Origin of the sequence: Burkholderia sp. 9779_493 (genome assembly GCF_015712215.1) — a bacterium.
Classification (GTDB): Bacteria; Pseudomonadota; Gammaproteobacteria; order Burkholderiales; family Burkholderiaceae; genus Burkholderia; species Burkholderia cenocepacia.
The window spans coordinates 1-55,011 of sequence record NZ_JACCQA010000024.1 but is presented as its reverse complement, the minus strand read 5'-3'; the positions used below and the strand labels follow the sequence as shown (position 1 = coordinate 55,011).

The window sequence follows — 55,011 nt, the reverse complement described above, 5'->3', positions numbered from 1 at the left end:
GCTCGTGCCGTCCGAGGCCGTGATCGCGACCGGCCAGCGCACGATCGTCATCGTGAAGCTCGGCGACGGCCGGCTCCAGCCGGTGTCGGTGACGGTCGGCAACGACGTCGGCGGCGACACGGAAGTGCTCGGCGGGCTGAACGAAGGCGATACGGTTGTCGCATCGGGGCAGTTCCTGATCGATTCGGAAGCCAGCCTGAAAAGCGTGCTGCCGCGGCTGGAGCGGGCGGCAGGCGCAAGCTCGGCCGCATCGTCCGCGACGGCAAGCGCGCCGGTGTACGAAACCACCGGCAAGGTGGAGAAGGTCACCGCCGACGACATCACGTTCTCGCATCAGCCGGTGCCGGCGCTCGGCTGGGGCGCGATGACGATGGCGTTCGGCAAGCCGTCGGTGCGCGCGTTTCCGGACGTGAAGCCGGGGCAGACCGTGCGTTTCGCGTTCACGCAGACCGACGACGGCTACCGGCTGACGAAGGTCGAGCCGCAGGGAGGTGAGCGATGATCGCGCGCATCATTCACTGGTCCGTCCATCACCGGTTTCTGGTGCTGCTGGCCACCGTGCTGCTCGCGGCATGGGGCGTGCATTTGCTGCGGCAGACACCGCTCGACGCATTGCCCGACCTGTCGGACACGCAGGTGATCGTGAAGGCGTCGTATCCGGGCAAGGCGCCGCAGGTTGTCGAGGATCAGGTGACCTATCCGCTGACGACGACGCTGCTCGGCGTGCCCGGCGCGAAAACCGTGCGTGCGTACTCGTCGTTCGGCGACGCGTTCGTCTACGTGCTGTTCGACGACCGCACCGATCCGTACTGGGCGCGCTCGCGCGTGCTCGAATACCTGAGCCAGGTGCAGAGCCGCCTGCCGGCGGGCGCGACCGTGTCGCTTGGGCCCGATGCGACCGGTGTCGGCTGGGTATACGAGTACGCGCTCGTCGATCGCACCGGCCGTCACGATCTCGGCCAGTTGCGCGCGCTCAACGACTGGTTCCTGAAGTTCGAACTGAAGGCCGTGCCGGACGTCTCCGAAGTCGCGAGTATCGGCGGCATGGTGCGCCAGTACCAGGTCGTGCTGGACCCGGACAAGCTGCGTGCATACGGCATCACGCAGGCGGCGGTCGCGGAGGCGCTCGGCAAGGCCAACCAGGCCTCCGGCGGCTCGGTCGTCGAGCTGGCCGAGTCGGAGTACATGGTGCGGTCGTCCGGCTACCTGCGCACGCTCGACGATTTCCGTCACGTCGTGCTGCGCACCGACGACACCGGCACGCCGGTCTTGCTCGGCGACGTCGCACGCATCCAGGTCGGCCCGGCGATGCGGCGCGGTATCGCGGAACTGAACGGGCAGGGCGAAGTGACGGGCGGCGTCGTCGTGATGCGCTCGGGCAAGAACGCGTTGACGACGATCGACGCGGTGAAGGCGAAGCTCGCCGACCTCAAGCGTTCGCTGCCTGCCGGCGTCGAGATCGCCACGACCTACGACCGATCGCAACTGATCGCGCGCGCGGTCGACAACCTGACGGACAAGCTGATCGAGGAATTCGTCATCGTCGGTGTCGTCTGCGCGGTATTCCTGTTCCATCTGCGCAGCGCGCTGGTCGCGATCCTGTCGCTGCCGCTCGGCGTATTGGTCGCGTTCATCGTGATGCGCTACCAGGGCGTGAATGCGAACCTGATGTCGCTCGGGGGGATCGCGATCGCGATCGGCGCGATGATCGACGCGGCGATCGTAATGATCGAGAACGCGCACAAGCATCTGGAAGCGTACGACCACGCGCATCCGGGCGAGCCGATCACCGCCGCGCGTCGCTGGGAGCTCGTCGCGGCATCGGCGGCGGAAGTCGGGCCCGCGCTGTTCTTCTCGCTGCTGATCATCACGCTGTCGTTCGTTCCGGTGTTTTCGCTGGAAGGGCAGGAGGGCAAGCTGTTCGCGCCGCTGGCGTTCACGAAGACCTATACGATCGCGGCCGCCGCCGGGTTGTCGGTGACGCTGGTGCCGGTGCTGATGGGCTATCTGGTGCGCGGCCGCATTCCGCACGAGCACGCGAACCCGATCAATCGCGTGCTGATCCGCCTGTACCGGCCGCTGCTCGAAGCGACGTTGCGGCGCCCGTGGGCCGCGATCGGCGTGGCAGTCGTCGCGCTCGTGCTGACGGCCGTGCCGTTGTCGCGGCTCGGTGGCGAATTCATGCCGCCGCTCGACGAAGGCGACTTGCTGTACATGCCGACCGCGCTGCCGGGCATCTCGGCGGACAAGGCGAGCGAACTGCTGCAGCAGACCGACCGGCTGATCAAGACCGTGCCCGAGGTCGACACGGTGTTCGGCAAGTCGGGTCGCGCCGATACCGCGACCGACCCCGCGCCGCTCGAGATGTTCGAGACGACGATCCGCTTCAAGCCGCGCAGTACATGGCGGCCGGGCATGACGCCGGAGAAGCTCGTCGACGAACTCGACCGGACGGTGAGGGTGCCGGGCCTGTCGAACGTATGGGTGCCGCCGATCCGCAACCGGCTCGACATGCTGTCCACCGGGATCAAGACGCCGGTCGGCGTGAAGATTTCCGGGCCGGACCTGACGGGAATCGACGCGATCGCGACGCAGGTCGAGGCCGCCGTGAAGCGCGTGCCGGGCGTGACGTCCGCGCTCGCGGAGCGGCTGAACGGCGGCCGCTACGTCGACGTCGACATCGATCGGCTCGCCGCCGCGCGTTACGGGCTGTCGGTGGCGGATATCCAGTCGGTCGTGTCGTCGGCGATCGGCGGCGAGGACGTCGGCGAAGTGATCGCCGGGCGCGAGCGTTTCCCGATCAACATCCGCTATCCACGCGAGATCCGCGATTCGCTCGACAACTTGCGGCAACTGCCGGTCGTCACCGCGCGCGGCGCGCAGATTCGCCTCGGCGACGTCGCGCGTGTCGCGATCGCCGACGGGCCGCCGATGATCCGCAGCGAGAACGCACGGCTGTCCGGCTACGTGTACGTCGATCTCCGCGGTGTCGACCTCAGCACGGCGATTCGTGCGATGCAGCAGGCCGTCGCGCGGCAGGTCGCGTTGCCGCCCGGCTATTCGATCGCGTGGTCGGGACAGTTCGAGTATCTCGAACGCGCGGCGGCGACGTTGCGTACCGTCGTGCCCGTCACGCTCGTCGTGATCTTCGTGCTGCTGTTCGTCACGTTCGATTCGGCGGCCGACGCGTTGCTGCTGATGTCGACGGTGCCGTTCGCGCTGGTCGGCGGATTCTGGCTCGTATGGGCGCTCGGCCATGCGGTGTCCGTCGCGACGTCGGTCGGGTTCATCGCACTGGCGGGCGTGGCGGCCGAATTCGGCGTGGTGATGCTGCTGTACCTGAAGGGCGCGCTGCAGCGCCGGCTCGATGCCGGCGAACCGCTGACCGATGCGTTGCTGCTCGACGCGATTCGCGAAGGCGCGGTGCTGCGCGTGCGGCCGAAGGCGATGACGGTCGCCGTCGTGCTCGCCGGCCTCGTGCCGATCATGATCGGCCACGGCGCCGGTTCCGAAGTCATGCAGCGCATCGCCGCGCCGATGGTCGGCGGCATGGTCACGGCGCCGCTGCTGTCGATGTTCGTCATTCCCGCCGCGTGGCTTCTGCTGCAGCGCCGTCGTGCGCGAAGCGCGGGCCGAGCGCGGCATTCCGAGGCAGTTCCTTCCGGCACGAACGTGCCATCCCTTCCCACCGGAGAATCACGATGAAGATGAATCAATTGATCGCTGCTGCAACCGCTGTCGTCGCGCTGAGTGCTTTCGCGGTACCGGCGCTTGCCGCCGGCGAGATGTCGAACATGGACATGTCCGGCATGAAGATGTCGTCGGACGGCGCGGCGGAATCGAACGCCGCGCTGACCGACGCCGAAGTGAAGAAGGTCGATGCCGCGAGCGGCAAGATCACGTTGAAGCACGGCGCGCTGCAGAACGTCGGGATGCCGCCGATGACGATGGCGTTCAAGGCGAAGGATGCGGCGATGCTCGCGCAAGCGCATGCGGGCGACCAGGTCAAGGTGCGGATCGAGAAGGTCGACGGCACGTTGACGATCGTCAAACTCGTCAAGGGTTCCTGATCGGCGGGATGCGGGCGTCGCAGCCGCCGCCCGCATCCGGCGCCGTGAAGCGCGCCGCGCCGACGTGTTGGTCGGCCGGCGCGCCCGACCGGCGTTTAGCGCGCCAGCGTCACCGCCAGATACCCCACATAACCCGCGCCGTTCGCGAGCAACGCCCAGATCGCGAGCCCGCGCGTGCGCGCATTGATGCGCAGCCAGGCCGCTGCCGCGAGCGTGATGATCACGCCGGTCAGCACTTCGGGGCGCGGCTCCCACGGCGTCAGCATGATGCCGATCGCCGGCAGCAGCGTGCCCTGGAACACCATCGCGCCGGTGATGTTGCCGAACGCGAGCGTGTCCTTCCGGCGGCGGATCCACAGCACGCTGTTGACCTTCTCCGGCAGTTCCGTCGCGATCGGCACGATGATCAGCGACAGCAGCAGCGCCGACACGCCGAGCACGTGCGACACGCCTTCCACGCCGTGAATGAAGCCCTTCGCCCCGCCCACCAGCAGCGCGACGCCGATCAGCAGTTGCAGCACGATCGTCGCCAGGTTGGTCGGCAGGCCGATGCGCGACAGGAACATCGCGTGCGGCGCCTCGGTGCCGTGCCCGGCATCGACGAGCCCGGTCGATGCACGGAACGTCATCACGACGTACATCACGTAGAGCCCGACCAGCATCGCGGCGAGCAGCGCGCGCACGGCCCAGTTGTGATGCGGAACGAACATCGCGACGGTCGCCAGCGAGAACGCGGCGAGGAACGTGTTCATGTCGCGCACGAAGCCGGTGCGTTCCGGCGTGATCGTGCCGCGCAGCCCGCGCGTGCGGATCACGGCGAGCGTCATCAGGAACGTGGTGAGCGTCGCGAGCATCAGCGGCGCGCCGAGAATCGCGCCGACGCCGATCTCCTCGTTCACGGCCTGGTTCGACGTGCCGCCGGCCAGCGCGAGCAGCGGCACCATCGTTTCGGGCAGCGCGGTGCCGACGGCCGCGAACAGCGAGCCGGTCACGCCTTCGGAAATCTTCAGGCGTTCGCCGAGATGTTCGAGCGCATTGGTGAAGACTTCGGCCGCGACGAGGATCACGACCAGCATGAACGCCAGTTCGACAAACATGAAGGTCATGCGGCACCTCCGCAGGTAGCGGTGGCGTGGGCAAGGCGAGCAGGGAGGAACATGGGGACTCCGTGGTCGGACGCTGACGAACCATGACACATCCGCCGACGTCCGACCAGGAACGACGCGATGTGCCGATGGTCTCGCCAAGCCGATCAGGCCGAACGCGCCACGGCCGCAGGCCGAGTGTGTTGACGCGTTCGCTTTCCGGGGGCGGAAAGCAGGCTACTCCCCAAAGACGGAGAGCAGTCTAGCCGAGCGGTTTTCTTTCGACAAGCCTTCGTCTCGAAAAAAATATACCCCTCCACCCTATAGGGGCAGCCTTCCGAAGATATACTCCCCTACCCTATACAGGAGCCATCGATGAGTCATACCGTCCGCGAGAAACAGAAGCTGCTGAACCGCGTGCGCCGTATCAAGGGACAGGTGGAAGCGATCGAGCGGGCGCTGGAAGAAGAGCGCGGCTGCAACGACGTGCTGCAACTGATCACGAGCTGCCGCGGCGCGATGAACGGCCTGCTGGCCGTCGTGCTGGAAGACCACATCCGGTCGCATCTCGTCGATGCGGACACGCCCGATGCGCACGAGGGCAGCGCGACCGAGCAGCTGATCGAGGTCGTGCACAGCTATTTCAAGTAACCGGATGCAAACATGAACGAATTCGACGGCGCGGCGGCGGGCGGCGCGCACAGCCACGCATTTCTGGGCGCCGCACATGCGCGCAACGAGCGGAAGACGTGGATGGTCATCGGCCTGTGTACGGCGATGATGATCGCCGAGATCGTCGGCGGCACGCTGTTCGGCTCGCTCGCGCTGGTCGCCGACGGGCTGCACATGTCGACGCATGCGGGCGCGATGCTGATCGCCGCGCTGGCCTATACCTATGCGCGCCGGCATGCCGACGATCCGCGTTTCGTGTTCGGCACCGGCAAGCTCGGTGACCTCGCCGGTTTCACGAGCGCGATCGTGCTGGCGATGATCGCAGTGCTGATCGGCTATGAGGCGATCGCGCGCCTGCTGGCGCCGGTGCCGATTCACTTCGGCGAAGCGATTCCGATTGCGGTGCTGGGACTTGCCGTGAACCTCGCGAGCGTGTGGCTGCTCAGCGGCGACCACCATCACGGGCATGGTCACGGCCATCACCATGCGCACGGGCACGACCGTCACGATGACCATGATCATGACCACGACGACGCGCACCACGCGCATCATGCTCACGGTTCGCACTCGGCCGCGCATCACGACCACAACATCCGGTCGGCCTACGTTCACGTGATCGCCGACGCGGCCGTATCGGTGCTGGCGATCGTCGGCCTGCTGCTCGCGCGCGCGTTCGGATGGGTCTGGATGGACCCGCTCGCGGGCATCGTCGGCGCGCTGGTGATCGCCAACTGGGCGTACGGGCTGATGCGCGATACGGGCAGGATCCTGCTCGACGTCAACGTCGATCGCAAGCTGACGGACAACGTTCGCCGTGCGATCGAGGCGCTCGGCGACACGGTCAACGATCTCCATGTGTGGCGCGTGGGCCCCGGGCACATGAGCGCGATCGTGTCGGTCGAATCGGCCGACACCGCGCGCGATGCACGTTTCTACCATGCGCTGGTCGCGGGCTTCGACGGCGTGTCGCACGTGACCGTCGAAGTGCTGACGCCCGCGAAGGCGGCCTGATCGTGGCCGTGAAATCGCCGTGTATCGAGCTGTGCGAGTTCGACGGCCGCACGGGCTTTTGCGTCGGCTGCCTGCGCACCCGCGACGAGGCGCGCGACTGGAAGAAGCTGACCGACCATCGCCGGCACCAGATCCTCAACGACCGCACGCGCCGGCAGGCGAAACTTCGGCGCGATACGGCGGAATAGCGAGCGCGCACGCACGGCGTGCGGTCGTGTCACGGGACTGCAGTAGCATCACAGGCATTCGGCATCTGGATTCCTGAACCGGAGCGACCCATGCAGACCGACTCATCGACCGGCATTCTTCGGCAGATTCCACGCAGCGTGTGGGTGCTCGGCTGTGTCAGCCTGCTGATGGACGTGTCGTCCGAAATCATCCACAGCCTGTTGCCGATGTTCCTGATGGCGGGGCTCGGCGCGAGCGCGACGACGATCGGCCTGATCGAGGGGATCGCCGAGGCGACGTCGCCGGTCGTCAAGGTATTCTCCGGCACGCTGAGCGACTATCTGCGCAATCGCAAATGGCTCGCGGTGACCGGCTACGCGCTCGGCGCGCTCAGCAAGCCGCTGTTCGCGATCGCGCCGACGATCGGCGTCGTGGTGACCGCACGCATCGTCGACCGCGTCGGCAAGGGGATTCGCGGCGCGCCGCGCGATGCGCTCGTCGCCGACGTCACGCCCGTTCACCTGCGCGGCGCCGCGTACGGGTTGCGCCAGTCGCTCGATACGGTCGGCGCGTTCCTCGGGCCGCTGCTGGCCGTCGTCATCATGCTGGTGTGGCGCGACGATTTCCGCCTCGCGTTCTGGCTGGCCGTGATCCCGGGCGTGCTCGCCGTGGCGCTGCTCGCGTTCGGCATCGACGAACCGGCGCGTGCGCCGGGCGAGCCGCGCGTCAATCCGATCCGCCGCGAGGTCGTCGCGCAACTCGGCGCCCGCTACTGGTGGGTCGTGGCCGTCGGCGGCGTGTTCGCGCTCGCGCGTTTCAGCGAGGCGTTCCTGGTGCTGCGCGCGATGGGCAGCGGCGTGCCCGTCGCGCTCGTGCCGCTCGTGATGGTCGCGATGAACGTCGTGTACGCGTTGTCCGCTTACCCGTTCGGCAAGCTCGCCGATACGATGAGCCACACGACACTGATGGTGGTCGGGCTCGTCATGCTGATCGCCGCCGATATCGTGTTGGCGCACGGCGCGCACTGGCCGGCCGTGCTCGTCGGCGTCGCGCTGTGGGGGCTCCATATGGGCATGACGCAAGGGCTGCTCGCGACGATGGTCGCGCATGCCGCGCCGGCCGAATTGAGAGGGACGGCGTTCGGCGTGTTCAACCTGATCAGCGGCATCGTGACGCTCGTATCGAGCGTCGTCGCGGGCTTCCTGTGGGACCGGGCCGGTGCTGCTGCCACGTTCTACGCGGGAGCGGTGTTCAGCGCGGCGACCATCGCGCTGCTCGTGTGCGTTCGCACGTCGTTCGGCACGGTGCAGGATCGCTAGCCGCACGACGCGGCGGCGCACGCGCTAACGATCGGTGCCGCGCGGAAAATAAAGCGCGAACGTCGTGCGCCCGTCGCGGCTCGCGACCTCCACCTTGCCGCGATGCAGCTCCATGATCGACTTCACGATCGCGAGCCCGAGCCCCGCGTTGCGCGCCGCGCCGTGCCGCGACGAATCGATCCGGTAGAAGCGCTCGAAGATCCGCTCGACCTGTTCGGGCGGAATCGCGGCGCCGCGGTTCGTGACTTCGACGACCGCGTAGCCGCGTTGTACGGACACGGCCAGCTCGATCGTCGACGCGGCGTCCGCGTGTTCGAGCGCATTCGACGCGAGGTTGCTGACCGCACGCCGGAACAGCGTCGCGTCGGCGAGGACCGGTGCTTCGCCATGCACGTCGATGCGCACGCCGGCCTCGTCGGCCAACGCCTGGAAATACGACGCGAGCCGGCGCAGTTCGCTGCCCGCGTCCAGTTCGGCGGTCTTCAGGTGCTGCCGCGCATTGTCGGTGCGCGCGAGAAACAGCATGTTCTCGATCATCCGCTGCAGCCGTTCGCATTCCTCGATGTTCGATTCGATCAGCGCTTCGTATTCGTCGACGGTGCGGGCGCGCGACAGCGTGATCTGCGACGAGCTGATCACGTTCGCGAGCGGCGTGCGCATGTCGTGCGCGAGATCGGACGAGAACTGCGACAGCCGCACGAACGCGCGTTCGAGGCGGTCGAGCATCCGGTTCACCGACGTGGCGAACTCGCGCAATTCGACCGGGCCGCCGCGCGCGTCGAGGCGTGCGTTCAGGTTGTGCGCCTCGATGCGCGACGTTTGCCGGCCGAGGCTTTCGACCGGGCGCAGGCCGCGCGACGCGACCGCGTAGCCGAGCGCGCCGACCAGCAGCGCGCCGACGGCCGCCGCGAGCCAGATGTCGACGCGATAGCTTTCGAGCAGCGACTGCCGATCGGCCGCGGTGCGCGCGAGCGAGACCTCGATCGCTTCGCCGGACGGCAGCGTTTCGCGCGCGTACACGCAGCGCGACGTGCCGATGCCGGGCGGCGCGCACGTGAACGGCCCATCGGCGCTGCCAGCCGGATGCGGCGCCGAGATCACCGATGCGAGCGTGTTGCCCGCTTCGTCGGAGTGCTCGACGAGCGGCTGGTGTCGCGCATCGTAGATGCCGAGATAGACGCCCGGATGCGACAGCAGCACGTCATGGAACACGGCCGGGTCGGCGCGCAGCGCGGCCGTCGAGCCGCTGGCGCGTGCCAGTTGCAGGAACTGGTTGAGCTTGGCGGAGATCTCGATGTCGTCGCGCCGCGTCAGTTCGGCGGACAGCGAACGGTAGAGATACGCGCCGGTCAGCGCGAACACGAGCGCCGCGACGGCGGCGAACGCGAGCGTCAGGCGCCGCAGCAGCGAGTACGACGCGGGGCGCGCGGTCACGAACGATCCTCGAGCACGTAGCCCATGCCGCGGATCGTGTGGATCAGCTTCTTCTCGTAAGCGTTGTCGATCTTCGCGCGCAGGCGCTTGATCGCCGCATCGACGACGTTCGTGTCGCTGTCGAAATTCATGTCCCAGATCTGCGACGTGATGAAGGTGCGCGTCAGCACCTCGCCTTCGCGTTCCGCGAGCAGCTGCAGCAGCGCGAATTCCTGTGCGGTCAGGTCGATGCGGGCGTCGGCGCGCCGCACGCGGCGCTTGAGCAGGTCGATTTCCAGATCGGCGACGTACAGGACGTCGCGCACGTTGCGCGGCGCGCGCCGCAGCAGCGAGCGGATACGGGCGAGGAATTCGGCATACGCGAACGGCTTGAGCAGGTAATCGTCGGCGCCGAGTTCGAGCCCGGCGACCTTGTCCTCGATCGCGTCGCGGGCCGTGAGCAGCAGCACGGGCGTCTGCTTCTGCGCGCGCAGCCGCCTGAGCACCTCGAAGCCGTCGAGCTCCGGCAGCATCACGTCGAGCACGACCAGGTCGAAATCCTCGTGCAATGCGAGGAACAGCCCGTCCTTGCCGTTTTCCGCGACGTCGACCGTGTAGCTCGCCTCCGTCAGGCCCTTCCGCAGGTAGGACGCCATCTTGGCTTCGTCTTCGACTATCAGTATCCGCATGGTGAGGCAGGCTGTCCGTGATTCCAGCCGGTCAGTGTAACGCCGGAGCGTACGGCGTCGCGCGTGCGCGCAGGATGACCGGCGGATGACGGAATTGTCATGAAAAGCCGGTCATGTTCCGGCCATGCCGTCGTCACCGCGGCGGCGATAAGCTGCGACCGTCTTGTCCCCGGAGCGCGCCGTCGCGGCGCCGCGATGGCCCGAACGATCGCTGTCTGCCCGATTTCGCATCCATGTCGTACTGGCGCACATTCCTCGTCGTCGTGTTGCTCGCGCTGAGCCTGCCGATCCAGTCGTTCGCGGCTGTTTCGATGCAGTGCGCGAGCGTCGCCGCGCCGCATGAGGAGAAGGCGTCGCACGCGATGCCGGCCGCGCAGGATGGTCATGCCGATCACGGCGACCACGCGCGGCATGCGTCGTCGTGTGTCGCGTGCGTGTCGTGCTGCTTCGGCACGGGCATGTCGGGGGCGCCTGCGGTGCCGGCCGCAGCGAGCGGCGGCGTCACGATCGTCGCGCCGCCGCCTTCGGCTGAGGACGTGTCGTTCCTGACCGGCGGCATCGACCGGCCGCCGCGCCGGATGCCCGCCTAGTCCCTGCCCGTGGCCGACCGGCCGCGATCCGCCCTCTACTTCGGCGGCCGCCTCAGGCGCGCCGGACGACTTACGACGAGACATGTTCATGCGATTGATCATTGCGGCGCTAATGGGCGCGGCGGCCCTCGTGCCGTCGCTCGCGCCCGCGCAAACCCCGTTGCCCGATCCGGCGGACGCCGCCGCGTCGGTGCCGGACGTCACCGTGACGTCCGCGTTCGACGGCTACCGGCCGTATCGGGACGATGCAGGCCCGGGCTGGAAGCAACTGAACCGGGACGTGACGGCGCGGCCCGCGAAAGGGCGTACGACCGGCGGCGCGGCCGGCAACGGCGCGGCCCATTCGATGCACGGAGGGGCCGCGCGATGACGACGTTCGCGATATCGCCGAGGGTCGGCGCGGCCGTGCTCGCGCTGGCGTTCCTCGCGGGCTGCACGACGTTTTCGAAGGACGGCGGGTTCGACGCCGTGTCGTCCGCCGCATCGGCGCGCATCGGCAAGGACGCGGTGGTGGTCAGGACCGACGCCGACCGCGAAGCCGTCGACCGGCGGACGAAGGAACTGCTCGGCAAGCCGCTGTCGATGGACGACGCGGTGCAGGTCGCGCTGCTGAACAACCGCGGGCTGCAGGCGTCGTACGCGGAGCTGGGGCTGTCGGAGGCCGACCTCGTGCAGGCCGGCCGGTTGCCGAACCCGCGCTTCGCATTCAGCCGCACGCGTGCCGGCGACGGCGAGCTGACGCTCGGCCGCACGTTCTCGGCGAACGTGTTCGCGCTGCTGACGATGCCGCTTGCGACGAAGATCGAGCGCCGCCGTTTCGAGCAGACCAGGCTGGAAACGGCCGATGCGATGCTGAAGGTCGCGGCCGATGCGCGCCGGGCCTATGTGGAAGCGGTCGCCGCCGAGCAGGCCGCGAACTATGCGCAGCAGGTGCGCGGCGCCGCCAGCGCGGCCGCCGAACTGGCGCTGCGCATGCGGCAGGCCGGCAACTTCAGCCGGCTCGACTACGCGCGCGAACAGGCGTTTCATGCCGACGCGGTCGCGCAGCACGCGAAGGCGCGCCAGCAGGCCGTCGCCGCACGCGAGAAGCTCACGCGTGCGATGGGGCTGTGGGGCGAACGCACGCGATACGCGCTACCCGAACGCCTGCCGGATTTGCCGAAGGCGCGCCCGGATCTGCCCGATCTCGAACGCTTCGCGATGCGCAACCGCCTCGACATCCAGGCGGCGAAGCTGCGGACGCAGGGCGTCGCGTCGGCGCTCGGCCTGAGCAAGGCCACGCGTTTCGTCAACGCGGTCGAGCTCGGTTACGTGAACGACTACGAGACCGGCAAGGGCCACGAGCACGGCTACGAGATCAGCGTCGAGATTCCGCTGTTCGACTGGGGCGGCGCGAAGGTCGCGCGCGCCGAGGCCGTCTACATGCAATCGGCGAACCGGCTCGCGAAAACGGCCATCGATGCCCGCTCCGAAGTACGCGAATCGTACGCGGCGTACGTGACGAGCTACGACGTCGCGACGCACTATCGCGACGAAGTCGTGCCGCTGCGCAAGACGATTTCCGACGAACTGCTGCTGCGCTACAACGGGATGCTCGCGAGCGTGTTCGAGCTGCTGACCGATGCGCGCGAACAGGTCGGGGCGGTCAACGGCTACATCGACGCGCTGAAGGACTACTGGCTCGCCGAAACCGATCTGCAGATGGCCGTCGGCGGCCGGTTGCCGTCGTCGGGCGCTGCGCCGCGCGCGCCGCATGACGCCGAATCGGCACCCGCATCCACACCCGACGCCGACGCTGCGCCGCAGCCGGCTTCCACCCCCGCGGCGCCATCGGCGCCCGCCACGCAACCGCATCCGGAAGGTCATTGACATGGTGTCCCGTCGACAATTTCTCAGCGGCTCGGGCGCCGCGCTGCTTGGCGCGGCGATGGTCAGCCGGGCCGGCGCCGCGTCGCTGCCCGACGCGCCGACGATGGCGAAAACCGGCACGCAGCCGCCGCTCGTGCCGCCCAACGGCCGCCCGTACACGCCCGTCGCGACGCTGAACGGCTGGTCGCTGCCGTGGCGGATGAAGAACGGCTGGAAGGAATTCCACCTGACGGCCGAGCCCGTCGTGCGCGAGATGGCGCCCGGCATGAACGCGAACCTGTGGGGCTACAACGGCCAGTCGCCGGGCCCGACGATCGAGGCCGTCGAAGGCGACAAGGTCCGCATCTTCGTGACCAACCGGCTGCCCGAGCACACGACGATCCACTGGCACGGGCTGCGGCTGCCGAACGGGATGGACGGCGTCGGCGGCCTCACGCAGCCGCATATCCCGCCCGGCAAGACCTTCGTCTACGAGTTCCAGCTCGAAGCGCACGGCACGTTCATGTATCACCCGCACGCCGACGAGATGGTGCAGATGGCGATGGGGATGATGGGCATGTTCATCGTGCATCCGAAGGATCGCGGCACGATGCCGGTCGATCGCGATTTCGTGTTCCTGCTCGCCGCGTACGACATCGATCCGGGCAGCTACACGCCGCGCGTGAACGAGATGACCGACTTCAACATGTGGACCTTCAACTCGCGCGTGTTCCCGGGCATCGATCCGCTGCCGGTGCGCGCCGGCGACCGCGTGCGGATTCGTTTCGGCAACCTGACGATGACGAATCACCCGATCCATCTGCACGGCTACCGCTTCGAGATCGCGGGCACCGACGGCGGCTGGATTCCGCCGGCCGCGCGCTGGCCGGAAGTGACGGCCGATGTCGCGGTGGGCCAGATGCGTGCGATCGAGCTCACCGCCGATCGCCCGGGCGACTGGGCGTTTCATTGCCACAAGTCGCATCACACGATGAATGCGATGGGCCACCAGGTGCCGAACCTGATCGGCGTGCCGCAGAAGGATCTCGCGAAGCGGATCGGCAAGCTCGTGCCCGACTACATGGCGATGGGCAGCACGGGCGGCGCGATGGGCGGCATGGAGATGCCGCTGCCCGACAACACGCTGCCGATGATGACCGGCACGGGCCCGTTCGGGCCGCTGGAGATGGGCGGCATGTTCACGGTGCTCAAGGTGCGGCGGGGGCTCGAGCGCAACGACTATCGCGATCCGGGCTGGTTCCGGCATCCGAAGGGCACCGTCGCATACGAATACACCGGCGAATTGCCGGATAGCTGAAGCAGCATGCGGCGGCCGCACCGAGACGGCCGCCGGTTTCCATTCACTGACACGGGAGTCGACACGATGAAGAAGGGACTGGTTTTGATGGCGACGTGGTGGGCGCTGGCGTTGTCGGCCGCGTCGCACGCGGCCGGCGACATGACCGGCGACATGACCGGCGGCACGGCCGGCATGGACATGAGCGCGGATGCGAAGCAGGGCGCCGCGGCGTCGAGCATGTCGCACGGCGAGATCCGCAAGGTCGACACGGCGGCCGGCAAGCTGACGATCAAGCACGGCCCGCTGGAGAACCTCGGGATGGACGCGATGACGATGGTATTCAAGGTGAAGGACCCGGCGATGCTGTCGCAGGTGAAGGCGGGCGATACGATCGACTTCGTCGCCGAGGACGTGGACGGCACGCTGACCGTCGTCGAACTGAAGAAGCCGTGACGCGGAGCGCGAACATGACGATTTCCACACGCAAGCGGCTGGCCGGCTTCACCGCCGCTGCCGCGCTCTTCGCGATTGCACCGGTCGCGGCGTCGGCGCACGGCAAGCTGGAAAGCGCGGTCCCGGCGGCCGGCAGCACGATCGACGCGGCGCCCGACATGGTGCGGCTCACGTTCAACGAAGCTCTCGAACCGGCGTTCAGCACGGTGAAGGTGTCGGATGCGAGCGGCAACGCCATCACGCAGGACAAGGCGAAGGTCGACGCGTCGAACCCGCGTGTGATGACCGTCGCGATCCCGACGCTCGCGGCGGGCGCGTACACCGTGCAATGGGCGGCGATGACGGCCGATGCGCATCGCACGAAGGGCACTTATACGTTCCGGGTGAAGGGATGAACGACGGCGTCGTCGGCCTGCTGCGGCTCGGGGCGGTGGCGATCCAGAACGCCGGGTTCGCGGTCGTCGTCGGTGCGCTGCTGGGGCGCCACTGGCTCGCGCGCGGCGCGTCCGCATGGCAGCACGGTGTCGGACGGCGGCTCGTCGCGACGCTGCGCATCGCGTCCGTCGTATCGCTGCTCGCGAGCGTCACCGCGTTCTGGGCGCACTGCGCGCTGATGAGCGAAGTGTCGCTGCTCGACGCGGGCCCGGCGGTGTGTTCGATGCTCGCGGGCACCGGCTTCGGTCATGCGTGGCTGGCCGGCACGGTGTTCATGCTCGTCGTCGTGCTGCTGTCGTTCGCCGGACGTGCGAACGACACGCGGTTTCCGTTCGCGATGGCGGCCGCGCTTGCCGGTGTCGCGCTGGCGCGCAGCAATGGCGGCCATCCGGTCGACGCCGGGCTGTTCAGCGTGCCGGTGTGGATCGACTGGCTGCATCTGCTGGCGATCAGCGTGTGGATCGGACTCGTGCTCGTGACGGCGTTCGGCGTGATGCCGCGGCTCGCCCGCATGCCGGCGAGCGAACGCATGACGGGCGCGGCGTTCGTGCAGTCGCTGTCCGATGCGTCGACCTGCGCGTTGATCGTGCTGTTCGCGACCGGCGCGTACAACGGCTGGCGCGGCGTCGAGACGCCGGCCAACCTGTTCGCGTCGACGTACGGGCAGATCCTGCTGCTGAAGCTCGCGCTCGTGCTGCTTGCCGCGATGCTCGGCGCACACAACCGCTTCTTCGGGATGCCGACGCTGCTGCGCGCGTTGAAGGACCCGGCCGCCGCGATGCCGGCACACGCGTTGAAGCGGTTCTGCACCGTGCTGCGAGTCGAGGCGGTCGTGCTCGGCGGCGTGCTGATGGCGGCGGCCGTGCTCGTGTCGAGCGCGTTGCCGGGGACGGTCTAGCGGCGGGGCTTCGGCGCCGGAAGATGGGGTGCATGGTCGGGGCTTGACCGGACGACACAGGGCGATCGCGGCGTGATGACGACCATTACATCGGCCTGTCTCGCGATTACCAAAAACTGTCACCGAGCGCCGCTAAGCTTTCGCCACCCTCACAACCGGGATTCCCGCCATGCGCTCGACAATCCGCCTGTTTGCCCCGCTATTGCTGCTCCCGGCGCTCGCCGCGCCGGTGTGCGCCGCCACCGCCGCACCCGTCAGCCCCAATTGCGGCGGCAGCACGACGCCGATCGCCGATATCCAGGGGCCGGGCGCGCCGTCGCCGCTCGCCGGGCAGAACGCATCGATCGAAGCGGTCGTCACCGCCGATTTCGGCGGCACGGACGGCTTCGGCGGCTTCTTCGTCCAGCAGGCCGACGCGCAGCGCCGCAACCAGCCGGGCGTGTCCGAAGGGCTGTTCGTCTATGCGCCGAAAGCGCGCGCGAAGGCCGGCGATCTCGTGCACGTGACGGGCAAGGTCGAGGAGAAATACGGGCAGACGCAGCTCACGCTGTCGGGCGCGATCGCGGTGTGCGCGAACGGCCAGACGGTCACGCCCGCGACGCTCACGCTGCCGGTCGACAGCCCGAGCGCGTTCGCCGCATACGAAGGGATGCTCGTGCGCCTGCCGCAGACGCTGAGCGTCACCGACAACTACGAACTCGGCCGCTACGGCAGCGTGATGCTCAGCAACGGCCGCTTGCGGACGCCGACGAGCGTCGTGCCGCCCGCGCAGGCGCAGACGCAGATCGACGCGAACGCGCGCAACCGCCTGATCCTCGACGACGGCTCGAACAAGCAGAACCCGGCAACCGTGCCGTATCCGGCGCCGGGCCTGTCGGCCGCGAACACGCTGCGCGCGGGCTACACGGTGCGCGACGTCGAGGGCGTGCTCGAAGTGCGTTACGGCGCCTGGCGCGTGCAGCCGCTGCCCGGCGCGGCCGCGCCGGCGTTCGACGCGCGTTCGAACCCGCGCACCCAAGCACCGGCGCGCGATCCGAAATCGAACCTGCGCGTCGCGTCGTTCAACGTGCTGAACTATTTCAACGGCAACGGTCTCGGCGGCGGCTTCGACGATCCGAACAACCGCGGCGCGAAGACCTTCCAGGAATTCCAGCGTCAGGAAGCGAAGATCGTCAGCGCGCTGAAGGCGATCGACGCCGACGTGATCGGCCTGATGGAAATCCAGAACAACGGCTACGGCGAACTGAGCGCGGTGCGCCAGCTCGCGGCGAAGCTCGGCAACCACTGGCGCGTGGTCGATCCCGGCACGTCGCGGCTCGGCGGCGACGCGATCGCGGTCGCGCTGATCTACGACAGCCGCAAGGTCGAACCGGTCGGCCGCGCGGCGACGCTCGCGATCGACGACAAGAACCGTCAGCCGCTCGCGCAGTCGTTCCGGCTGGTCAACGGCAACAAGCAGGCGCTGACGGTGGCCGTGAATCACCTGAAGTCGAAGAACTGCCCGGATGCGGCGAACGACGATCTCGACCAGGGCGATGGCCAGGGCTGCTGGAACCCGACGCGCACGCGCGCGGCGGCGAAGGTGGCCGACTGGCTGGCCGGCAACCCGACGGGCGTCAAGAGCCAGGGCGTGCTGCTGATCGGCGATTTCAACAGCTACACGTACGAAGACCCGATCCGCGCGCTCGAATCGCGCGGCTACCGCAACCTCGTCGCGCGCTGGATCGGCGCGAATGCGTACAGCTACGTGTACAACGGCGAAGCCGGCTATCTCGACCACGCGCTGGCGACGCTGCCGCTCGCATCGCACGTGAAGGCCGTGCACGAATGGCACATCAACGCGGACGAGCCGCTCGCGCTGCAGTACACGCTCGCGTACAAGTCGGCGGAGCAGCAGAAGACGTTCTATGCGGCCGATGCATATCGTTCGTCGGATCACGATCCGGTGCTGATCGATATCGCGCTGCCGGGCGGCGGGAAGTAATCGCGGTTCGAGTCTTGACGACGGGCGACGTGCGGCAGGCAATACCGTACGTCGTCGCTTGTCCGGGAACACCGTTTGAATGCCGGGTAAATAATGCCGTGAAGAATTAATCGAATCGGTATTTTATGGATGACGCAGCGCACGGCGATGCTGCGATTGAAGCGTGATTGAAGCGAATCGAATCATCGAATGACGCGCGGCGCACGCCGCGGCATTGCATTAATCGATCGGTGATAATAAAAATGAAAGAATGATCCTGTCGATTTGAAGGCTTTGAATGCGCTTGTCCAAGACGGGATAGGCTTCCGCGTTATGCTGGAAAAGCAAAATATTCGGTTCGTCATTACCGATGAAGCACACGCTGCCCGAATAATCCCGCTTTCTTTCAGATTCCAGACACTGTCCGCCCTTTGCATCATTGCGGGATTTTTAATATCCGAATGATCTTTGACAACGCGGCGCAGCACCGCCTATTTTTGTGATGTCGTAAATTTAGTCATATAAAAGTTGGCCAAACTGCAGGGGGCGCGTCCGAGCACCATTCTCGCCAGCAGTTTGCTGTGTCTGTATCAAGTTCAGTCTCTGAGAAGTCCAATCCCCAACCGCCGACTGCCGACCGTGCAACGCGAGTGGCGGGTCGGCCTGCGCGTGTCGCAGGCGTTGGCGGCCTTTGTGACGCGGTATCCGAAGCCAAAGGAAAGAGATGAAACCAGACAGGAGCAGTACCGGCAGCCGCCGTGTTCGTCGCGGTCGGCTGGCCGGGCTCGGTGCATTGTCGGCCATGACGCTGGCGCTCGCGGCGTGCGGCGGCGACGATTCGTCGTCGGTCGGCGCGTCGAGTCTCGCGCAGGCCACCGCGAGCCAGCAGGCGAGCGCGCAGGCGGCCGGCACCCAGGCGCCGGCGGCCAACCAGCCGTACGTCGACCCAGTCGCGTACTCGATGAACGCGACCGACGGCCTCGCGCCGTCGCAGGTGTCCGAGAAGGCGGCCGTCATGCATTACCAGTGGACCGGCGGCGGCAAGACGATCAACTACACGACGACCACCGGCCACCTGACCGCGCAGGACGCGAACGGCAATGCGGAAGCGTCGATGTCGTATGTCGCGTACACCGCGCCCAGCACGAACGGCAAGCCGCGCCCGGTCACGTTCGTCTACAACGGCGGGCCCGGCTCGTCGTCGATCTGGCTGCGGCTCGGCTCGTTCGCGCCGACCCGCGTGGCCACGCCCGATCCGCTGTTCGGCAACAACTGGCCGAACTACCCGCTCGTCGACAATGCGGAGAGCCTGATCGACACCACCGACCTCGTGTTCATCGACCCGCCCGGCACCGGGCTGTCGGAAGCCGTGTTGCCGAACACCAACCAGAAGTACTGGGGCTCCGACGTGGACGTGAACATCATGCGCGACTTCATCCAGCGCTACCTGAACGTCAACAGTCGCGGCACGTCGCCGATCTACCTGTACGGCGAATCGTACGGCACGCCGCGGACCGACATGCTCGCGCTCGCGCTCGAATCGGCCGGCGTGCACCTGACGGGCATCGTGCTGCAGTCGTCGATCCTGAACTACTTCGCGGATGCGGTGGAAGCGGTGGCGATCACGCAGTCGACCGAAGGGCTGCTGCTCGATACCGATACGGTGGCCGGCTACCTGCCCGGCTACGCGGCGGTCGCCGCGTACTTCAACCAGGTGTCGCCGGCGCCGGTAAACCAGGATCTGTACGCATTCCAGACGGAACTGTTCACGACGCTGATCTATAGCCAGCTGCAGAAGTACTCGCAATCGTGGGTGTTGAGCCAGCTCGGCATTCCGGATGCGCTCGGCACGCCGGTGTTCCCGAGCGATGCGACGCTCAGGCTGTGGTCGATCCCGTCGAGCCTCACGCAGCAGGCGCTGCGCGGCTACTTCAACGCGAATCCGTTCGGCACGAGCCTGCTGCCCGGCACGACGATCGGCCGCTACGACGGGCGCGTGTCGTTGCCGAACTCGGACCCGCGGCTGCAGACCGACGGCGATCCGTCCGACATCCTGATCTCGCAGCCGTTCACGAACGCGCTCGCGACGCAGATGCCGGACTACCTCGGCTATACGGCCCCGAACGCGACGTACCTGCCGCTGAACGACAACATCATCGGCGTCTGGGACTTCTCGCACGACGGCCAGCCGATGCCGGACACGATCCCCGATCTGCTCGGCGCGCTGCAGCTCAACCCGAAGCTTCGCGTGCTCGCGGAGAACGGCTACCACGATCTCGCGACGCCGTTCTTCAACACCGAGAAGCAACTCGCGCGGCTGCAGACGGTGAAGGGCCTGAATCCGAAACTGCAGGTGAACTTCTTCCAGGGCGGCCACATGACTTACCTGGACGACGTCGCCCGTCCGCTGATGAAGCGGGACCTGCAGACGTTCTACAAGGGCGCGCGGATTCCGACGGCGCTGACGCTGCACACGCTGCCGCCGCCGTGGCCGGATGAAAACCCGCCGAGCGTTCCGACCGGCAGCGTCCCGGGCGCGACGGCCGCGACGACGCTGGCGGCAGCCCCTTGAGCGACGGCGTCCTTGTCGAAGGAACCCACTCTTCATCCATTGAATGCGAGCGATCATGTCCCTAATCCAATTGATGCGGCGTATGTCTCCGTTGATCGTGCTCGGTGCCGCGATGAGCAGTGCCTACGCGTTGCCGCCGCAGGCGGTGGCGCCGGTGAAGCTGCCGCACGGCGGGCGCGGTGTCGACGGTCCGTTCTTTCCGGCCACGCGCGCGGCGCCGGTGTTGCCGTCGACCGGCGCGGCGTTGCAGCAGCAGGCGCAGCAGCGCGTCGATGCGCGGCTCGGCGCCAATACCGTGCTGAGCAACGGCGCGGCCGTGACGAAGGCGCAGGCGCAGAGCAGCGGGCTTGGCTTCGTGTCGAAGCACTTCGACGAGATCGATGCGAAGCACACCGGCCGCGTGACGATGAGCGATGTACGGCAGTTCATCCGGCAGCGGCAGGTGCAGGCGCAGCAGGAACAGCAGGACGAGTGACGTAGTCGGGCAGGGCGGCGGCCGGCGCGATGGCGATCGCACCGGCCGCCGCCTATTCGGCTGCGCGGGGGCGGGGTCGCCCGGCTTCCGTTGCATGTTTTCATCCCGCATGCCCGAGGAGTCGGGGACGTCCTATCCTGTGCGCGACTTCTCGCGTCGCGGTCCGAAGCGCGCGCGATAGTCGCGCGGCGAGATGCCGACGCGTGTCGAGAACGCACGCTGCAGCGCGTCCACGCTGCCGAATCCCGAGCGTTCCGCGATCCGTTCGAGCGGCCAGTCGGCCCGCTCCAGCAGCGCCTTCGCGCGCTCGACGCGCGCTGCCAGCACGTACTGCGCGGGCGATAGTCCGGTCTCCTTGACGAAATGGCGCGCGAACGTCCGTTCGCTCATGTGCATGCGGGCGGCCAGCGCGGCGACGCCGAGGTCGGCGGCCGGATCGTCGGCGATGTCGGCGAGCAGCGACCGCATGCGCGGCGTCGCCCCGGCCTGGATGTCGAGCCCGACGCTGAACTGCGCCTGTCCGCCGGGACGATGCATGAACAGCACGAGTTCGCGTGCGATCGCGAGCGCGGTCGGCGCACCGCAGTCCGCCTCGACGAGCGCCAGGCACAGATCGATACCGGCCGTCACGCCGGCCGACGTATGGAACGGCGGATCGCTCACGTAGATCGCGTCCGGCTCGATCCGCACGTCGGGACAGAGCGCCTGTAGCGCCGAGCACTGGTTCCAGTGCGTGGTCGCGCGCTTGCCGTCCAGCCAGCCGCCGGCGGCGAGCACGAACGCGCCGGTGCAGATGCTCGCGATGCGCCGCGTGCTCGCGATCCGGGTACGGAGCCACGGCAGCACGCCGGCTTCCGACGCGGCGTGCCGCAGCGCCGCTTCATCGCCGCCCGCGACGATGATCGTGTCGATTCGTTCCGGCAGTGCCGCGAGGGCGGCCGCGCCGGCGAGCCGCAGGCCCGCGTGCGTGACGATATCGTCCCCGTGTTGCGACGCGAGCGTGAGCCGGTACGGAACGGCGTGATCCGGAAGATGACGGTTCGCGACCGCGAACACTTCCATCGGCCCCGTGATGTCGAGCGACTGGACACCTGCGAAGCCGACGACGACGACGTTGCGTGCGGAACGGGTTGACTGAGGCATGGCGGAAAGTGCGGTGGAGTTGTCCTTGTGACCGCGAGCATGATCCTTGTAATTTTCCGGACATGCAATCGATCGACACGGGTGGGCGATGCGGGAACGGAAGACAGGCGGCGCGGTGCTGCTCGTATGCGGGCTGCTGGGTGCGTGGGCATGGGGGTGGCCGGCGCGGGCGATGGCGGAGGACCCGCCGGCGGCGGCCCGGACGCTGACGATCGGCATGCCGAAGGCGGGCCGCCCGCGGCCGCTCGTTGCGATCGTCGCGGACAACGCCGGAACGGAGACGACCGATTTCATCGTGCCGTACGCGATTCTGAAGCGCTCCGGTGCGGTCGATGTCGTCGCCGTGTCGGCCGACGAAGGCGCGGTCGAACTGATGCCCGCTCTGCGCGTGCTCGCCGATACCACGTTCGACCGGTTCGACGCGACGGTGCCCGCGGGGGCGGATGTCGTGATCGTTCCCGCGATGCATCGCGCGGACCGGCCGGCCGTGCTGGCCTGGCTCCGCAAGCAGGCCGCTGCCGGCGCGACGATGGTGGCGATCTGCGATGGCGCCGAGGTGCTCGCGAACACCGGCCTGCTGCGGCATCGCACCGCGACGTCGCACTGGTATTCGCGCGAGCGCCTGCGTCGCCGCTTCACCGAGACGAAATGGGTCGACGATCGTCGCTACGTGATGGACGGCAACGTGATGACGACGACCGGCGTGTCCGCATCGATTCCCGCTTCGCTGGCGTTGTTGAGCGCGCTGGCCGGGCCGACCGCCGCGCGCGACACGGCGCGCGGCCTCGGCGTGCAGGCATGGGGCGATGCGCACGACGGCAGCCGCTTCGGGGTGACCGCGCGCGCGGTGGCGATCGCATTGATGAACCGCGTCGCGTTCTGGCGGCACGAGACGTTCGATCTTCCGGTCGAAAGCGGGTTTGACGAGCTGCCGGTCGCGTTGAGCGCCGACGCGTGGGCACGGACCTGGCGCAGTGACGTCGTCGCGACGGCCGATGCGGGCGTGGTCGAGTCGAGGTACGGGCTGCGGTTGCTGGCGCAGCCGGCCCATGGCCGGCACGCGCGCGTGACGACGTCGGCCGGCTGGCGGGGCGAATCGACGCTTGCCGGTGTGCTCGCGGATATCGCGGCGCGCTACGGCGACGCCACATCCGGTTGGGTCGCGTTGCAACTGGAGTATCCGGAGTAGCGCCCGCCGCGCTCACTTCACCCATTCCGCGAGCCGCGGATCGGGATAGGGCAGGAGATCCTGCGACGCGGTGGGCTCGGCCACCCATTTCTCGCCGTTCCAGTGGAAATCGGCCTGCGTTTCCGATCCGTGGCCGTTCGAGCGGATGGCCATGGTGCAGGCAGCCTGTCCGGGGTACGTCGGGTTCTTGGCACCGATGCAGGACCCGAGAAACACCATGACGTCGCCGAGGCCGAACCGCTCCTGCATCGCGTAGGTCGCGTCGAGGTCGGAGAGCCGGTCCGGCACCGGCGTCGCGTCGCATGCGGCGACGCTCGCGGCCAGCAGCAGCGCGGCGGCGCGGCCGGCGCGCCGCCAGTGGCACGGGCCGTGGGCGGAAGGTGCGTCAGCGTCGGCGCGCTGCCGCGCGCGGGCATGTGACGGGCGGGGCATTCGGCGTCCAGCGGATGAACATGGCGGCCATTGTGGCGGATTTCGCCGGCCGCCGCGACGTTCGCCAGGAGATCGACATGAAGCTGCCGTGCCTCGACGTGCCGCTACCCGGCGCCAGCCCCGGCGCGGCGTGATGGCGGCTCGCGTGCCGCGCGCGCGAACGCCAAGGCGCGATCACCGTCATCCTGAACGGCCCGCCGTGTTCCGCCGCATGCGCGACTGCGCCGTTCGCGACGTCGAGCGCGAAGACCCTCACGTCGAAATGCCCGAGGTCGAGCGACCCGCCGCGAACGCGCCCGGTCATCAGCGTCACGGCTGCCGTCGGGGACGTTCAGGCCGTCCGTCGTGCAGACAGCCGGTTCCACAGCATGCCGGAGCGGCTCCCGCTGCGGCAATACGCGAGCACCGGCTTGGGCAGCGTGTCGACCAGTGCGCCGAACGCGTCGACTTCCGCGTCGCCGATGCGATCGCGTTCGACCGGCAGGTAGCGCGCGTCCATTCCCAGTTCGCGCGCGGCCGCGGCGATTTCCTCGAACGCCGGCTGGTCGTCGCCTTCGCCATCCGGCCGGTTGCAGATCACCGCACGGAAGCCGGCATTGCGGATCGCCTTCAGGTCGGCCGGCGTGATCTGCCGCGACGCGGTGAAACCGGTTGCCGCGGCCGCGCGACATTGCTCGATCGCTCGCGCGAAACAGCCGATCGCGAAGTCGACGTCCTGCTCCGTCGTGAACCGCCCGAAACTGATGCGCACGGTGCGACCGGCCGTTTCCGCATCGAGGCCGATCGCGGTCAGCACGTGGGACGGCGCGCCGCTGGTCGAATTGCACGCGGAGGTCGACGACACGGCGAGCGCATCGCCGAGCATGAACGGGAAGAAGCCCGGCGCATGCACCGTCAGGCTCAACGTGTGCGGGATGCGGCGGGCGGAGGCCGCGTTCTGCGTGACGTCGCCGAGCGCGAACAGCGCGTCGGTCAGCCGTGCGCCGAGCGCCGCGATTCGCGCGGTCTCGCCGTCGAGTTTTTCCGCGGCGAGTGCGCACGCGACGCCCATACCGACGATCTGATGCGTCGCGAGCGTGCCCGAACGCAACCCGCGCTCGTGGCCGCCGCCGTGAATCTGCGGTGCGATCCGGCTGGCGATCTCGCGGCGGACGAACAGGGCGCCGATGCCTTTCGGGCCGTACACCTTGTGGGCGGACATCGACATCATGTCGATGCCGAGCGCGCGCACGTCGATCGGCGTCTTGCCGAGCGCCTGCGCGGCGTCGACGTGGAGCAGCGCGCCGGCGGCGTGCACGATGCCGGCGATCGCGCCGATGTCGGTCAGCGTGCCGATCTCGTTGTTCACGAGCATCAGCGACACGAGGCCCGTGTCGGGGCCGATCGCGGCCGCGACCGCGTCGGCGGTGATTTCGCCGTGTGCGTCGGGCGTCAGGAAGGTGACCTGCGTGCCGTGCTTCGACAGGTTCGCCATCGTGTCGAGAATGGCCTTGTGCTCGAGGCGGCTCGTGATCAGATGGCGCTTGCCGGTCGCGTTTTCCGCATAGCCCTTCAGCGCGAGGTTGTTCGATTCGGTGGCGCCGGACGTCCAGACGATTTCGTCGGCATCCGCGCCGATCAGGGCGGCGACCTGCGCGCGGGCGTGCTCGACCTTGTCTTTCGCGAGCCGGCCGGCGGCGTGCGAACTGGAAGCGGGGTTGCCGAAGATGCCGTCGAAGCCGAGGCAGGCCGTCATCGCTTCGATCACGCGCGGATCGGCCGGGGTGGTGGCTGCGTAGTCGAGGTAGTGCAGCGGGGTGGGTTCGCTCATGTCCGTCTCTTGCTCATTGCGTAGTAAGAGAAATGATACGGGGGACAGAAGGGAAAAAGGATCCAAAGTTGGCTGGCGATTCAGCTCGATGTGGAATAACGTTTTTCTCTATTTATGAAATTGGGGAATTTGTTTCTCGGTGGGCCGGCCGTGCGCGGAGGCGCCGGCTTGACCGGCGGGTTGGCCTGCCGCGGTCGGCCGGGTCGCGCGGAGAAGCGCCGCGGGCCGGCATGGCAGCTGGCCATCGCCTGCCCGGGTTCGAGCCTGCCGGTGCCCGGCGGCACGTCGGGTCACGCGCGCATCAAGTCTCGATGAGATTGAGAAACTGCCGCACGCGCGGGTGCGTGCTCGCGGTAAAGAACGCATCGGGCGTCGTGTCCTGCACCACCACGCCGTTCTCCATGAACACCACGCGATCGGCGACGTCCTGCGCGAAGCGCACTTCGTGCGTGACGTGGCTCGAGCACTCGTCGTTCGTCAGCATGCCCGGTGTCGCGGTGATGAATGCCGCGCACCCGCTGGCGGCAAAAGGCGTGATCAAGGCCGACGATCTGTCGCAGGCGCCGTTCATCGCGCTGAACCCGGAGGACAGCACGCGGTTGCGGCTCGAAACGCAGTTGCGCGGGCTCGGCGTCGTGCTGAAGCCGCTGGTCGAAACGCCTTATTCGCATACCGTGTGCGAACTCGCGCTGGCAGGCGTGGGCGTCGGTTTCGCGCATCCGCTGGTGGCGCTCGACTTCGCACAGCGCGGGCTCGTGGTCCGGCCGTTCGACGTCGATGTCGCGTTTGCCGGCGTGCTGGTGTTTCGTCCGGGTACGCCGATGTCGGAGAACGCGCGCGTGTTTCTCCAGCACATGCGGATCCAGCTGGAGGCCGACCGGCATGCGCTGGCGGCGTTGTCAGGCAGGAAGGGGCGGGGCAGTGCGCGGGGGCCGGGCGGTGGCGGTTGAATCGACAACTGCTCGGGGGCCGTCCACCGATATCCCGATGTCCATGAGGGATTCCCCCGTCATACGTGGCCACGCGCCCGTTCAACGCGGTATCCGTTCGCTCCGCGCGTTCCGGTAGCGCCTCCCGGTCCGCCGCGCCCGATTGTTTGCGTTTCGCGAATGGCGCGTTCGCCGGTTGTTCCATACCCGATCGGCGTCCGCGCACCTATCGTGGTGGCGTCGGCCGAGTCCGTTCGATGCGTCGAATCGGGACGCCGGCCGGCACTTCCTCGCGATTCGCGTCGCACACAAAAACCATCGGACACGAACCATGCGCAGGCGCTGCGGCGCGCGCGGGCGAACCGGCGTCCACGGAGACGGACATGAAAGCAAACGAGTGGGATACCTCATACGAGTGGAAGGCGGTCACGCTGCTGGCGCTCGGTTTCGGGCTGGTCGGCCTCGACCGCTGGCTCATCGCGCCGCTGTTTCCTTCGATCATGAAGGACCTGAACCTGAACGCGCAGGACGTCGGCAACTGCATCGGCGTGCTCGGCCTGTCGTGGGGCATCTTCGCCGCGCTGATGGGCGGCATCTCGGACAAGATCGGTCGCCGGAAGGTGCTGATTCCGGCCATCATCGCGTTCTCGCTGCTGTCGGGCTTCTCGGGGCTCGCGGGCGGGTTGCTCGGCCTGATGGCGATTCGCGGGCTGATGGGCGTCGCGGAAGGCTCGTTCTGTCCGACGAGTTTTGCCGCGACGGCCGATGCGTCGCATCCGCGGCGGCGCGGCCTGAACCTCGGCCTGCAGCAAAGCGGCTTCGCGCTGTTCGGGCTCGCGCTGTCGCCGATCATCGCCACGCAGTTGCTCGGTTTCGTGTCGTGGCGCTGGGTCTTCGCGCTCGTGGCCGTGCCCGGCCTGGTCCTCGGCGCGATCATGGTGTTCGTGATTCGCGAGCCGAAGGTCGCGCAGGACGTCGCGTCGGAGCATGCGCCCGCGTCGCTCGGCCACGTGCTCAAGCGCCGCAACATCCTCGTGGCGATGGCCGCGCTGTGCTGCGCGATGACCGGCGTCTTCGTGCTCGGCGCGCTGCTGCCGCTGTACCTGACCGATTACCTGTCGCTCGGCACGCAGAAGATGGGCCTCGTCGTATCCGCGATCGGCTTCGGCGGCTTTCTCGGCCAGTTCGGCCTGCCCGGCCTGTCCGATCTGGTCGGCCGCCGCATCGCCAGCATCGTCGGCTTCGCGGGCACGGCCGTGATGCTCTACGTGTTCCGCGGCCTCGGCCCGCAGCCGCTCGCGCTGTTCGGCGTGCTGTTCGTCGCGTCGTTCTTCACGCTCGGGCTGGTGTCGCTGCTGTCCGGCCCGGTCGCGACCGAGGCCGCGCCGGTCGGCCTCGTGTCGACGTCCATCGGCGTGGTGGTCGGCGTCGGCGAGATCTTCGGCGGCGGCATCGCGCCGGCGATGGGCGGCTACGTGGCCGCACACTTTGGCATCCAGAACATCCTGTGGCTGCCGATGGCGTCGGTGCTGCTCGGCATCGTGGTCAGCCTGCTGCTGAAGGAAACCGCGCCGGCCGTGCTGCAGCGCCGCGCGATCGTGCAGCCGGAGCTGGCCGCCGGAGAGCAAGCGCGGTAATGCCGGTGTCGATGGGTCGGGCGATTGACATCGATTTGGCGACACAGTGACGCCTTTCGCATGACACCGCCCTGTATCCGCACAGGTAGACTGCCGGTTTCGCTGTCGAAAAAGGGCGCGGTATGGACCGGTTTCTGAGCATCGAGGCATTCGTGAGGGTCGCGGAGGCGAGCAGCTTCGCCGAGGCGGCGCGGCAGCTGGGTGTGACGAGTTCGGTCGTGACGAACCGCATCCAGCAACTGGAGAAGTTCGTCAACGCGCCGTTGTTTCACCGCAGCACGCGCCACGTGCGGCTGTCCGAAGTCGGCGAAACGTTTTACCGCGAGTGCGCCGAGGTGGTGGGCCGCGTCAACGAGCTGACCGACCAGATGCGCGAGCTGCGCGCGACACCGACCGGGCGGCTGCGCATCCAGATGCTGCCCGGCTTCGCGCTCGATCACTTCGGCAAGCCGCTCGCCGCGTTCAACCAGCGCTATCCGGGCATCCAGCTCGACATCATCGTCAACGATCGCGTCGTCGACCCCGTCGAAGAAGGGTTCGACATCGCGTTCCAGATCTTCCCGCCGATTTCCGAGTCGCTGATCGAGCGACGGCTGTTCACGGTCCGGCGCCTCTTCTGTGCCGCGCCCGCGTATGTCGACGCGCATGGTGCACCACAACATCCGCGCGATCTGCTGCAACACACGACGGCGCTGTATTCGGGCTACCCGTCGCGCAACCGCTGGACGATGACGCGCGGCGACGAGGTCGTCGAGATGGAGTTGCCGGGCATGATTCGCTCGAACTCCGTTCATCTGTTGCGCGAATACGCGCTGACCGGCGGCGGGGTCGTCTGCCTGCCCACGCTCGTGGCCAGCGACGCGCTCGTCGCGGGCCGCCTGGTGCCGATCCTGACCGACTACCAGCTCGCGCCGCTGAGCTTCGCCGCCGTCTATCCCGCCACGCAGCGACAGGCGTTGAAGGTGAAGGCCTTGGTCGAGTTCCTCGCGGAATACATCGGCGACGAATCGCCGTGGGACCGGCCGCTGCTGGCGCGCGGCTGGGTACGCTGACCCGCGCGGATTATTCGCGAAACGCAAATGCCGTAATCGCCATCCGTTGCCTTGTTGCTGGTGTGCGTTGCCCCTAGAGTGGAATCCAACAAGCGGTTCAACTCAGGAGACAGACATGACCAGCACGGCATTCCACACCGTCTTCGGTTCGCTCGACGGTTACCGGAAGGGCGAGATCGAAATCACCAGCGGCAGCGCGCAGCACTACGCCTTCTCGAACGTCTTCGAGGTGGCGTCGAAGTCGGCCCCTTACGAAAAGGTCGTCGCCGGCAAGAACCTCGAATACGTGATCGAAGTGCTGCGGACCGACGGCCAGTCGCCGTGGTTCGCGTGCGCGCACGACGAGTTCACGATCCAGATGGACGGCGAAGTCCGGATCGACTTCATCAAGCTCGACCACCCGCCGCAAGCGGGCCGCGGCACCGTGAGCGCAGGCGCGCATCCGGCCGGCCGAAACATGGGGTACGTCGTGTTGCGCAACGGGCATCAGGCGCTGTTGCCGGCCGGCTGTGCGTATCGCTTCACCGCGAGCCGGCCGGGCGTCGCGCTCGTCCAGACCGTGCTCGGCGAACTGTCCGTCGAGAAGTGGGCCGAGATCTGCCTGCACTGACCGTCCGACCGCATTCGACTATTCCAGGAGACACGTTATGGCCACCCTCGAGACCCTCGACCTTTCCACGGGCTTCGCCGCCGATCTGGTGCGATCGACCGAAGCCGATGCCGTCACCGGCTACCGCCGCTTTCAGCTCGGCGAATTCGCATTCCAGCGCGACGAATATTTCGTGAAGATCAGCTGGCCCGCGAAAGGCCAGACCCGCACGCATGCGATGCCGGCCGACGCATTCCTGCGCGCGATGATGCGCGACGTCGCGTGGGGCTTCTTCTACGGCTGGGTGAATTTCGACCACGTATTCGGCACGCGCAATCACTACGGCAAGGTCGACATGTATGCGGGCACCTTCAACGGCATTCTGAAGGACGCCGGCGTCGACTACACCGAGACCTTCGACACGCCGACGATCATGGCGACCTTCAAGGCGATGCTGCACGACTGGACCAACGAAGGCTTCGACCCGTTCGCGGCGCCCGAGGAAACGGGCACGGCGTTCGGCCGCAAGCACGGCGACAACGGCGCGGCGATCGAGCGCACGCGGATCGCGACGCGCCGCATGCCGGGGCTCGAAGGCGACTCGCCGCTGCGCGACGAACTGCCGGTCAACCGCGCGTTTCTCGACGTCGCGCAGGACGAGCCGGAAGTGCACGTCGAGCCGGGCTTCGAGGGCGAGCTGCACGCGTTCAACCTGTTCAAGTACCTGTCGCGCTCGGACGTGACGTGGAATCCGTCGGTCACGTCGGTGTGCGGGCGCAGCCTGTTCTGCCCGACCACCGAGGAATTCATCCTGCCGGTCTTCCACGGCAACGACCGCGTCGAATGGTTCCTGCAACTGTCCGACGAAATCGTGTGGGATATCGGCGACAAGAACACCGGCGCGCCGCGCGCCCGCATCACGATGCGGGCCGGTGACATCTGCGCGATGCCGGCCGATATCCGGCACCAGGGATATTCGACGAAGCGCTCGATGCTGCTGGTCTGGGAAAACGCGACGCCGGATCTGCCGCAACGCTACGAGAGCGGCGAGCTCGCGCCGTACCCGATCGCGTTCTAGGCCGCGCGTCAGTGTCTGCTTCCGCTTCCGCATTACACCGAGGACGATTCATGCAAACCCAACTCTTCATCGACGGGCGCTTCGTTGACGCCGTCGATCGCGGCACGATCGACGTGCTGAACCCGCACGATGGCTCCGTCATCACGAAGATCGCGGCTGCCACCGCGGCGGACGTCGATCTGGCCGTCGACGCCGCGACGCGCGCCTTCCCGGCCTGGTCGGCGATGCCGGCCGCCGAGCGCGGCCGCCTGCTGCTGCGCCTGGCCGATGCGATCGAAGCGAACACGGAAGCGCTGGCGCAGCTCGAATCGCTGGACACCGGCCACCCGATTCGCGATTCGCGGGCGCTCGACGTGCCGCGCACGGCGGCCTGCTTCCGCTATTTCGGCGGCATGGCCGACAAGCTGCAAGGCTCGGTGATACCGGTCGACACCGGCTTCCTGAACTACGTGCAGCGCGCGCCGATCGGCGTGGTCGGCCAGATCGTGCCGTGGAATTTTCCGCTGATGTTCACGAGCTGGAAGATGGGCCCGGCGCTGGCGGCCGGCAACACGGTGGTGCTCAAGCCGTCGGAAATCACGCCGCTGTCGACGCTGCGCATCGTCGAGCTGATGGCCGAGGTCGGGTTTCCTGCCGGCGTCGTCAACATCGTGCCCGGCTACGGCCATACGGCCGGCCAGCGGCTCGCCGAACATCCGGGCGTCGGCAAGATCGCGTTCACCGGCTCGACGGCGACCGGCCGGCGAATCGTCGAAGCATCGCAGGGCAACCTGAAGCGCGTGCAACTGGAACTGGGCGGCAAGGGCGCCAACATCGTGTTCGACGATGCCAACCTCGACGCGGCCATCAACGGCGCCGCGTGGGCGATCTTCCACAACCAGGGGCAGGCGTGTATCGCGGGGTCGCGTCTGGTGCTGCACGAACGCATCGCGGAGGCGTTTCTCGAACGCTTCGTCGCGCTCGCGTCGTCGATCCGGATCGGCAATCCGCTCGACCCGAATACCGAAATGGGGCCGCTCACGTCGAAGCAGCACCTCGATCGCGTGCTGTCGTATGTCGACGTCGCGCGCGAGCAGGGCGGCCGCGTGCTGACGGGCGGCAGCGCGCCGCAGGACCCGGCGCTCGCCAATGGCTATTACGTGCGCCCGACGATCGTCGAGGCGAAGCATGCGACCGACCGCGTCGCGCAGGAAGAAGTGTTCGGCCCGTTCGTCACCGTGCTGCGCTTCGGCAGCGACGACGAAGCGCTGGCCATCGCCAACGCGACGGAATACGGGCTCGGCAGCGGCCTGTGGACCAACGACCTGTCGCGCGCCCACCGGATGGCGGCGCGGATCGACGCGGGCATGTGCTGGATCAACTGCTACAAGCGCGTGAATCCGGGCAGCCCGTTCGGCGGCGTCGGCAAGTCGGGCTACGGCCGCGAGATGGGCTTCGAGGCGATGCACGACTACACGGAAGCGCGCTCGGTGTGGGTCAACGTCGACGGCAACGTGCCGCCGCATTTCAAGCGCTGAGGCCCGTATGGAGCGCTTCGTCTATCAGGGCACCCCGTCGCGCGTGGTCTTCGAATGGGGCGCGCTCGACAGGCTGCCGGACGAGCTGTCGGCGCTCGGCGCCCGCCGCGCGCTCATCCTTTCCACGCCCGAACAGCAGCCGCTCGCCGATCGCGTGAAGGACGTGCTGGGCGAACGTGCGGCCGGCGTGTGCGCCGAGGCCGTCATGCACGTGCCGGTCGAGGTCGCCCGGGCGGCGCGCGAGACGGCCGCCGAACTGGGCGCGGATTGCTGCATCGCGATCGGCGGCGGTTCGACGATCGGGCTCGGCAAGGCCATCGCGCTCGAATCGTCGCTGCCGATCCTCGCCGTGCCGACGACCTACGCCGGCTCGGAGATGACGCCGATCTACGGGCTCACCGAAGGCCGGTTGAAGCGCACCGGGCGCGACGCACGAGTGCTGCCGCGGACCGTGATTTACGACCCGTCGCTGACGGTGTCGCTGCCGCCGGGTATTTCGGCGGCGTCCGGTGTCAATGCGATGGCGCATGCGGTCGAGGCGCTCTACGCGGAAGACGCGAACCCGGTCATCAGCTTGATGGCCGAGGAGTCGATTCGCGCGCTCGGCGAAGCATTGCCCGTCGTGGTGCGCGATCCGCAAGATCGCGCAATGCGCAGCCGCGCGCTGTATGGCGCGTGGCTCGCCGGCACCTGCCTCGGCGCGGTCGGCATGGCGTTGCATCACAAGCTTTGTCACACGCTCGGCGGCACGTTCAACCTGCCGCACGCGCAGACGCACGCGGCGATGTTGCCGCATACCGCGCATTACAACCACGCCGCCGCGCCCGACGCACTGCGTCGCGTCGCGCGGGCGCTGGGCGGGAGCGACGCGGCTGACGCCGGGCCGCTGCTGTTCAGGCTGAGCGCGCAACTCGGCATCGCGCCGGCGCTCGCCGATATCGGGATGCCGGAGCAGGGGCTCGACGAAGCGGCCGACCTCGCATGCAGGAACCCGTATGCGAACCCGCGGCCGATCGAACGCGCGGCGATTCGCGCGTTGCTTCAGCACGCATGGGAAGGACGCGCGCCGCATTGAGCGGCCGGATGGGCGAACGGAGAACGACGTGATGAATGACCAGACCGGCCTGCACGGCTTGCACCGCGAAGCGATGTTCGGCTTCGTCCTCGATCGGAGCTGATCGCCATGGCGCGTTTTTTTGCGGTGTTTGCCACCGACCAGCCGGGCATGCGTGACGTGCGCGACCGCATGCGGCCGATTCACCGGACGTATCTGCGCTCGGCGGCCGAGCATGGCGTGTATGTGCGGCTCGGCGGCCCGACGCTGGACCCGCAGGACGATGCGATGAACGGCACGCTGCTCGTCGTCGAGGCGGACGACATCCATGCGGTGATGCAGTTCATCGGCAACGATCCGTATGTGAAGGAGGGCCTGTTCTCGCGCGTCGAGGTGCGCCCGTGGGACTGGAGCCTCGGCAACCCCGAGCACAGGGTGTGAGCGATGGAAGCGAAACAGCTGTGTCGCGTGGCCGATGTGCCCGACGGCGGCGCGCGGGTCGTCGACGAAGCCTGCATCGGGCGTCCCGTCATCGTCGTGCGGCGTGGCGAGCAGGTGTGGGCGTACGTGAATCGTTGCCCGCACTTTTCGGTGCCGCTCGATTTCGTGCCGGGCAATGTGTCGTGCTACCGGTCGCAGGTGTTGATGTGCGCGCATCACAGTGCGTTGTTCCGGTTCGATGATGGCGTGTGTATCGACGGACCCTGCACGGGGGCCGGGCTGGAAGCCGTGGCCGTCGAGGTGGACGCATCCGCATGGATCGTCTTTCGGGGCGCTTGACTTGGCGCATGTTGAATGCGTGCGTCGATGCTGGCTCGCCGGGAATTGTTCTGAATTGATCGATCGGTAAAACCCATTTCCGGTGTTGATGTGACTGCCTGAATCAACGCGATTTTCCACGAAGCAATGAGCGAACACCCGCCTCGCAGCGGGTGACGGACTCGCATTTTCATAAAAAAGACGGAGACGACATGAAACTCAGGTTTGGTGTATTGGCGGTGCTTGCCGTGGCGCAGGGCGCATGGGCGCAAAGCAGCGTGACGATGTTCGGGCTGATCGATTCCGGCATCACGTATGTCAGCAACGAGGGCGGCGGAAAGAACGTCAAGTTCGACGACGGCATATTCGCGCCCAACCTGTTCGGCCTGCGCGGCATCGAGGATCTCGGCGGCGGGTATCGCGCGACCTTCGCGCTCGTAAACCAGTTCTCGATGGCGAACGGCAGCATCATCGGGACCGGGATTTTCGGGCGCAATGCCTACGTGGGGATCGAGAGCGACCGCTTCGGCAGCATCACGCTGGGCAATCAGTACGACTTCATGGTCGATGCGCTGTTTTCAAAGGGCAACGCGATTTCGCGGGACATTTCCGGGCTGTACGGCTTTCGGAACGGCCCGTTCCAGCGTCTCGCGCTGCCGGGCAATCCGACCGGCGCATTCGACTGGGACCGCACCGCAGGCAGCAAGCCGATCGCGAATTCGGTCAAGTACAGCTCGCCGACCGTTGCGGGTTTGTCCGGTGGCGTGATGTATGCGTTCGGCGGCGTCGCGGGTTCGATCGGCGCGGACAACGCCGTCAGCGCCGGCGTGAACTACGAGCTCGGGGCCCTCGGCGTGGGCGCGGCCTATACGAACGAGAAATACGGTCCGGCGCCGGGTGTGCCATCGACCAGCGTGCGCAACTGGGGTGTCGGGATGCACTACGACTTCGGTGTCGTGACCGCGAAGGCGCTGATGACCACCGTGCGCAATTCGTTCAACGATGCGGGTGTGTGGATGGCCGAGGCCGGCGGCTTGTGGCGAATCAGGCCGGACGTCGTGCTGGGCGCGAAATACATGTACATGAAGGGCAATGAAGCGTTGAACGACGACCATGCGCATCAGGTCAGCGTCGCGCTTCAATACCTGTTGTCGAAGCGGACGATGGTGTATGTGTCGGCGGATTATCAGCGCGCGAATAGCGGCGCGAATGCGCAGGTGAACGGCGTGCTGGATCCGAACGGGGCGTCGAGTTCCGCGAGTCAGGCGGTGGCGCGGGTGGGGGTGCATACGGTGTTTTGACGGGGCGACGGTGCCGCGCTTCAGATGCGTCGTGGTGCGTCGCGTATGCGACGCCTGTCGTTGGACGGATCAAACGGAAAACGGGCCAGGCGGCCCGTTTTCTTTTCCACTTTTACGGCGTTTGCGATTGCCATACTCGCTTACGCGAGACTCATGACGACGCCGTTACTTGCGCCGAAGTAGTCCTTGACCACCCGTTTCGGCAAGGCCGTGCGGGTCAGTTCCGACAGATTGCGCAGGAGAGGGACGTCGCCGCCGCTCGCCTGCAGCGTCATTCCGCCCAGGGCGAAACAGGCGACGGCGTCCTCCAGTGTGCCTTGCGTCATGATTTCGGTAATGCGATTGACATTTCCGCGCAATTTAATGCCTTCCGCGATGCCGAGTTTGCTCATATTTGCCTCTTTTTCTAGAGAAGGTTGGCCACGAAGTGTGACTGGAGCGACTTTAGGCCATGGCGTCGTGTTCGGGCAGTCATGCTAAAGTGATTGCATGGTTGATAAACTGAAAGCGCGCACCGAGCCCCTGTTTGCTCGTATCCCGGCGAGTCTGAAGCGGAATCTGGTCGCCTCGGCGCAAGCGCGGGGAGTGGGCGTAGGCCAGGAGCTCGCCCGTCTTCTCGGGGAGCGCTTTGAATCCGGGTTGTCGGCATCGTTACAGCGCGGGATCGACGAATTCGGTCGTGCTCAAAGGGCCGAGCGAGCAGTGTGGCTCGAGAAATATCAGGTACTTCTCGAGGCGCATGTACTGGAGTGTGTAAAGGCGGCACAAAACGGCGATATTTCCGCGCTCGTCAAGCTCGGTGCCGATGTCCGAGCGGCCCGGCGAAATCGTCAACGTGGCCTTGCCGGGTTGAACTCCAGAATTGAAGCGCGAAAGCGCGAGTCGTTACAGGAACAGGCGGCAAAGGACGAAGCTGCGAGGGTTCGACAAAATTCCGCATTCGACACAGGCGGGCCTATCGAGGATTTTCAACTGCCTCCCGAGGAGCGGAGGCGGAGAAATCTGATCGCGCAGTTGGAAAAAATGCCGGTCGGCACTAAAAAGAATCTGGCTTTGCAGCTTGGGTGGCGTTCCATGTCTCGCGTAAGTCACATACTGACTCCCAAAGGGAAGAAAGGGCATCGGCCGATTTCCGCCGCGCTCGCAAAGGAAATTGCAAAAATTCTCGAAATCGATGTTGAGGTGCTCAACAAAATTGAGCCGAATCGTGACCTCGCGGCAATACTTCACCATGTCGACAAGCTGGAGAAGCTCTTCGATGACATTGCAAATGTCGGGCCTCGTTCCAGGTGAATGTCCGCACATGGCATACGCCTGACGGACTTCGCATCGCGGACCAGCCATTTCCCGTTCCCGTTTGTCTACGGCCGCAACGATTCGAGCGTGCCGTTTTACGGTGCGAAGGTCTTCCTGTCCGATATCGAGCAGGTTCTGTCCGCTTCCCCGATGCTGCACGACGCAATCAGCACCTTCCAGGTCGCCACCAACGAAGATGCGTACCTGACGAGCTTCCTGCACGTTCATCTCGAACGGGCGTCGACCAGTGCGCCGATACCGCTTGAGGACGCAGTACTGCATGCCGAGATGTTCGAGGGTATGAAACGCGTGAATCACGATTTTCGTGAGGTATCGAGACTGTTCGATCCGACGCAGGTGATCGTGCATGTGCACGGTCACGATACGGGCCGTTTCAGGGGCGCGATATTCGGATCAAGAACAAGGACATCGCGTGAGAACGGGAGGAGGATGGGTTCGCGCTGCGTCGCTTCGCCTCGCCTCGCGTCGCGCCGAGCCGAGCCGAGCCGAGCCATCCGGCGTATTCCCCTGTCGCTCTCCCGGTCCGGCAGCCTCGGCTGATCGTCCGCGAACTTGAACGTCGACGTACGCTCCCTCTCGTATGAGGGCCGGATCGATGCAGGCACTCCAGCCGGAATGTGGCTTTTACTGGACAGCTTGTCAGCTTCCGGATTTTCGATATAATGAATCAACGTTCGGAATGTCGAACGTGAGAGTTCAAGCATCCAGAGTCGGGTTTCCCGACGCCAACCTGCCCTCCCGGGCAAGGTGGACGCCCTCGAGGCGATGCGGCCGATTGACGGCAACGAAACGGGAGCAGCATGGCTGGCACCGGTTCGATAACCATTCATCCGGAGCTACCATGAGCCAAGTTTCCTCCGCTTCCCGCCCGACCGTCTGTGAAGACTGGTCGCACTTCCTTCCCGGTTTCACGTTGACGCATACGGTTCATCTCGTTTCGAGACGGAACCCGGGCATCGTCTCGACCGCGGCGGCCGTGCTCGAAGGGGAAACGGCTACGGTCGATCGGTGGGCCATCACCCGCTGTGGTGACGTTCTCGAACAGAAGATCGTGCTCGGCGAAATGACGGAAGGGCAAGCGGTTCGGCTGCGTGAGCGGCTTGCCGCGCTGGAGGGGGTGCTCCGGACTCGGGTGGAGCACCATTTCGTGAGGGCGGCGGCGGCCGGAAGCACGCCGGAGAGCAGCCACTAGGCGACGCATGCGCATCGTCGCTGTATCAGCCGACGAGGGGGAGAACTCGCCCCCTCACTCCACCGTCACCGACTTCGCCAAATTCCTCGGCTTATCAATATCCGTCCCCCGCGCCAGCGCAGCGTGATACGCGAGCAGTTGCATCGGCACCGTATGCAAGATCGGCGACAACGGCCCGTAATACTCGTTCAGCCGAATCACCTCGATCCCTTCACTTGGCACCAACCCACAGTCCACATCCGCAAACACAAAAAGCCGTCCATTCCGCGCACTGACCTCATGCATGTTCGACCTGAGCTTCTCGAGCAGCACGTCGTTCGGCGCAACCGCAATCACCGGCATTTCATTACTCACGAGCGCGAGCGGCCCATGCTTCAACTCCCCGGCCGGATAAGCCTCCGCATGAATATAGGAAATCTCCTTCATCTTCAGCGCGCCTTCCAACGCGATCGGGTAATGCATCCCGCGCCCGAGAAACAGCATGTTGTCGCGCCGCGCGAGCAACTCCGACCACGCCATGATCTGCGGCTCCAGCGCGAGCACCTTCGACATCGCATCGGGCAGATGCCGCAGCGCCCGCAGATGCTCCTTTTCCGCATCGTCGCTCAACCGCCCGCGCACCTGCGCCAGTGACAACGTCAGCAGGAACAGCGCAACGAGTTGCGTCGTAAACGCCTTCGTCGAAGCCACACCGATCTCCACCCCCGCACGCGTCACGAACTGCAGCGCGCATTCGCGCATCAGCGCACTCGTCGCCACGTTGCAGATCGCGAGCGTATGCATCATCCCGCTGCGTTTCGCGACATGCACGGCGCCGAGCACATCGGCCGTCTCGCCGCTCTGCGATACCGCAACCACCAGCGTGCGCGGATTCGGCACACTGTCGCGATAACGAAACTCGCTGGCAATCTCGACGCTCGCCGGCAGCTTCGCGATGCTTTCGATCCAGTACTTCGCGGTCAGCGCCGCGTGATAGCTGCCGCCGCACGCGAGCAGCAGCACCGAATCGACGTCGTTGAACACACGCCACGCGCCGTCGCCGAACAGCTCGGGCATGATCGACGAAACGTCGAGCAGCGTATCGGCCACGGCCTGCGGCTGCTCGAAGATCTCCTTCTGCATGTAGTAGCGATACGATCCGAGATCGGCCGCGCCGCTATGCGCGGCGACGCGTTGCACCGTGCGCTCGACGCGCTGGCCGGCCGCGTCGACGATCCAGTAGCGATGCAACTGAATGTCGGCGACGTCGCCGTTCTCCAGGTAGGCAATGCGATCGGTGATGCCCGACAGCGCAATCGCGTCGGACGCCAGAAAATTCTCGCCTTCGCCGACCCCGACGACGAGCGGCATCCCGTCGCGCGCGCCGACGATCCGGTGCGGCTCGTCGCGGCACATCACCGCGATCGCATAGCTGCCGCGCAGTCGCGCGACCGCGCGCCGTACCGCGTCGAACAGGTCGCCGTCGTACAGGTGGTCGATCAGGTGCGCGATCGCCTCGCTGTCGGTCTGGCTCGCGAACACATAGCCGTGCGCCTGCAATTCCGCGCGCAGTTGATCGCAGTTTTCGATGATCCCGTTGTGCGACAGCGCGATGCGCGCATTCGCGTCGCTCGGCGAGAAGTGCGGATGCGCGTTGAGCGTGACGGGCGCGCCATGCGTGGCCCAGCGCGTATGCGCGATGCCCGTGTAACCGGACAACGCCAGCTCGGCGATCTCGCGCTGCAGGTTCGCGACGCGATCGACGCTGCGGGCGCGCGCCAGCGCCCGGTCGCGGTAGACCACGACGCCGCACGAATCGTAGCCGCGGTATTCGAGCCGCTTCAGGCCGTCGACGAGGTTCGGCAGGATGTCCCGCTGGGCAACCGCCCCGACAATTCCACACATATCGCGCTCCGTAAATGTCCTGTCTGGATCAGTGAGAGCGATGGTAGAACCACCTAAATGGAATTAAATTTCAAAAAATAACGAACAATGAAACGAATGGTGGATCGTCTATCATGTTGAAATTAAATTTCAATCTCTGACGGGAAGGAGTGGCCGATGGCCGGCATCACCCTCGACGATCTCGACCTGCGCATCCTCGCGATCCTGCAGGACGATGCATCGGTATCGAACCTGCAACTCGCCGAGCGCGCGCTGTCGTCGCCGCCCACCTGTATGCGTCGCGTGCGGCGGCTGACGGAGGCCGGCGTGATCCGCCGGCAGGTCGCGGTGCTCGACCCGGTCGCGATCGGCACGGCGGTCACCGCGTTGATCGAGATCAGCCTCGACCGGCAGACGGCCGAAGACTACGACGCGTTCGAAGCGTACGTGTGCGCGGAGCCGGCCGTCACGCAGTGCTATCGCGTGTCGCCGGGGCCCGATTTCGTCGTGATCGCCGATCTGGCCGACGTCGCCGAATACGACGAATTCGCGCGGCGGCTGTTCACCGGCGCATCGAACGTCCGCAACGTGCGGACGTTTTTCTCGACGCATCGCGCGAAATTCGAAGCGAACGCGCGGGTCGCGCATGCGATGCGCCAGCGCACCTAGCGTGCGGTAACCGCGTCGTTCGTCCCGCCTCACGCAGCCGGGGCCGCGCCCGCCAGTTGCAGCGGCTTGCCGTATCCGAAGCAATGCGCGGGCTCGGGAAACACGCGCTGCCGCACGTCGTGCGCGTACTGGCGGATCGCGTCGCGCATCACCGCGTTCGCATCCGCGTAACGCTTCACGAAGCGCGGCGTGTACGCATCGAACGCGCCGATCATGTCCTCGGTCACGAGCACCTGCCCGTCGCACGCTGGCGATGCGCCGATGCCGATCGTCGGGATCGTCAGCGTTTCGGTCAGATGGCGCGCGAGCGCTTCGGCGGTGCCTTCGATGACGACGCCGAACGCGCCGGCCCGCTCGGCCGCGCACGCGGCGTCGAACACCTGCGCGGCCGAACGCGGGTCCATGCCCTGCGCACGGAAGCCGCCCGTCGCGTTGGCCTGCTGCGGCATGAGGCCGACATGCGCCATCACCGGAATGCCGCGATCGGTCAGGAAGCGGATCGTGTCGGTCATCTCGCAGCCGCCTTCGAGCTTTACGGCCTGCGCGCCGGTTTCGGCGAGCAGCCGCGCGGCGGAGCGATACGCCTGCGCGGGCGATTCCTGGAACGTGGAGAACGGCAGGTCGACGACGACGCACGCCTGCGCGGCGCCGCGCACGACGGCGGCCCCGTGTGCAATCATCATGTCGAGCGTGACGCGCAGCGTATCGGGCATCCCGTACAGCACCATGCCGACGGAGTCGCCGACGATGATCACGTCGGCCACGTCGTCGACGAGTTTCGCCATCGGCGCGGAATACGCGGTCAGCGACACGAGGCTGCCGATGCCTTTGGTCGAGCGGATCGCGGTGACGGTCTTGCGGGTGATGCGGGTATGAGCGCTCATGAGCGGAAGCCGTGTGAAAAAGGAGCCGCCACGGTAGCATCGCGCTCGTTCGTGCAATGACCTTCGGAGGACGTCTTATGTTGCTGGCGGGACAACCCGGCGACCCTTACGCGGTGCCGCCGATGGCGCGCCTGCCGCGGCCGCTGTACGTGCGGGCGTTCGGCATTCCCGGCAACGCGAGCGTCGATGCGCACAGTCATCCGTGGGCCCAGCTGATGTATGCGACGAGCGGCGTGCTCGAGGTGACGACGCCGTCGGGCCGGCAACTGCTGCCGCCGCACTACGCGATGTGGATTCCGCCGCACGTGCCGCACGCGGTGTCGACGCGCGATTGCGTCGCGTTTCACAGCCTGTATCTCGACGAAGCCATCGCGCGCCGCGACGTGAACGACGATTGCACGATCCTCTGCATGACGCCGCTGCTGCGCGAACTGATGATCGCGACCGGCGAGTTGCCGGTGAATTACGACGAGGCGGGGCCGGACGGTGCGCTCGTGTGCCTGATCGCGGACCGGATCGCGCGCATGCAGCCGGCGCCGCTCACGGTGCCGCTGCCGCGCGATCCGCGCCTGCTGAAAATCGCGCGCGCGTTGCACGCGGCGCCGGGCGACACGCGCAGTCTCGACGAATGGGGGCATCAGGTCGGCGCGACGCGGCGCACGCTGTCGCGGCTGTTCCGGCAGGACACGGGGCTGTCGTTTACCGAATGGCGGCAGGCCGTGCGGCTGCTCGCATCGCTGCCGCTGCTCGATGCGGGCGCGCCGATCGGCACGGTGGCCACGCAACTGGGTTACGACTCGACGTCGTCGTTCATCGCGCTGTTCCACGCGAAATTCCGCGTGACGCCCGGCGCGTATGCGAAGCGTGAAGCGCGCCGGCCGGTGTTGAGCGCGTGATGCGTTCCGCCGATCAGAACGCGAGCGCGTGCTGCATCGGATGATGCACACCGCGTGCAAGTTCTGCGCCTTCGAGCGACAGCAGCGCACGTTTGCGATCGATGCCGCCTGCATAGCCGGTCAGGCTGCCCGATGCGCCGACCACGCGGTGACACGGCACGATGATCGACACCGGATTGCGGCCGACCGCACCGCCCACGGCGCGCGCGCCGCTCATCGGCAGCCCGACGCGCTCGGTGATGTCGCCGTACGACACGAGTTCGCCGAACGGAATCGCCAGCAGTTCCTGCCATACCCGCCGCTGAAACGCGGTGCCGCGCAGGTGGATCGGCACCGAGAACGTGTCGCGCGCGCCGGTGAAGTATTCGGCGATTTCTTCCGCGACCTGGCGTGCGATGGGCGATGTGGCGAGCGCATCCGCTTCGCGCACGATCGCCAGCGACGGGAAGTATTTCTGGCCGACGAAGTACAGGCCGGTCAGCGCATCGTCCTCGATGCGCACGGCGATGTCGCCCAGCGGGCTCGGAATCAGATGAGCGGGCGTCATCGCAACCGCTCTCCATGAAGGCGCCACACGTGCAGCGCGGCATACGCGCGCCACGGCGCCCAGCGTGCCGCATGCGGCGCCGATGATGATACGCGCGTGCGCTCGGTGCGGCCGGGCAGCCACGCGTCGTCGGCGGGGAACGCATTCGGCCACGCCATCGCGCGCATCGCGACGTACTGCACCGCGCGTTCGTCGAAGCCGGGCAGCGCGCGCAGCGCGGCGAGCGTTGCGTCGAGCGGCGCCATCGGTTCGAGCGCGAGCGTGCCGTCGCCGACCGCGCGGGCGAGCGACACGATCGCGTGCGCCGTGTCGCGCTCGATGCCGATCGTTTCGAGGACCGAAGGCGGTAGCGCCGCCAGCGTCGCGGCGCAGGGCAGCGCATGCGCGAGGCCCGGCGGCGCGCCATCGACCGGATTGCCGAAGCGTGCCGCGATCCGTGCGAGCAGCGGCGTATCGGCCTGCGCCGCCGCAAGCTGCTCGCCCGCGATGGCACGGATCGCCATCTCGAGGCCATCGAACGCGCCGGGCACGCGCAGGCCCGGCGAACCGTTCGCGAGATCGCCGAGATGCGCATCGATCACGTCGGGGCGGCTGTCGAGATCGAACAGCCGGCGCACGCGCGCGAGCACGGCCGGCACGACCGGCGTCAGCGCGGGCGACACGGTGACGGCGAGCGCGAAGCGCTGCGGCACGTGCGCGACGGACAGCCAGCCGGCCACGCGTCCGCCGTCGTTCCGGTTCGGCAGTTCGACGATGCGTGTATAACCGCGCGCGTCGATCCGCTCGACGCCGTCGATCTGCCGCTGTGCGAGAAAGCGCATCAGGTCGGCCCACGCGAACGGCGGCCGGTACGGCAGCGGGAAGGTCATGTCGCCGTCGGCCGACGCGCCGGCTCCTTTGCGCAGCCGCAGCGGATTGAGGCCATAGCGCTGGCGGAACAGGTCGTTGAAGCGCCGTACGCTGCCGAACCCGGCCGTCGACGCGACGACGGCCACCGGCAGCGCGGTATCGGTCAGCAGCCGCTTGGCCATCAGCAGCCGCTGCGTCTGCGCGAACTCGACCGGCGACACGCCGAATTGCGCGCCGAAGATCCGCCGCAGATGGCGTTCGGTCACGCCGACGCGCCGTGCGAGCGCCGCGACGGAATGCGCGTTCAGGAAACCGTCGTCGATCAGCGTCGCGGCCGCGTCGGCGAGATTGCCGGACAGGTCGAGCAGCCCGTGGCCGGGCGCGAGCTCGGGGCGGCAGCGCATGCAGGGCCGGAAGCCGGCTTTCTCGGCGGCCGCGGCGGTCGGGTAGTAGCTGCAGTTTTGCGCTTTCGGCGGCTTCACCGGGCAGACCGGGCGGCAGTACACGCCGGTCGTCGCGACGCCGACGAAGAACCAGCCGTCGAAGCGGCGGTTCCGCGAAAGCAGGGCGTCGTAGCAGGTGTCGGGATCGAGGCGCATGGGGCGACTGTAAACCATCCTCGCGGTCGATTCTGGCTGGAATCGGACATGTGTCCTGGCGGCCGCGCGCCCGTCGGTCCGCAGCGGGAAAATCAGGGGAAAAACGGTTAATACCAATCTGCGAAACAGTCGTCTCTTTTGCCGTGCCGAATTTGAGATGACTCATCGAAATCCCCGACTGACACGGCGCCGGCACCCGTCCTATCCTTTGAAAAACGTTTTCCAGATGGAGCGGCGAAACGGGCCGTGCGCCGCAGCGCACCGCCGTTCGCCCCGGCGCCGGTCGCCGGTCAACGAACTTCGTGCGGCGCGACGGGCGCGACCGTGCATCGGAGACATTCATGCCCTCTGCCGTCGTCGGCGCCGTGCGCGCGGCCGCCAGCCGTTATCGCTGGACCGTCTGTGCGCTGCTGTTTTTCGCGACCGTGATCAACTATATGGATCGGCAGATCCTCGGCCTGCTCGCGCCGATGCTCCAGCACGACATCGGCTGGAGCCAGGTGCAGTACGGCCGCATCGTGATGGCGTTTTCGGCGTTCTATGCGCTGGGCCTGCTCGGCTTCGGGCGCATCGTCGACTGGCTCGGCACGCGCGTGTCGTACGCGGTGGCGATGCTGGTATGGAGCATCGCCGCGATGCTGCATGCGGCGGTCGGCTCGGTGACGGGCTTCGCATTCGTGCGCGCGCTGCTCGGCATCGGCGAGGGCGGCAACTTCCCGGCCGCGATCAAGACCACGGCCGAATGGTTTCCGCGTCGCGAACGCGCGCTCGCCACGGGCATCTTCAACTCGGGCGCGAACATCGGCGCGGTGTTCGCGCCGGCGATCATCCCGGCGATCGCGGTGGCCTACGGCTGGCGCGCGGCGTTCGTGATCATCGGCGCGATCGGTATCGTATGGCTCGCCGTATGGCTCGCGATGTATCGCACCGCCGACACGCGCGCGCTCGCCGCGGAATACGACGAGCCGCGCGACGAAGCCGAAGCGCTCGACGCGGCGAACGCGGACGCCGGCGCGCCGCGCTGGGGCGAGCTGATCCGCAAGCGCGAGACGTGGGCGTTCCTGGTCGGCAAGTTCCTGACCGATCCGGTGTGGTGGTTCTACCTGTTCTGGCTGCCGAAGTGGCTCAACGAGTCGCGCGGGATGGACATGCAGCACATCGGCTTGCCGCTCGTCTGCATCTATGCGCTGACGACGGTCGGCAGCATCGGCGGCGGCTGGCTGTCGTCGATGCTGCTGCGCGCCGGCTGGAGCGTGAACCGTGCGCGCAAGACGGCGATGCTGATCTGCGCATGCTGCGTGCTGCCGATCGCGTTCGTGTCGCAGGTGCAGAGCCTGTGGGTCGCGGTGCTGATCGTCGGCCTTGCCGCCGCCGCGCACCAGGGCTGGTCGGCGAACCTGTTCACGACGGCGTCCGACCTGTTCCCGCGCCGCGCGGTCGCGTCGGTGGTCGGCATCGGCGGGATGGCCGGCTCGATCGGCGGCGTGCTGTTCTCGGAAGTGATCGGCCAGGTGCTGCAGCGCACCGGCCACTACTGGGTGCTGTTCGCGATCGGCGCATCGGCCTACCTGATCGCGCTGGCCGTGATGCACGGGCTCACGCCGAAGATGAAGCCCGCGAAGCTCGACGCGTGATCGCGTATCGGCAAGCGAAAACGCCGCCCTCGGGCGGCGTTTTTTGTGGGCGGGGAAGCCGGGTGCCGCGAACGCGTCAGCCGGCCGGGGCCGTCGACGCGCGCATGATCAGCCGCGGCTCGAACGTCGAGTAGCTCGCGTCGGTGCGCCCCGCGAGCGCGTCGATCAGCTTCTGCATCGCGAGCTCGCCCATGTTCTCGCTCTGGATGTCGACGGTCGTCAGCGCGGGCGCCGCGTATTCGCCATACGGCACGTTGTCGACGCCGGCGACGGACACGTCCTGCGGCAGCCGGAAGCCGAGCGACGCGGCTTCCTTCATGAAGCCGAGCGCGATCAGGTCGTTGTAGCAGATCACGGCCTGCGGGCGCTGCGGCCCGAGCATCACGCGCGAGCACGCGCGCTCGCCGGCTTCGGCGGTCGGCGCATGCGCGTCGTGCACGTCCAGCGTGAGCCCCGCTTCGGCGAGGCAGTCGCGCGCGCCCTGGATCCGTTCGTCGTTCACGCGTGCGGTGCCGAAGCCGAGATACGCGATGCGCGTGTGGCCGAGGTTGAGCAGATGGCGCGCGAGCATGTACGTCGACAGCCGGTTGTCGATGCCGACGCTCGGAATCGGCAGGCCCGGGCTGCGACGCAGCAGCACGAGCGGCTTGTTGAGGTCGAGCATCCAGCCGGCTTCCTCGTCGGGCATCCGCGTGCTGACGATCAGCCCGTCGACGCGCTGCGCGAGCGCCTCGATCAGCGAGCGTTCGCGCGCCTGGCTCTCCTCGGTATCGACGAGCAGCAGCGTGTAGTCGTGCTGCAGCGCGACGCGGTTCGCGCCTTTCACCACGTTCGTGAAGTGCGGGTTGCTGATGTCGAGGATCACGAGGCCGATCGTGCGCGTGCGGCCGGTGATCATCGAACGCGCGAGCGGGTTCGAACGGTAGCCGAGCCGCTCGATGGCTTCCTTGAGCCGGGCCTCGACGGTCGGCGAGAAGCGCTGCGTGCCGTTCACGTACTTCGATACCGTCGCGACCGACACGCCGGCTTCCGCGGCCACGTCGCGGATCGTCGGGGAAACTTTTTTCATCGGAAGGGTAACGTTTTCGTTCGATAACGCCGGATTGTGGCAGAAAAAGCCGGCGCGCGGCCAGCCGTCGATATCGGGAAAGTGCGGATGGCTGCGAACGGGTTCGACCATTGACGTTCGACGGCGCGTCCGCGTATAGTTGGAAAACGTTTTCCGCTTCAGGTCAGATCCAAGGAGATTCGATGAACGCCTCATCCACCGCCGCGCGCAAACCGTTCGGCCGCCTGCTGCTGACGGGCGCGGCCGGCAACCTCGGCCGCCAGTTGCGCGGCGCGCTCGCCGACTGGGCCGACGTCGTGCGCGTCAGCGACATCGCGGCGCTGGACGACGCGGCCGCGCATGAAGAAATCCGCGTGGTCGACCTGGCCGACCGGCCGGCCGTGATGCAGCTCGTCGACGGCGTGGACGCGATCGTCCACCTCGGCGGCATTTCGGTCGATGCGCCGTTCGACGATCTGGTCGGCGCAAACATCACCGGCACGTACAACCTGTACGAAGCCGCGCGCAAGCACGGCGTGAAGCGCGTCGTGTTCGCGAGCTCGAACCATGCGATCGGTTTCCATCCGGTCACGGAAGTGCTCGACGCCGATGCGCCGCTGCGCCCCGACAGCCTGTACGGCGTGACGAAGTGCTTCGGCGAATCGCTGTCGCGGTATTACTTCGACCGCTTCGGGATCGAAACCGTATGTCTGCGGATCGGCTCGTCGTTCGAGGTGCCGAAGAATCCGCGGATGCTCGTCACGTTCCTCAGCTATCGCGATTTCATCGAGCTCGTGCGCTGCTCGCTGCTGACGAACCGCGTCGGGCACGCGATCGTCTACGGCGCGTCGGACAACCCGGTGAAGTGGTGGGACAACACGAAGGTCGGTTTCCTCGGCTTCCGTCCGCGCGACAGCTCCGAACAGTTCGCCGGGTTGTTCCCGGTGACGGCGCCGACCGCCGAGTACGACGATCCCGCACAGCGGTTCCAGGGCGGTGGATTCGTCGTCGGCGAGCCGATGGAGCGGAAGGCGTCGTAAGCGGTGCCGGCATCGCCGGCGTCATGATTCAGCGCAGGATGTCGGTCGCCTTGTGCCGTTCGTCGACACCGTCGATCAGGATCAGCGGGCCGCTCGCGTGTCGCGCGCGCAGCGGCTGGATCTGCCGGTACGCATCCGATTCGTACCATGCGCGCGCCGTGCCGAGATCGGGAAACGCGATCGCGATCAGGTCGCCGCGCCATTCGCCTTCGCGCACTTCCGGGCGTGCGCCGTGAATCACGAAATGGCCGTCGTACGGCGCGAGGGTGCCGTCGATCCGTTCGAGGTATTCGACGATGTCGTCGCACATGTCGACGTCATGCAGGTGGGCGATGGCGTAGGCGGTCATGGCGGGCTCCTTGGCGTGATGCGGTTCGAGAGTCGATGGAGCCATGATCGCGGCGCGGACGGCGCGCGTCGATTACCTGCGACGTAAGCAAATCCTCGCAGCCGCGCCCGCCTCGCCGCCGGCCGGCCGCCGTCAATGCTTGCGGCAAGCCGGATCGTTGTTGCGCCGCTCGGCGGAATCGCACCAGTAACTCGGCCGCCACGCTTCGAACGAAACGGCCTTTGCCGCATTCGCACGCGTGACGCGTACCGGGTCGGCCTTCAGCGCATCGCCGTCCTGCTCGTAGTTGAATCGCCAGTTCCGGAACACTTCGCGATGGAACAGCCACGTGCGATGCGCGACGTCATAGCGAAACGTCACGCGGTCGCGCCAGTGGTTATGGCCTGCGAATACGCCCTGTTCGACGGTGAACATGCGAGGCTCGATCGTGAGTGCGTTCTCGGCGACGCCATCGAGATACGGGTCGCCCATGCCGCCTTCGTCGGCTTTCATGATCACGGTGTCGTTGCGGGCCGCCAGCCGGTAGCGTCCGTTCGGACCCTGCAGGAAGATCAGCAGCGGACGCAGCGACGGCGTCTGCATCGAATCGCCGGGCTGATGCGCGACGACGACGTAACCGTTGCGCGTGCCGTCGGTCAGGCGCCCCGATGCGGCATCCAGCGCTTCGTAACCGGCGGGCAGTTGCGCGACGATGTCGGCCGGCAGATCGGAGGTGTCCGGGCAACGGATCGACGAATGCGTGTCGTCGCACGTCGACGCGAAGGCACTGCCGATGCCGAACGTCAGCAGTACGGCGATGAAAAATCCTTTGATACGGGGGATCGTCATGCGGATACGGTCGTGAGGGTGCTCGGCGGAAGACGGCGCGCATGCGGCGACGCGTGTCGCCGCAGCGCCGGTTGATCGATGGGTGACGCAGTGTAGCCGGTCACGCGCGCTTGCGCGCCGGCCGCACCACAGGGACGGACTCCAGCGGCTGGCTGGCCTGCTCGCAGAGCCGGTCGAGCATCCGCTGCGCGGCGCCCGCGCAATCCTCGCCTTCGGGCTTGTTCTCGATTTCGTCGATCAGCGTCTCGAGGTGCTGCCGGTTCTGCGCGAGACGCCGTTCGAGCAGCGCGATTTCGTCGACCTTGTGCCGCAGCGCGACCAGCAGTTCGTCGTGCGGCCATGCGCCGAGATCGGGCGGCAGCACCGCGCGAATCTCGTCGAGCGAGAAGCCTGCGCGCTGCGCGCGATCGATGATCGCGAGCCGCGTCAACGCTTCCGGCCCGTATTCCCGATAGCCGTTCGCCTGGCGGCGGGCCGGTTCGAGCAGGCCGCTCGCTTCGTAGAAGCGGATGCGCGACGCCGCGAGGCCGCTCGCCTTCGCCAGTTCGCCGATTTTCATGATGGGCTCCAAAAGGGCTTGACCTTAAAGTTGACTTTAAAGTTATCGTTGGGCATCGTCAATCGAGGGTGTCCACCATGAATCTGTTTGCGCCGCTCACACTGCCCAACGGGGCGGTGATTCCGAACCGTCTGGCCAAGGCCGCGATGGAAGAAAACATGGCCGATGCGGACCACGCGCCGTCCGACGCGTTGCTGCGCCTGTACCAGGCGTGGGCCGACGGTCGGGTCGGCCTGATCCTGACCGGCAACGTGATGGTGGACGGCCGCGCGATGACGGGGCCGAACGGCGTCGTGCTCGAAAGCGACGCGCATCTCGACCGGTTCCGCCGCTGGGCGCAGATCGCGCGCTCGGGCGGCGCGCACGTATGGATGCAGATCAATCACCCGGGGCGCCAGATGCAGGCGGCGCTGGGCCAGACGACGCTCGCGCCGTCGGCCGTGCCGCTCGCGCTCGGCGCGCTGTCGAAGCAGTTTCCGGTGCCGAAGGAGATGACGGCGGCCGACATCGCCGACGTGCAGCAGCGCTTCGTGCGCGCCGCGCAGCTCGCGGAGCAAAGCGGCTTCACCGGCGTGCAGGTGCACGCGGCGCACGGCTATCTGCTGAGCCAGTTCCTGTCGCCGCTGACCAATCGCCGCCAGGATCAGTGGGGCGGCAGCATCGAGAATCGCGCGCGCCTGCTGCTCGATATCGTGAAGGCGGTGCGCGCGACGGTGTCGCCGGCCTTCGTTGTCGCGGTGAAGCTGAACTCGGCCGATTTCCAGCGCGGCGGCTTCAGCGCGGACGACGCGAAGCGGGTGGTCGAACTGCTGAATCCGCTCGGCGTCGATCTCGTCGAACTGTCGGGCGGCAGCTATGAAGTGCCGGCGATGCAGGGCGAGGCGCGCGACGGGCGCACGCTCGCGCGCGAAGCGTACTTCCTCGAATTCGCGCGCGACATCACGGCCGTCGCGCGGATGCCGCTGATGGTCACGGGCGGCATCCGGCGCCGTGCGGTGGCCGAGCAGGTGGTGAACAGCGGTGTCGCGATGGTCGGCATCGCGACCGCGCTGTCGATCGACCCGAACCTGCCGCGCGACTGGCGCGCGGGCAAGGACAGCGCGCCGGTGCTGCAGCCGATCCGCTGGAAGAACAAGGCGCTGGGCGCGCTGGCGAACATGGCCGTCGTCAAGTTCCAGCTCACGCGGCTCAGCGAAGGGCGTCGCACGCATCCTCGGGTGTCGCCGCTGCGCGCGCTGGTGCGCCAGCAACTGGCCGCGCAGTGCCAGACGCGGCGCTACCGGAAGTGGATGGCGGGCCCGCGCGCGTGACGGGCCGTTTCGGGCGGGCAGCGGCGAGACCGGAAGCTGACCGACCCGCCGCCGCGCACGCATCGGCGGACGCGTTGCGCGGCGGCGCGCCGCATCAGAACCGGTAGTTCGCCAGCAGCTCGAACCGCCGGTCGTTGCCGAGCAGATACTGCGTCTCGTTGTAATACGCGGACTGCACGTAGCGACGATTGAAGACGTTGTACGCGCGGGCGGTGATCGTCGTGTCCTTGCGCGGCTTCCACGCGAGGCCGAGGTCGACGGTCGTGTACGACGGCATCACGAGCTGGTTCGCGGTGTCGGCGAACCGCTTGCCCACGTACTTGACGCCCGCGATGCCGGTCCAGTCCGGCGCGAAGCGCCAGCTCACCCACAGGTTCGCGAGCCGTTGCGGCACCGACACCGGCACGTTACCCGCGCGCGACACCGTCGCGCCGCCGGACGACTGCTGGAAATCGTCGTATTTCGCGCGCAGGATCGACACGTTCGCATCGACGCGCCAGTCCTTCGCGATCTCCGCGCCGACCGTCGCCTCCAGCCCGCGCGACGACTGCTGGCCGACCTGGATCGACTGGTTCGGATTCACCGGGTCGGCCGTCAGGAGGTTACGCTTCACGATCCGGTACGCGGCGAGCGTCCATTCGGCCTTGCCGTCGAGGAACGACTGCTTCACGCCGATCTCGATCTGCCGGCCGGTCGCGAGCGTGAAGCTGGCCTTCGACGCATTCAGCGACAGCAGCGAGCTGACCGGATCGGCCGCGACCGAATACTGGCCGTATACGGCGAGGCCGGGCCGCACGTCGTACACGGTGCCGATGCGCCAGCCCGTGTTCGCGAATACCTTCGTGAACGCGCCGCCGTTCACGAGATCGTCGCGGTTCACGCTCGCATGGTCGTAGCGCAGCCCGCCGATCACCGACCAGCGCGGCGTGATCTCGAGCCGGTTCTCCGCGAACAGTGCGTACTGGTTCGACTGGCTGCGGTACTTCGGAAACGTGCCGGCCGTGTTGATGAAACTGCCCGGATCGACGTTGAACGGATCGACCGTCGACGTGCCCGCATACGGCGAATTGTTGTCGTGCTGGAACGTCGTGTGGTTGAACTCGACGCCCGCCGAAAACGTGTTGCGCATCCCGAACAGCGCGCTGCCGACGGTGGCCGTCGTCACGTTGCCGTATTGTTCCTGGTCGTGAAAGATCTCCGTGTAGCTGCTGCGCCGCACCTGCGCGCTCGACGGCAGGTACGTGTAGTACTCGGCGTCCTTCCAGTGACGGTTGCTCTTCATCCGGTACAGCGTGCTCGTCACGTTCAGCGCGTCGCTCGGCTGCCAGTTCGCCGAGACGGTGGCCCAGCTGTCGCGGAACGCGATGTCGGCGTCGCCGACGTTGTAGTTTTTCTTGTCGAGCGCGCGATCGCGCGCACCGTCGACGAGCGGCACACCGAAATACTGCATCGGATGCATGAAGCCCTGCGCATACGACGCCGTCACGTACAGGTCGGGCGTCACGTCGTAGCGCAGCGCGCCGGACACCGACAGGTTGCGCGAGTCGCCGCGATCGACCCAGTTCGACGAGCGGTTGCCGCTGACGTCGAAGCGGTACGACAGCTTGTCGTTGATCGCGCCGCCGCTGCCGAACGCGGCGCGCGCCGTGCCTTCGGTGCCGCCGCCGACCTGCAGCTCGTTGCGGATCGGCGTGCGCGTCGGCTTCTTCGGCACGATGTTGACCACGCCGCCGATCGCGCCTTCGCCGTAGATCACCGAAGCGGGGCCGCGCAACACGTCGATGTGGTCGACTGACCACGTGTCGAACGGGAACGTGACGCCGATCGCGCCGTACGGGCGCATGCCGTCGTAGAGCTGCGTGACCGACGACGCGCCGACGAAGCCGCGCGCGGCGAGCTCCGAGTTGCCGTTGCCGGGATGCGGCGACGCGCTGATGCCGGCGGCGCGGCTCACGGCGTCGATGATCGAGTTGTCGCCGCGCGTGTCCAGCGTCGCGCGGTTGATCTGCTCGACGCTCGCGGGCGTTTCGAGCGGCGACAGCCCGAGATGGCTGCCGGTGTCGAGCGGTTGCGTCAGGGCGGGCGCCTTCTGCGCGTCGACGCGAATCGGCGCGAGCGTGGCGCCGGCACCGTCGACGCCGCGTTCCTGTGCGTGGGCCTGCCCGGCCGGCGAGAGCGCCGCGAGCACGGCGGCGGGCAGCATCGATTTGAACTTCATTGTTTCGGTTTCCTTCGAATGGGGGAAGCGCTTGCGTCGATCACGCCGCGGCGCGGCCGAACAGCAGCCGGTCGAGCAGCCAGACCGCGACGATCGTCAGTCCCATCAGCGGGAACACGATGCCGAGCAGCACGAGCCCGGCGATCCAGCCGCGCATCGGCGGCGTGCCGCGTTCGCGCGACGGTGCGCCCAGCGTCCCGGCCGGGCGGCGCTTCCACCACATCACGGTGCCCGTGACGGCCATCGCGGCCAGCCCGAGCGACAGCACCGCGCAAATGATCTGGTTCGCGAGGCCGAAATAGCGGCCCATGTGCAGCGACGTGCCGTACGACACCGCTTTCGATACCGCGCCGTAGTCGCCATAGCGGATGTCCTTCAGGACCGCGCCGCTGTACTGGTCGACGTAGATCGTGCGTTCGGCCTTCGGGTCGGCCGGGAAGTACGACGCGGTGAACACGCCGTCCGCGCCGGACGGCAGCGCGAGCGTGTAGCCGCTCGTCACGCCGAGCCCGGCGACGATCGCGATCGCGCGGGCCAGCGGCAGCGGCGCGGGCGTCGGCGCGGACGGCGAATGCGGCACGGGCACGTTGCCGACCGCCCACGGCGTTTGCGGCAACGGCAGGTCGTCCATCACCATCCCCGGCATCGATTCGCCGGAATCGTGGTGATGGCCGGACGGCGCGGTGGCCTGCGCAGGCGCCTGCCCGGCCGTCGCGGCGGCACCGGGGCGCGTCGAGCGTACCGACGCGCCGCCCCATGCGCCTTCCGGCGCGCCGAGGTTCACGGTCGCGGCGAGCGCCTTGAAGTTCTTGCCCCACGAGCCCGACCACGGCAGCCCGGTCAGGATGAACGCGACCGTGCCGGCCGCGAGCCAGATGCCGGCCGTCGCATGAAGGCTCTTCCACAGCGGCCGGCCGCGCAGCGACAGGTCGGGCCGCAGCGCGCGCCCGACGCGTGCCGCGCCGCGCGGCCACCACAGCGCGATGCCGGTGCCGATCATCACGAAGGTCCAGCAGGCGGCGAGCTCCATCAGCCACTCGCCGGTCTTGCCGAGCAGCAGCTTGCGATGCAGCATCCGGTCGACCTGCATGAAGCGGTTCTCGACGCTCAGCGTGCCGAGCACGCGGCCGTCGTACGGGTTCACGTACACGCTCTCGCGGCTGCCGTCGCGCAGCCGAAAAACATACTCGGCGCTGCGGTCCGGCGCGGTGGCGACCTGCACGGATACCGGCGTCGCGTCGGCCGGCATCGCGGTGCGGGCGCGGGCGAGCAGCGTGTCGGCATCGAGCCGCGGCGTCGCGCGCGGTTCGACGACCAGCCGGTGCGGATACAGCAGCGGCTCGATTTGCGGCTGGAAGCAGTACAGCGTGCCCGTGATCGCGAGAATCACGAGAAACGGCATCACGAACAGGCCGGCGTAGAAGTGCCAGCGCCAGAGCGTCCGGTAACCGGCGCTGGCGGAACGGGCGGGCGCGACGGCCCGATCGACGGTGGTCGACATGGTGTGAACTCCTCGTATGCGTCGAGCGGCGGGACCGGCGCGGGCCGGCGGCCGTCAACGTGCGTCGCACCCGCGTGCAGGCCGCACCGCGGCAGGCGGCGCGGCACGTTGCGCGGACGATGCGCAGGGCGGCGTCGCCCGCGCGATGCGGGCTGGCGGGTGAACGCGTGAATCAGGTCGGGTGAAACGAACGGCGTGAACGCGCGTGCACGTCGACGTGCATGCGCCACGGGGCGGAACGTTCAGCAGAACCGAGG

55 protein-coding genes and 2 riboswitches (1 of these 57 only partly in view) are annotated in these 55,011 nt (G+C 67.4%); of the genes, 36 read left to right on the top strand and 19 right to left on the bottom strand.

Translation table 11 applies throughout. From position 1 onward, the window contains the following. The 3 genes in view from H0X95_RS23645 to H0X95_RS23635 are tightly spaced (each overlapping or abutting the next) and all read left to right on the top strand, a layout consistent with a single transcriptional unit that may run on beyond the window. Positions 1-502: the 3' end of an efflux RND transporter periplasmic adaptor subunit gene (locus tag H0X95_RS23645; RefSeq protein WP_059722700.1), read on the top strand. Its footprint begins 1,022 nt before the window's first position; 502 of the gene's 1,524 nt are visible here — the last part of the coding sequence; its start codon lies beyond the left edge, outside the window; it ends in the stop codon at positions 500-502. Further along, positions 499-3,705, top strand: coding sequence for an efflux RND transporter permease subunit (locus H0X95_RS23640; RefSeq protein WP_196446230.1), 3,207 nt, complete (start codon positions 499-501; stop codon positions 3,703-3,705). The genes H0X95_RS23645 and H0X95_RS23640 overlap by 4 nt, the downstream gene beginning before the upstream one ends. Next, positions 3,702-4,070, top strand: a complete 369-nt coding sequence (locus tag H0X95_RS23635; protein ID WP_058902683.1) for a copper-binding protein — start codon at positions 3,702-3,704, stop codon at positions 4,068-4,070. The genes H0X95_RS23640 and H0X95_RS23635 overlap by 4 nt, the downstream gene beginning before the upstream one ends. A 95-nt stretch (positions 4,071-4,165) precedes the next feature. Here the strand turns inward: H0X95_RS23635 and H0X95_RS23630 are convergent, their stop codons facing one another. Further along, a complete protein-coding gene (locus H0X95_RS23630; protein WP_059722292.1) occupies positions 4,166-5,176 on the bottom strand; it encodes a sodium:calcium antiporter in 1,011 nt (336 codons plus the stop codon). A 68-nt stretch (positions 5,177-5,244) separates the two neighbouring features. Beyond that, positions 5,245-5,413, bottom strand: a riboswitch (yybP-ykoY riboswitch). 117 nt (positions 5,414-5,530) lie between these two features. On the opposite strand from H0X95_RS23630, the gene H0X95_RS23625 reads away from it, so the two are divergent. The 4 genes from H0X95_RS23625 (at position 5,531) to H0X95_RS23610 (ending at position 8,325) form a co-directional block, all read left to right on the top strand. After that, complete coding sequence (locus tag H0X95_RS23625; RefSeq protein ID WP_006479857.1) at positions 5,531-5,806, top strand: metal/formaldehyde-sensitive transcriptional repressor; 276 nt, start codon at positions 5,531-5,533, stop codon at positions 5,804-5,806. A 12-nt stretch (positions 5,807-5,818) separates the two neighbouring features. Beyond that, entirely contained in the window at positions 5,819-6,838 is a 1,020-nt protein-coding gene (dmeF, locus tag H0X95_RS23620; RefSeq protein WP_006484514.1) for a CDF family Co(II)/Ni(II) efflux transporter DmeF, read from the top strand. Between the two features lie 2 nt (positions 6,839-6,840). Continuing rightward, a complete protein-coding gene (locus tag H0X95_RS23615) occupies positions 6,841-7,026 on the top strand; it encodes a DUF1289 domain-containing protein (RefSeq protein WP_080403557.1) in 186 nt (61 codons plus the stop codon). 90 nt (positions 7,027-7,116) lie between these two features. Further along, a complete protein-coding gene (locus H0X95_RS23610; protein WP_059722293.1) occupies positions 7,117-8,325 on the top strand; it encodes an MFS transporter in 1,209 nt (402 codons plus the stop codon). A gap of 24 nt (positions 8,326-8,349) precedes the next feature. On the opposite strand, the gene H0X95_RS23605 is transcribed toward H0X95_RS23610, so the two are convergent. Both H0X95_RS23605 and H0X95_RS23600 read right to left on the bottom strand, forming a co-directional pair. Continuing rightward, positions 8,350-9,759, bottom strand: a complete 1,410-nt coding sequence (locus H0X95_RS23605) for a heavy metal sensor histidine kinase (protein ID WP_059722295.1) — start codon at positions 9,757-9,759, stop codon at positions 8,350-8,352. After that, on the bottom strand, positions 9,756-10,427 hold the full coding sequence (locus tag H0X95_RS23600) for a heavy metal response regulator transcription factor (protein WP_059722296.1): 672 nt from the start codon (positions 10,425-10,427) through the stop codon (positions 9,756-9,758). The genes H0X95_RS23605 and H0X95_RS23600 overlap by 4 nt, the downstream gene beginning before the upstream one ends. Positions 10,428-10,660: 233 nt before the next feature. Here H0X95_RS23600 and H0X95_RS23595 point away from each other — a divergent pair, with 233 nt between their 5' ends. The 10 genes from H0X95_RS23595 to H0X95_RS23550 all read left to right on the top strand — a co-directional run bounded on the left by H0X95_RS23595 (position 10,661) and on the right by H0X95_RS23550 (position 20,961). Then, positions 10,661-11,017: a hypothetical protein gene (locus tag H0X95_RS23595; protein ID WP_059722298.1), complete on the top strand. Its 357-nt coding sequence runs from the start codon at positions 10,661-10,663 to the stop codon at positions 11,015-11,017. Positions 11,018-11,105: 88 nt separating this feature from the next. Next, positions 11,106-11,387 carry a hypothetical protein gene (locus H0X95_RS23590; RefSeq protein ID WP_034178278.1) on the top strand — a complete coding sequence of 94 codons (282 nt, stop codon included), beginning with the start codon at positions 11,106-11,108 and terminating at the stop codon, positions 11,385-11,387. Beyond that, entirely contained in the window at positions 11,384-12,886 is a 1,503-nt protein-coding gene (locus H0X95_RS23585; RefSeq protein WP_059722300.1) for a TolC family protein, read from the top strand. Before H0X95_RS23590 ends, H0X95_RS23585 begins: the two co-directional genes overlap by 4 nt. 1 nt (position 12,887) lies before the next feature. Then, the gene (locus H0X95_RS23580) at positions 12,888-14,183 is read left to right on the top strand and encodes a multicopper oxidase family protein (RefSeq protein WP_059722301.1); all 1,296 of its coding nucleotides are present in this window, start codon (positions 12,888-12,890) and stop codon (positions 14,181-14,183) included. Positions 14,184-14,249: 66 nt separating this feature from the next. Beyond that, positions 14,250-14,618 (top strand): copper-binding protein, encoded by a 369-nt coding sequence (locus H0X95_RS23575; RefSeq protein ID WP_059722303.1) that lies wholly within the window; start codon positions 14,250-14,252, stop codon positions 14,616-14,618. Between the two features lie 14 nt (positions 14,619-14,632). Beyond that, positions 14,633-15,013, top strand: a complete 381-nt coding sequence (gene copC, locus H0X95_RS23570; RefSeq protein WP_006484606.1) for a copper homeostasis periplasmic binding protein CopC — start codon at positions 14,633-14,635, stop codon at positions 15,011-15,013. Then, on the top strand, positions 15,010-15,951 hold the full coding sequence (locus H0X95_RS23565; RefSeq protein WP_059722305.1) for a CopD family protein: 942 nt from the start codon (positions 15,010-15,012) through the stop codon (positions 15,949-15,951). Before copC ends, H0X95_RS23565 begins: the two co-directional genes overlap by 4 nt. 169 nt (positions 15,952-16,120) lie before the next feature. Beyond that, the gene (locus tag H0X95_RS23560) at positions 16,121-17,935 is read left to right on the top strand and encodes an ExeM/NucH family extracellular endonuclease (RefSeq protein ID WP_059722307.1); all 1,815 of its coding nucleotides are present in this window, start codon (positions 16,121-16,123) and stop codon (positions 17,933-17,935) included. A gap of 703 nt (positions 17,936-18,638) precedes the next feature. After that, on the top strand, positions 18,639-20,486 hold the full coding sequence (locus H0X95_RS23555) for a S10 family serine carboxypeptidase-like protein (RefSeq protein ID WP_006484566.1): 1,848 nt from the start codon (positions 18,639-18,641) through the stop codon (positions 20,484-20,486). A gap of 82 nt (positions 20,487-20,568) precedes the next feature. Next, positions 20,569-20,961: a hypothetical protein gene (locus tag H0X95_RS23550; protein ID WP_006484518.1), complete on the top strand. Its 393-nt coding sequence runs from the start codon at positions 20,569-20,571 to the stop codon at positions 20,959-20,961. A gap of 132 nt (positions 20,962-21,093) precedes the next feature. Here the strand turns inward: H0X95_RS23550 and H0X95_RS23545 are convergent, their stop codons facing one another. Beyond that, on the bottom strand, positions 21,094-22,104 hold the full coding sequence (locus tag H0X95_RS23545) for a GlxA family transcriptional regulator (RefSeq protein WP_059722308.1): 1,011 nt from the start codon (positions 22,102-22,104) through the stop codon (positions 21,094-21,096). A gap of 88 nt (positions 22,105-22,192) precedes the next feature. Here H0X95_RS23545 and H0X95_RS23540 point away from each other — a divergent pair, with 88 nt between their 5' ends. Then, positions 22,193-23,293, top strand: coding sequence for a DJ-1/PfpI family protein (locus H0X95_RS23540; protein ID WP_012493102.1), 1,101 nt, complete (start codon positions 22,193-22,195; stop codon positions 23,291-23,293). 12 nt (positions 23,294-23,305) lie between these two features. Here H0X95_RS23540 and H0X95_RS23535 read toward each other — a convergent pair whose 3' ends face one another. From H0X95_RS23535 to H0X95_RS23520, 4 genes are all read right to left on the bottom strand, one after another. Next, on the bottom strand, positions 23,306-23,725 hold the full coding sequence (locus H0X95_RS23535) for a hypothetical protein (RefSeq protein ID WP_006495792.1): 420 nt from the start codon (positions 23,723-23,725) through the stop codon (positions 23,306-23,308). Continuing rightward, on the bottom strand, positions 23,679-24,029 hold the full coding sequence (locus tag H0X95_RS23530) for a hypothetical protein (RefSeq protein ID WP_077021851.1): 351 nt from the start codon (positions 24,027-24,029) through the stop codon (positions 23,679-23,681). The genes H0X95_RS23535 and H0X95_RS23530 overlap by 47 nt, the downstream gene beginning before the upstream one ends. Positions 24,030-24,056: 27 nt before the next feature. Beyond that, positions 24,057-25,535, bottom strand: coding sequence for an aminotransferase class V-fold PLP-dependent enzyme (locus tag H0X95_RS23525; protein ID WP_059722310.1), 1,479 nt, complete (start codon positions 25,533-25,535; stop codon positions 24,057-24,059). A gap of 301 nt (positions 25,536-25,836) precedes the next feature. Further along, entirely contained in the window at positions 25,837-26,019 is a 183-nt protein-coding gene (locus tag H0X95_RS23520) for a hypothetical protein (protein WP_006495787.1), read from the bottom strand. A 16-nt stretch (positions 26,020-26,035) separates the two neighbouring features. Between H0X95_RS23520 and H0X95_RS23515 the strand changes: the two genes are divergently transcribed. The 10 genes from H0X95_RS23515 to H0X95_RS23470 all read left to right on the top strand — a co-directional run bounded on the left by H0X95_RS23515 (position 26,036) and on the right by H0X95_RS23470 (position 35,451). Further along, the gene (locus tag H0X95_RS23515) at positions 26,036-26,485 is read left to right on the top strand and encodes a LysR substrate-binding domain-containing protein (RefSeq protein ID WP_230204613.1); all 450 of its coding nucleotides are present in this window, start codon (positions 26,036-26,038) and stop codon (positions 26,483-26,485) included. A 362-nt stretch (positions 26,486-26,847) separates the two neighbouring features. Continuing rightward, positions 26,848-28,101, top strand: a complete 1,254-nt coding sequence (locus H0X95_RS23510) for an MFS transporter (protein ID WP_006484557.1) — start codon at positions 26,848-26,850, stop codon at positions 28,099-28,101. Positions 28,102-28,223: 122 nt separating this feature from the next. Beyond that, positions 28,224-29,153 (top strand): LysR family transcriptional regulator, encoded by a 930-nt coding sequence (locus H0X95_RS23505; RefSeq protein ID WP_006484594.1) that lies wholly within the window; start codon positions 28,224-28,226, stop codon positions 29,151-29,153. Between the two features lie 115 nt (positions 29,154-29,268). Continuing rightward, complete coding sequence (locus H0X95_RS23500; RefSeq protein ID WP_006484626.1) at positions 29,269-29,763, top strand: hypothetical protein; 495 nt, start codon at positions 29,269-29,271, stop codon at positions 29,761-29,763. A gap of 37 nt (positions 29,764-29,800) precedes the next feature. Next, a complete protein-coding gene (locus H0X95_RS23495; protein WP_006495785.1) occupies positions 29,801-30,820 on the top strand; it encodes a hypothetical protein in 1,020 nt (339 codons plus the stop codon). 50 nt (positions 30,821-30,870) lie between these two features. After that, entirely contained in the window at positions 30,871-32,337 is a 1,467-nt protein-coding gene (locus H0X95_RS23490; protein WP_059722311.1) for an aldehyde dehydrogenase family protein, read from the top strand. A 7-nt stretch (positions 32,338-32,344) separates the two neighbouring features. Beyond that, positions 32,345-33,412 carry a maleylacetate reductase gene (locus tag H0X95_RS23485; RefSeq protein WP_059722313.1) on the top strand — a complete coding sequence of 356 codons (1,068 nt, stop codon included), beginning with the start codon at positions 32,345-32,347 and terminating at the stop codon, positions 33,410-33,412. Between the two features lie 108 nt (positions 33,413-33,520). Next, complete coding sequence (locus tag H0X95_RS23480) at positions 33,521-33,832, top strand: YciI family protein (protein ID WP_006484614.1); 312 nt, start codon at positions 33,521-33,523, stop codon at positions 33,830-33,832. A gap of 3 nt (positions 33,833-33,835) precedes the next feature. Next, on the top strand, positions 33,836-34,171 hold the full coding sequence (locus tag H0X95_RS23475) for a Rieske (2Fe-2S) protein (protein WP_058902697.1): 336 nt from the start codon (positions 33,836-33,838) through the stop codon (positions 34,169-34,171). Between the two features lie 191 nt (positions 34,172-34,362). Next, positions 34,363-35,451, top strand: coding sequence for a porin (locus tag H0X95_RS23470; RefSeq protein WP_059722314.1), 1,089 nt, complete (start codon positions 34,363-34,365; stop codon positions 35,449-35,451). A 140-nt stretch (positions 35,452-35,591) separates the two neighbouring features. On the opposite strand, the gene H0X95_RS23465 is transcribed toward H0X95_RS23470, so the two are convergent. Further along, positions 35,592-35,843, bottom strand: a complete 252-nt coding sequence (locus H0X95_RS23465; protein ID WP_048984259.1) for a hypothetical protein — start codon at positions 35,841-35,843, stop codon at positions 35,592-35,594. Positions 35,844-35,940: 97 nt separating this feature from the next. Between H0X95_RS23465 and H0X95_RS36015 the strand changes: the two genes are divergently transcribed. The 3 genes from H0X95_RS36015 to H0X95_RS23450 all read left to right on the top strand — a co-directional run bounded on the left by H0X95_RS36015 (position 35,941) and on the right by H0X95_RS23450 (position 37,960). Continuing rightward, complete coding sequence (locus H0X95_RS36015) at positions 35,941-36,744, top strand: hypothetical protein (protein WP_012493105.1); 804 nt, start codon at positions 35,941-35,943, stop codon at positions 36,742-36,744. Then, positions 36,745-37,308, top strand: coding sequence for a hypothetical protein (locus H0X95_RS23455; RefSeq protein ID WP_059722316.1), 564 nt, complete (start codon positions 36,745-36,747; stop codon positions 37,306-37,308). It begins immediately after the preceding gene. 155 nt (positions 37,309-37,463) lie between these two features. After that, a riboswitch (SAM-I-IV-variant riboswitch) is annotated at positions 37,464-37,567 on the top strand. 42 nt (positions 37,568-37,609) lie between these two features. Continuing rightward, positions 37,610-37,960 (top strand): hypothetical protein, encoded by a 351-nt coding sequence (locus H0X95_RS23450; RefSeq protein WP_012493106.1) that lies wholly within the window; start codon positions 37,610-37,612, stop codon positions 37,958-37,960. A gap of 54 nt (positions 37,961-38,014) precedes the next feature. Here the strand turns inward: H0X95_RS23450 and glmS are convergent, their stop codons facing one another. Next, a complete protein-coding gene (gene glmS / locus H0X95_RS23445) occupies positions 38,015-39,844 on the bottom strand; it encodes a glutamine--fructose-6-phosphate transaminase (isomerizing) (protein WP_059722318.1) in 1,830 nt (609 codons plus the stop codon). 156 nt (positions 39,845-40,000) lie between these two features. Here glmS and H0X95_RS23440 point away from each other — a divergent pair, with 156 nt between their 5' ends. After that, positions 40,001-40,492, top strand: a complete 492-nt coding sequence (locus H0X95_RS23440) for an Lrp/AsnC family transcriptional regulator (protein ID WP_006495781.1) — start codon at positions 40,001-40,003, stop codon at positions 40,490-40,492. Positions 40,493-40,521: 29 nt separating this feature from the next. Here the strand turns inward: H0X95_RS23440 and panB are convergent, their stop codons facing one another. Next, positions 40,522-41,376: a 3-methyl-2-oxobutanoate hydroxymethyltransferase gene (gene panB / locus H0X95_RS23435; protein WP_048984266.1), complete on the bottom strand. Its 855-nt coding sequence runs from the start codon at positions 41,374-41,376 to the stop codon at positions 40,522-40,524. 77 nt (positions 41,377-41,453) lie between these two features. On the opposite strand from panB, the gene H0X95_RS23430 reads away from it, so the two are divergent. Then, the gene (locus H0X95_RS23430) at positions 41,454-42,272 is read left to right on the top strand and encodes an AraC family transcriptional regulator (RefSeq protein ID WP_059722319.1); all 819 of its coding nucleotides are present in this window, start codon (positions 41,454-41,456) and stop codon (positions 42,270-42,272) included. A gap of 13 nt (positions 42,273-42,285) precedes the next feature. Here H0X95_RS23430 and H0X95_RS23425 read toward each other — a convergent pair whose 3' ends face one another. After that, positions 42,286-42,819 (bottom strand): methylated-DNA--[protein]-cysteine S-methyltransferase, encoded by a 534-nt coding sequence (locus H0X95_RS23425; protein ID WP_006495779.1) that lies wholly within the window; start codon positions 42,817-42,819, stop codon positions 42,286-42,288. Continuing rightward, positions 42,816-44,285 (bottom strand): DNA-3-methyladenine glycosylase 2 family protein, encoded by a 1,470-nt coding sequence (locus tag H0X95_RS23420; RefSeq protein WP_059722321.1) that lies wholly within the window; start codon positions 44,283-44,285, stop codon positions 42,816-42,818. The genes H0X95_RS23425 and H0X95_RS23420 overlap by 4 nt, the downstream gene beginning before the upstream one ends. A gap of 323 nt (positions 44,286-44,608) precedes the next feature. Between H0X95_RS23420 and H0X95_RS23415 the strand changes: the two genes are divergently transcribed. Then, positions 44,609-45,901 carry an MFS transporter gene (locus H0X95_RS23415; protein ID WP_034178276.1) on the top strand — a complete coding sequence of 431 codons (1,293 nt, stop codon included), beginning with the start codon at positions 44,609-44,611 and terminating at the stop codon, positions 45,899-45,901. 76 nt (positions 45,902-45,977) lie between these two features. On the opposite strand, the gene H0X95_RS23410 is transcribed toward H0X95_RS23415, so the two are convergent. Continuing rightward, positions 45,978-47,081 (bottom strand): LacI family DNA-binding transcriptional regulator, encoded by a 1,104-nt coding sequence (locus H0X95_RS23410; protein WP_006484546.1) that lies wholly within the window; start codon positions 47,079-47,081, stop codon positions 45,978-45,980. Positions 47,082-47,152: 71 nt separating this feature from the next. Between H0X95_RS23410 and H0X95_RS23405 the strand changes: the two genes are divergently transcribed. Further along, entirely contained in the window at positions 47,153-47,989 is an 837-nt protein-coding gene (locus H0X95_RS23405; protein WP_006484602.1) for an NAD-dependent epimerase/dehydratase family protein, read from the top strand. Between the two features lie 28 nt (positions 47,990-48,017). On the opposite strand, the gene H0X95_RS23400 is transcribed toward H0X95_RS23405, so the two are convergent. The 3 genes from H0X95_RS23400 to H0X95_RS23390 all read right to left on the bottom strand — a co-directional run bounded on the left by H0X95_RS23400 (position 48,018) and on the right by H0X95_RS23390 (position 49,725). After that, on the bottom strand, positions 48,018-48,338 hold the full coding sequence (locus H0X95_RS23400) for a DUF1330 domain-containing protein (protein ID WP_059722322.1): 321 nt from the start codon (positions 48,336-48,338) through the stop codon (positions 48,018-48,020). 132 nt (positions 48,339-48,470) lie between these two features. Beyond that, positions 48,471-49,166: a hypothetical protein gene (locus H0X95_RS23395; protein ID WP_059722324.1), complete on the bottom strand. Its 696-nt coding sequence runs from the start codon at positions 49,164-49,166 to the stop codon at positions 48,471-48,473. A 100-nt stretch (positions 49,167-49,266) separates the two neighbouring features. After that, complete coding sequence (locus H0X95_RS23390; protein ID WP_059722326.1) at positions 49,267-49,725, bottom strand: MerR family transcriptional regulator; 459 nt, start codon at positions 49,723-49,725, stop codon at positions 49,267-49,269. A 77-nt stretch (positions 49,726-49,802) separates the two neighbouring features. On the opposite strand from H0X95_RS23390, the gene H0X95_RS23385 reads away from it, so the two are divergent. Then, a complete protein-coding gene (locus H0X95_RS23385) occupies positions 49,803-51,035 on the top strand; it encodes an NADH:flavin oxidoreductase/NADH oxidase family protein (RefSeq protein WP_059722327.1) in 1,233 nt (410 codons plus the stop codon). A 94-nt stretch (positions 51,036-51,129) separates the two neighbouring features. Here the strand turns inward: H0X95_RS23385 and H0X95_RS23380 are convergent, their stop codons facing one another. Beyond that, the gene (locus H0X95_RS23380) at positions 51,130-53,253 is read right to left on the bottom strand and encodes a TonB-dependent receptor (RefSeq protein ID WP_059722329.1); all 2,124 of its coding nucleotides are present in this window, start codon (positions 53,251-53,253) and stop codon (positions 51,130-51,132) included. 40 nt (positions 53,254-53,293) lie between these two features. Beyond that, positions 53,294-54,754 (bottom strand): PepSY-associated TM helix domain-containing protein, encoded by a 1,461-nt coding sequence (locus H0X95_RS23375; protein WP_059722330.1) that lies wholly within the window; start codon positions 54,752-54,754, stop codon positions 53,294-53,296. Between the last annotated feature and the right edge of the window lie 257 nt (positions 54,755-55,011).

What these genes read in the sequence shown, in the direction of transcription:
- H0X95_RS23500 (WP_006484626.1), top strand. Translation starts at nt 29,269, where the DNA reads ATGACCAGCACGGCATTCCACACCGTCTTCGGTTCGCTCGACGGTTAC.
- H0X95_RS23415 (WP_034178276.1), top strand. Translation starts at nt 44,609, where the DNA reads ATGCCCTCTGCCGTCGTCGGCGCCGTGCGCGCGGCCGCCAGCCGTTAT.
- H0X95_RS23390 (WP_059722326.1), bottom strand. Translation starts at nt 49,725, where the DNA reads ATGAAAATCGGCGAACTGGCGAAGGCGAGCGGCCTCGCGGCGTCGCGC.
- H0X95_RS23455 (WP_059722316.1), top strand. Translation starts at nt 36,745, where the DNA reads ATGTCCGCACATGGCATACGCCTGACGGACTTCGCATCGCGGACCAGC.
- H0X95_RS23490 (WP_059722311.1), top strand. Translation starts at nt 30,871, where the DNA reads ATGCAAACCCAACTCTTCATCGACGGGCGCTTCGTTGACGCCGTCGAT.
- H0X95_RS23375 (WP_059722330.1), bottom strand. Translation starts at nt 54,754, where the DNA reads ATGTCGACCACCGTCGATCGGGCCGTCGCGCCCGCCCGTTCCGCCAGC.
- H0X95_RS23580 (WP_059722301.1), top strand. Translation starts at nt 12,888, where the DNA reads ATGGTGTCCCGTCGACAATTTCTCAGCGGCTCGGGCGCCGCGCTGCTT.
- H0X95_RS23510 (WP_006484557.1), top strand. Translation starts at nt 26,848, where the DNA reads ATGAAAGCAAACGAGTGGGATACCTCATACGAGTGGAAGGCGGTCACG.
- H0X95_RS23465 (WP_048984259.1), bottom strand. Translation starts at nt 35,843, where the DNA reads ATGAGCAAACTCGGCATCGCGGAAGGCATTAAATTGCGCGGAAATGTC.
- H0X95_RS23410 (WP_006484546.1), bottom strand. Translation starts at nt 47,081, where the DNA reads ATGGTCGAACCCGTTCGCAGCCATCCGCACTTTCCCGATATCGACGGC.
- H0X95_RS23470 (WP_059722314.1), top strand. Translation starts at nt 34,363, where the DNA reads ATGAAACTCAGGTTTGGTGTATTGGCGGTGCTTGCCGTGGCGCAGGGC.
- H0X95_RS23440 (WP_006495781.1), top strand. Translation starts at nt 40,001, where the DNA reads ATGGCCGGCATCACCCTCGACGATCTCGACCTGCGCATCCTCGCGATC.
- H0X95_RS36015 (WP_012493105.1), top strand. Translation starts at nt 35,941, where the DNA reads ATGGTTGATAAACTGAAAGCGCGCACCGAGCCCCTGTTTGCTCGTATC.
- copC (WP_006484606.1), top strand. Translation starts at nt 14,633, where the DNA reads ATGACGATTTCCACACGCAAGCGGCTGGCCGGCTTCACCGCCGCTGCC.
- H0X95_RS23515 (WP_230204613.1), top strand. Translation starts at nt 26,036, where the DNA reads ATGAATGCCGCGCACCCGCTGGCGGCAAAAGGCGTGATCAAGGCCGAC.
- H0X95_RS23630 (WP_059722292.1), bottom strand. Translation starts at nt 5,176, where the DNA reads ATGACCTTCATGTTTGTCGAACTGGCGTTCATGCTGGTCGTGATCCTC.
- H0X95_RS23485 (WP_059722313.1), top strand. Translation starts at nt 32,345, where the DNA reads ATGGAGCGCTTCGTCTATCAGGGCACCCCGTCGCGCGTGGTCTTCGAA.
- H0X95_RS23380 (WP_059722329.1), bottom strand. Translation starts at nt 53,253, where the DNA reads ATGAAGTTCAAATCGATGCTGCCCGCCGCCGTGCTCGCGGCGCTCTCG.
- H0X95_RS23425 (WP_006495779.1), bottom strand. Translation starts at nt 42,819, where the DNA reads ATGACGCCCGCTCATCTGATTCCGAGCCCGCTGGGCGACATCGCCGTG.
- panB (WP_048984266.1), bottom strand. Translation starts at nt 41,376, where the DNA reads ATGAGCGCTCATACCCGCATCACCCGCAAGACCGTCACCGCGATCCGC.
- H0X95_RS23480 (WP_006484614.1), top strand. Translation starts at nt 33,521, where the DNA reads ATGGCGCGTTTTTTTGCGGTGTTTGCCACCGACCAGCCGGGCATGCGT.
- H0X95_RS23505 (WP_006484594.1), top strand. Translation starts at nt 28,224, where the DNA reads ATGGACCGGTTTCTGAGCATCGAGGCATTCGTGAGGGTCGCGGAGGCG.
- H0X95_RS23585 (WP_059722300.1), top strand. Translation starts at nt 11,384, where the DNA reads ATGACGACGTTCGCGATATCGCCGAGGGTCGGCGCGGCCGTGCTCGCG.
- H0X95_RS23565 (WP_059722305.1), top strand. Translation starts at nt 15,010, where the DNA reads ATGAACGACGGCGTCGTCGGCCTGCTGCGGCTCGGGGCGGTGGCGATC.
- H0X95_RS23635 (WP_058902683.1), top strand. Translation starts at nt 3,702, where the DNA reads ATGAAGATGAATCAATTGATCGCTGCTGCAACCGCTGTCGTCGCGCTG.
- H0X95_RS23625 (WP_006479857.1), top strand. Translation starts at nt 5,531, where the DNA reads ATGAGTCATACCGTCCGCGAGAAACAGAAGCTGCTGAACCGCGTGCGC.
- H0X95_RS23595 (WP_059722298.1), top strand. Translation starts at nt 10,661, where the DNA reads ATGTCGTACTGGCGCACATTCCTCGTCGTCGTGTTGCTCGCGCTGAGC.
- dmeF (WP_006484514.1), top strand. Translation starts at nt 5,819, where the DNA reads ATGAACGAATTCGACGGCGCGGCGGCGGGCGGCGCGCACAGCCACGCA.
- glmS (WP_059722318.1), bottom strand. Translation starts at nt 39,844, where the DNA reads ATGTGTGGAATTGTCGGGGCGGTTGCCCAGCGGGACATCCTGCCGAAC.
- H0X95_RS23560 (WP_059722307.1), top strand. Translation starts at nt 16,121, where the DNA reads ATGCGCTCGACAATCCGCCTGTTTGCCCCGCTATTGCTGCTCCCGGCG.
- H0X95_RS23495 (WP_006495785.1), top strand. Translation starts at nt 29,801, where the DNA reads ATGGCCACCCTCGAGACCCTCGACCTTTCCACGGGCTTCGCCGCCGAT.
- H0X95_RS23555 (WP_006484566.1), top strand. Translation starts at nt 18,639, where the DNA reads ATGAAACCAGACAGGAGCAGTACCGGCAGCCGCCGTGTTCGTCGCGGT.
- H0X95_RS23405 (WP_006484602.1), top strand. Translation starts at nt 47,153, where the DNA reads ATGAACGCCTCATCCACCGCCGCGCGCAAACCGTTCGGCCGCCTGCTG.
- H0X95_RS23450 (WP_012493106.1), top strand. Translation starts at nt 37,610, where the DNA reads ATGAGCCAAGTTTCCTCCGCTTCCCGCCCGACCGTCTGTGAAGACTGG.
- H0X95_RS23430 (WP_059722319.1), top strand. Translation starts at nt 41,454, where the DNA reads ATGTTGCTGGCGGGACAACCCGGCGACCCTTACGCGGTGCCGCCGATG.
- H0X95_RS23395 (WP_059722324.1), bottom strand. Translation starts at nt 49,166, where the DNA reads ATGACGATCCCCCGTATCAAAGGATTTTTCATCGCCGTACTGCTGACG.
- H0X95_RS23475 (WP_058902697.1), top strand. Translation starts at nt 33,836, where the DNA reads ATGGAAGCGAAACAGCTGTGTCGCGTGGCCGATGTGCCCGACGGCGGC.
- H0X95_RS23575 (WP_059722303.1), top strand. Translation starts at nt 14,250, where the DNA reads ATGAAGAAGGGACTGGTTTTGATGGCGACGTGGTGGGCGCTGGCGTTG.
- H0X95_RS23590 (WP_034178278.1), top strand. Translation starts at nt 11,106, where the DNA reads ATGCGATTGATCATTGCGGCGCTAATGGGCGCGGCGGCCCTCGTGCCG.
- H0X95_RS23520 (WP_006495787.1), bottom strand. Translation starts at nt 26,019, where the DNA reads ATGCTGACGAACGACGAGTGCTCGAGCCACGTCACGCACGAAGTGCGC.
- H0X95_RS23400 (WP_059722322.1), bottom strand. Translation starts at nt 48,338, where the DNA reads ATGACCGCCTACGCCATCGCCCACCTGCATGACGTCGACATGTGCGAC.
- H0X95_RS23550 (WP_006484518.1), top strand. Translation starts at nt 20,569, where the DNA reads ATGTCTCCGTTGATCGTGCTCGGTGCCGCGATGAGCAGTGCCTACGCG.
- H0X95_RS23525 (WP_059722310.1), bottom strand. Translation starts at nt 25,535, where the DNA reads ATGAGCGAACCCACCCCGCTGCACTACCTCGACTACGCAGCCACCACC.
- H0X95_RS23530 (WP_077021851.1), bottom strand. Translation starts at nt 24,029, where the DNA reads ATGACCGGGCGCGTTCGCGGCGGGTCGCTCGACCTCGGGCATTTCGAC.
- H0X95_RS23600 (WP_059722296.1), bottom strand. Translation starts at nt 10,427, where the DNA reads ATGCGGATACTGATAGTCGAAGACGAAGCCAAGATGGCGTCCTACCTG.
- H0X95_RS23385 (WP_059722327.1), top strand. Translation starts at nt 49,803, where the DNA reads ATGAATCTGTTTGCGCCGCTCACACTGCCCAACGGGGCGGTGATTCCG.
- H0X95_RS23420 (WP_059722321.1), bottom strand. Translation starts at nt 44,285, where the DNA reads ATGGTTTACAGTCGCCCCATGCGCCTCGATCCCGACACCTGCTACGAC.
- H0X95_RS23545 (WP_059722308.1), bottom strand. Translation starts at nt 22,104, where the DNA reads ATGCCTCAGTCAACCCGTTCCGCACGCAACGTCGTCGTCGTCGGCTTC.
- H0X95_RS23610 (WP_059722293.1), top strand. Translation starts at nt 7,117, where the DNA reads ATGCAGACCGACTCATCGACCGGCATTCTTCGGCAGATTCCACGCAGC.
- H0X95_RS23540 (WP_012493102.1), top strand. Translation starts at nt 22,193, where the DNA reads ATGCGGGAACGGAAGACAGGCGGCGCGGTGCTGCTCGTATGCGGGCTG.
- H0X95_RS23640 (WP_196446230.1), top strand. Translation starts at nt 499, where the DNA reads ATGATCGCGCGCATCATTCACTGGTCCGTCCATCACCGGTTTCTGGTG.
- H0X95_RS23535 (WP_006495792.1), bottom strand. Translation starts at nt 23,725, where the DNA reads ATGCCCCGCCCGTCACATGCCCGCGCGCGGCAGCGCGCCGACGCTGAC.